The 57671-nt window shown below is 37.4% G+C and carries 55 protein-coding genes (2 of these 55 running past the window's edge); 24 read left to right on the top strand and 31 right to left on the bottom strand.

Annotated features, from left to right (window positions below; translation table 11 throughout):
- Positions 1 to 1391: the 5' portion of a proline--tRNA ligase gene (gene proS, locus ACSBFT_RS13340; RefSeq protein WP_489601006.1), read on the bottom strand. 79 nt of this gene lie to the left of the window's left edge; 1391 of the gene's 1470 nt are visible here — the first part of the coding sequence; it begins with the start codon at positions 1389 to 1391; the stop codon falls past the left edge of the window.
- A 246-nt stretch (positions 1392 to 1637) separates the two neighbouring features.
- Here proS and ACSBFT_RS13335 point away from each other — a divergent pair, with 246 nt between their 5' ends.
- The gene (locus tag ACSBFT_RS13335; RefSeq protein ID WP_489601005.1) at positions 1638 to 2900 is read left to right on the top strand and encodes a hypothetical protein; all 1263 of its coding nucleotides are present in this window, start codon (positions 1638 to 1640) and stop codon (positions 2898 to 2900) included.
- A gap of 180 nt (positions 2901 to 3080) precedes the next feature.
- A complete protein-coding gene (locus tag ACSBFT_RS13330; protein ID WP_489601004.1) occupies positions 3081 to 4592 on the top strand; it encodes a hypothetical protein in 1512 nt (503 codons plus the stop codon).
- A 4-nt stretch (positions 4593 to 4596) separates the two neighbouring features.
- On the opposite strand, the gene ACSBFT_RS13325 is transcribed toward ACSBFT_RS13330, so the two are convergent.
- Together ACSBFT_RS13325 and ACSBFT_RS13320 are read right to left on the bottom strand one after the other, a co-directional pair.
- Positions 4597 to 7104: a T9SS type A sorting domain-containing protein gene (locus tag ACSBFT_RS13325; protein WP_489601003.1), complete on the bottom strand. Its 2508-nt coding sequence runs from the start codon at positions 7102 to 7104 to the stop codon at positions 4597 to 4599.
- Between the two features lie 66 nt (positions 7105 to 7170).
- Positions 7171 to 10374 carry a PAS domain S-box protein gene (locus ACSBFT_RS13320; RefSeq protein WP_489601002.1) on the bottom strand — a complete coding sequence of 1068 codons (3204 nt, stop codon included), beginning with the start codon at positions 10372 to 10374 and terminating at the stop codon, positions 7171 to 7173.
- 104 nt (positions 10375 to 10478) lie between these two features.
- Here ACSBFT_RS13320 and rsmA point away from each other — a divergent pair, with 104 nt between their 5' ends.
- Positions 10479 to 11252, top strand: a complete 774-nt coding sequence (rsmA, locus tag ACSBFT_RS13315) for a 16S rRNA (adenine(1518)-N(6)/adenine(1519)-N(6))-dimethyltransferase RsmA (protein ID WP_489601001.1) — start codon at positions 10479 to 10481, stop codon at positions 11250 to 11252.
- Here the strand turns inward: rsmA and ACSBFT_RS13310 are convergent.
- Together ACSBFT_RS13310 and ACSBFT_RS13305 are read right to left on the bottom strand one after the other, a co-directional pair.
- Entirely contained in the window at positions 11241 to 12293 is a 1053-nt protein-coding gene (locus ACSBFT_RS13310) for a response regulator (RefSeq protein ID WP_463045990.1), read from the bottom strand. The genes rsmA and ACSBFT_RS13310 overlap by 12 nt on opposite strands.
- A complete protein-coding gene (locus tag ACSBFT_RS13305; RefSeq protein ID WP_463045989.1) occupies positions 12290 to 13483 on the bottom strand; it encodes a PAS domain-containing sensor histidine kinase in 1194 nt (397 codons plus the stop codon). The genes ACSBFT_RS13310 and ACSBFT_RS13305 overlap by 4 nt, the downstream gene beginning before the upstream one ends.
- A 183-nt stretch (positions 13484 to 13666) precedes the next feature.
- Between ACSBFT_RS13305 and ACSBFT_RS13300 the strand changes: the two genes are divergently transcribed.
- The 3 genes from ACSBFT_RS13300 (at position 13667) to ACSBFT_RS13290 (ending at position 15362) form a co-directional block, all read left to right on the top strand.
- Entirely contained in the window at positions 13667 to 14029 is a 363-nt protein-coding gene (locus tag ACSBFT_RS13300) for a hypothetical protein (RefSeq protein WP_489601000.1), read from the top strand.
- A 36-nt stretch (positions 14030 to 14065) separates the two neighbouring features.
- Complete coding sequence (locus ACSBFT_RS13295) at positions 14066 to 14290, top strand: DUF2905 domain-containing protein (protein WP_463045987.1); 225 nt, start codon at positions 14066 to 14068, stop codon at positions 14288 to 14290.
- A 115-nt stretch (positions 14291 to 14405) separates the two neighbouring features.
- Positions 14406 to 15362, top strand: coding sequence for a sugar phosphate isomerase/epimerase family protein (locus ACSBFT_RS13290; protein WP_463045986.1), 957 nt, complete (start codon positions 14406 to 14408; stop codon positions 15360 to 15362).
- 84 nt (positions 15363 to 15446) lie between these two features.
- Here ACSBFT_RS13290 and ACSBFT_RS13285 read toward each other — a convergent pair whose 3' ends face one another.
- From ACSBFT_RS13285 to ACSBFT_RS13195, 19 genes are all read right to left on the bottom strand, one after another.
- A complete protein-coding gene (locus ACSBFT_RS13285; protein ID WP_489600999.1) occupies positions 15447 to 16142 on the bottom strand; it encodes a sulfite exporter TauE/SafE family protein in 696 nt (231 codons plus the stop codon).
- 1 nt (position 16143) lies between these two features.
- Positions 16144 to 16575 carry a FixH family protein gene (locus tag ACSBFT_RS13280; RefSeq protein ID WP_463045984.1) on the bottom strand — a complete coding sequence of 144 codons (432 nt, stop codon included), beginning with the start codon at positions 16573 to 16575 and terminating at the stop codon, positions 16144 to 16146.
- A 66-nt stretch (positions 16576 to 16641) separates the two neighbouring features.
- On the bottom strand, positions 16642 to 18075 hold the full coding sequence (ccoG, locus tag ACSBFT_RS13275; RefSeq protein WP_463045983.1) for a cytochrome c oxidase accessory protein CcoG: 1434 nt from the start codon (positions 18073 to 18075) through the stop codon (positions 16642 to 16644).
- 11 nt (positions 18076 to 18086) lie between these two features.
- On the bottom strand, positions 18087 to 18914 hold the full coding sequence (locus tag ACSBFT_RS13270; protein WP_489600998.1) for a cbb3-type cytochrome c oxidase N-terminal domain-containing protein: 828 nt from the start codon (positions 18912 to 18914) through the stop codon (positions 18087 to 18089).
- 191 nt (positions 18915 to 19105) lie between these two features.
- A complete protein-coding gene (gene ccoN, locus ACSBFT_RS13265; protein ID WP_463045981.1) occupies positions 19106 to 21250 on the bottom strand; it encodes a cytochrome-c oxidase, cbb3-type subunit I in 2145 nt (714 codons plus the stop codon).
- 72 nt (positions 21251 to 21322) lie between these two features.
- The gene (locus ACSBFT_RS13260) at positions 21323 to 21742 is read right to left on the bottom strand and encodes a hypothetical protein (protein ID WP_489600997.1); all 420 of its coding nucleotides are present in this window, start codon (positions 21740 to 21742) and stop codon (positions 21323 to 21325) included.
- Positions 21743 to 21947: 205 nt separating this feature from the next.
- Positions 21948 to 22085 (bottom strand): cbb3-type cytochrome oxidase assembly protein CcoS, encoded by a 138-nt coding sequence (gene ccoS, locus ACSBFT_RS13255; RefSeq protein ID WP_463045979.1) that lies wholly within the window; start codon positions 22083 to 22085, stop codon positions 21948 to 21950.
- A gap of 3 nt (positions 22086 to 22088) precedes the next feature.
- Entirely contained in the window at positions 22089 to 24506 is a 2418-nt protein-coding gene (locus ACSBFT_RS13250) for a heavy metal translocating P-type ATPase (RefSeq protein WP_489600996.1), read from the bottom strand.
- Positions 24507 to 24566: 60 nt separating this feature from the next.
- Positions 24567 to 24878, bottom strand: coding sequence for a hypothetical protein (locus ACSBFT_RS13245; RefSeq protein WP_489600995.1), 312 nt, complete (start codon positions 24876 to 24878; stop codon positions 24567 to 24569).
- 26 nt (positions 24879 to 24904) lie between these two features.
- Positions 24905 to 25720 carry a L,D-transpeptidase family protein gene (locus ACSBFT_RS13240; protein WP_489600994.1) on the bottom strand — a complete coding sequence of 272 codons (816 nt, stop codon included), beginning with the start codon at positions 25718 to 25720 and terminating at the stop codon, positions 24905 to 24907.
- A gap of 102 nt (positions 25721 to 25822) precedes the next feature.
- Complete coding sequence (locus ACSBFT_RS13235; RefSeq protein ID WP_463045976.1) at positions 25823 to 27343, bottom strand: hypothetical protein; 1521 nt, start codon at positions 27341 to 27343, stop codon at positions 25823 to 25825.
- An 8-nt stretch (positions 27344 to 27351) separates the two neighbouring features.
- Positions 27352 to 27846: a metallophosphoesterase family protein gene (locus ACSBFT_RS13230; RefSeq protein ID WP_463045975.1), complete on the bottom strand. Its 495-nt coding sequence runs from the start codon at positions 27844 to 27846 to the stop codon at positions 27352 to 27354.
- Positions 27847 to 27851: 5 nt separating this feature from the next.
- Positions 27852 to 28364, bottom strand: a complete 513-nt coding sequence (locus tag ACSBFT_RS13225) for an NADH-quinone oxidoreductase subunit C (protein ID WP_463045974.1) — start codon at positions 28362 to 28364, stop codon at positions 27852 to 27854.
- Positions 28365 to 29288, bottom strand: coding sequence for an aspartate carbamoyltransferase catalytic subunit (locus ACSBFT_RS13220; RefSeq protein WP_489600993.1), 924 nt, complete (start codon positions 29286 to 29288; stop codon positions 28365 to 28367). It lies immediately after the preceding gene.
- A 51-nt stretch (positions 29289 to 29339) separates the two neighbouring features.
- Positions 29340 to 30542 carry an ROK family transcriptional regulator gene (locus ACSBFT_RS13215; protein ID WP_489600992.1) on the bottom strand — a complete coding sequence of 401 codons (1203 nt, stop codon included), beginning with the start codon at positions 30540 to 30542 and terminating at the stop codon, positions 29340 to 29342.
- Between the two features lie 86 nt (positions 30543 to 30628).
- Positions 30629 to 31921 carry a lactonase family protein gene (locus ACSBFT_RS13210; protein WP_489600991.1) on the bottom strand — a complete coding sequence of 431 codons (1293 nt, stop codon included), beginning with the start codon at positions 31919 to 31921 and terminating at the stop codon, positions 30629 to 30631.
- A gap of 41 nt (positions 31922 to 31962) precedes the next feature.
- A complete protein-coding gene (locus tag ACSBFT_RS13205) occupies positions 31963 to 32280 on the bottom strand; it encodes a Dabb family protein (protein WP_489600990.1) in 318 nt (105 codons plus the stop codon).
- A gap of 102 nt (positions 32281 to 32382) precedes the next feature.
- Positions 32383 to 33585 (bottom strand): alpha/beta hydrolase family protein, encoded by a 1203-nt coding sequence (locus ACSBFT_RS13200; protein ID WP_489600989.1) that lies wholly within the window; start codon positions 33583 to 33585, stop codon positions 32383 to 32385.
- On the bottom strand, positions 33582 to 34046 hold the full coding sequence (locus ACSBFT_RS13195; RefSeq protein ID WP_463045819.1) for a MarR family winged helix-turn-helix transcriptional regulator: 465 nt from the start codon (positions 34044 to 34046) through the stop codon (positions 33582 to 33584). The genes ACSBFT_RS13200 and ACSBFT_RS13195 overlap by 4 nt, the downstream gene beginning before the upstream one ends.
- Positions 34047 to 34134: 88 nt before the next feature.
- Between ACSBFT_RS13195 and ACSBFT_RS13190 the strand changes: the two genes are divergently transcribed.
- The 12 genes from ACSBFT_RS13190 to ACSBFT_RS13135 all read left to right on the top strand — a co-directional run bounded on the left by ACSBFT_RS13190 (position 34135) and on the right by ACSBFT_RS13135 (position 42422).
- Entirely contained in the window at positions 34135 to 34713 is a 579-nt protein-coding gene (locus ACSBFT_RS13190) for a Maf family protein (protein WP_463045818.1), read from the top strand.
- A gap of 80 nt (positions 34714 to 34793) precedes the next feature.
- Positions 34794 to 35042 (top strand): T9SS type A sorting domain-containing protein, encoded by a 249-nt coding sequence (locus ACSBFT_RS13185; RefSeq protein WP_463045817.1) that lies wholly within the window; start codon positions 34794 to 34796, stop codon positions 35040 to 35042.
- Between the two features lie 6 nt (positions 35043 to 35048).
- Positions 35049 to 36227 carry a hypothetical protein gene (locus tag ACSBFT_RS13180; RefSeq protein WP_489600988.1) on the top strand — a complete coding sequence of 393 codons (1179 nt, stop codon included), beginning with the start codon at positions 35049 to 35051 and terminating at the stop codon, positions 36225 to 36227.
- Positions 36228 to 36426: 199 nt separating this feature from the next.
- Entirely contained in the window at positions 36427 to 36951 is a 525-nt protein-coding gene (locus ACSBFT_RS13175) for an RNA polymerase sigma factor (RefSeq protein WP_463045815.1), read from the top strand.
- A complete protein-coding gene (locus ACSBFT_RS13170) occupies positions 36935 to 37501 on the top strand; it encodes a hypothetical protein (RefSeq protein ID WP_489600987.1) in 567 nt (188 codons plus the stop codon). Before ACSBFT_RS13175 ends, ACSBFT_RS13170 begins: the two co-directional genes overlap by 17 nt.
- Before the next feature lies 1 nt (position 37502).
- Complete coding sequence (locus tag ACSBFT_RS13165) at positions 37503 to 38354, top strand: hypothetical protein (protein ID WP_489600986.1); 852 nt, start codon at positions 37503 to 37505, stop codon at positions 38352 to 38354.
- Positions 38355 to 39677 carry a hypothetical protein gene (locus tag ACSBFT_RS13160; RefSeq protein ID WP_489600985.1) on the top strand — a complete coding sequence of 441 codons (1323 nt, stop codon included), beginning with the start codon at positions 38355 to 38357 and terminating at the stop codon, positions 39675 to 39677.
- Between the two features lie 80 nt (positions 39678 to 39757).
- Positions 39758 to 40291 carry a 5' nucleotidase, NT5C type gene (locus tag ACSBFT_RS13155; RefSeq protein ID WP_489600984.1) on the top strand — a complete coding sequence of 178 codons (534 nt, stop codon included), beginning with the start codon at positions 39758 to 39760 and terminating at the stop codon, positions 40289 to 40291.
- Between the two features lie 9 nt (positions 40292 to 40300).
- The gene (locus tag ACSBFT_RS13150; protein ID WP_489600983.1) at positions 40301 to 40942 is read left to right on the top strand and encodes a lysoplasmalogenase; all 642 of its coding nucleotides are present in this window, start codon (positions 40301 to 40303) and stop codon (positions 40940 to 40942) included.
- 99 nt (positions 40943 to 41041) lie between these two features.
- Complete coding sequence (gene rplU / locus ACSBFT_RS13145) at positions 41042 to 41353, top strand: 50S ribosomal protein L21 (protein ID WP_463045809.1); 312 nt, start codon at positions 41042 to 41044, stop codon at positions 41351 to 41353.
- Between the two features lie 63 nt (positions 41354 to 41416).
- A complete protein-coding gene (gene rpmA / locus ACSBFT_RS13140; protein ID WP_111373861.1) occupies positions 41417 to 41686 on the top strand; it encodes a 50S ribosomal protein L27 in 270 nt (89 codons plus the stop codon).
- Positions 41687 to 41825: 139 nt separating this feature from the next.
- Positions 41826 to 42422, top strand: coding sequence for a NifU family protein (locus ACSBFT_RS13135; protein ID WP_463045808.1), 597 nt, complete (start codon positions 41826 to 41828; stop codon positions 42420 to 42422).
- On the opposite strand, the gene ACSBFT_RS13130 is transcribed toward ACSBFT_RS13135, so the two are convergent.
- Both ACSBFT_RS13130 and ACSBFT_RS13125 read right to left on the bottom strand, forming a co-directional pair.
- Positions 42419 to 43894 (bottom strand): helix-turn-helix domain-containing protein, encoded by a 1476-nt coding sequence (locus tag ACSBFT_RS13130; RefSeq protein ID WP_489600982.1) that lies wholly within the window; start codon positions 43892 to 43894, stop codon positions 42419 to 42421. The two genes, ACSBFT_RS13135 and ACSBFT_RS13130, sit on opposite strands and share 4 nt — an antisense overlap.
- A gap of 12 nt (positions 43895 to 43906) precedes the next feature.
- Entirely contained in the window at positions 43907 to 44353 is a 447-nt protein-coding gene (locus ACSBFT_RS13125) for a hypothetical protein (RefSeq protein ID WP_463045806.1), read from the bottom strand.
- Positions 44354 to 44410: 57 nt separating this feature from the next.
- Between ACSBFT_RS13125 and ACSBFT_RS13120 the strand changes: the two genes are divergently transcribed.
- From ACSBFT_RS13120 to ACSBFT_RS13105, 4 genes are all read left to right on the top strand, one after another.
- Positions 44411 to 46024, top strand: a complete 1614-nt coding sequence (locus ACSBFT_RS13120; protein ID WP_489600981.1) for a T9SS type A sorting domain-containing protein — start codon at positions 44411 to 44413, stop codon at positions 46022 to 46024.
- A gap of 21 nt (positions 46025 to 46045) precedes the next feature.
- On the top strand, positions 46046 to 46711 hold the full coding sequence (pxpB, locus tag ACSBFT_RS13115; RefSeq protein ID WP_489600980.1) for a 5-oxoprolinase subunit PxpB: 666 nt from the start codon (positions 46046 to 46048) through the stop codon (positions 46709 to 46711).
- A gap of 103 nt (positions 46712 to 46814) precedes the next feature.
- A complete protein-coding gene (locus ACSBFT_RS13110) occupies positions 46815 to 47774 on the top strand; it encodes a 5-oxoprolinase subunit C family protein (RefSeq protein WP_463045803.1) in 960 nt (319 codons plus the stop codon).
- 35 nt (positions 47775 to 47809) lie between these two features.
- Complete coding sequence (locus ACSBFT_RS13105; protein WP_489600979.1) at positions 47810 to 48541, top strand: 5-oxoprolinase subunit PxpA; 732 nt, start codon at positions 47810 to 47812, stop codon at positions 48539 to 48541.
- 8 nt (positions 48542 to 48549) lie between these two features.
- Here ACSBFT_RS13105 and ACSBFT_RS13100 read toward each other — a convergent pair whose 3' ends face one another.
- On the bottom strand, positions 48550 to 50235 hold the full coding sequence (locus ACSBFT_RS13100) for a 3-coathanger stack domain-containing protein (protein WP_489600978.1): 1686 nt from the start codon (positions 50233 to 50235) through the stop codon (positions 48550 to 48552).
- Positions 50236 to 50734: 499 nt separating this feature from the next.
- On the bottom strand, positions 50735 to 51856 hold the full coding sequence (locus ACSBFT_RS13095; protein ID WP_489600977.1) for a hypothetical protein: 1122 nt from the start codon (positions 51854 to 51856) through the stop codon (positions 50735 to 50737).
- A gap of 193 nt (positions 51857 to 52049) precedes the next feature.
- Here ACSBFT_RS13095 and ACSBFT_RS13090 point away from each other — a divergent pair, with 193 nt between their 5' ends.
- Together ACSBFT_RS13090 and ACSBFT_RS13085 are read left to right on the top strand one after the other, a co-directional pair.
- Positions 52050 to 52622 (top strand): RNA polymerase sigma factor, encoded by a 573-nt coding sequence (locus ACSBFT_RS13090; RefSeq protein ID WP_489600976.1) that lies wholly within the window; start codon positions 52050 to 52052, stop codon positions 52620 to 52622.
- 10 nt (positions 52623 to 52632) lie between these two features.
- Positions 52633 to 53295, top strand: coding sequence for a hypothetical protein (locus ACSBFT_RS13085; RefSeq protein ID WP_489600975.1), 663 nt, complete (start codon positions 52633 to 52635; stop codon positions 53293 to 53295).
- Here ACSBFT_RS13085 and ACSBFT_RS13080 read toward each other — a convergent pair whose 3' ends face one another.
- The 3 genes from ACSBFT_RS13080 to ACSBFT_RS13070 all read right to left on the bottom strand — a co-directional run.
- Positions 53296 to 55980 (bottom strand): CHAT domain-containing protein, encoded by a 2685-nt coding sequence (locus ACSBFT_RS13080; protein WP_489600974.1) that lies wholly within the window; start codon positions 55978 to 55980, stop codon positions 53296 to 53298.
- A gap of 2 nt (positions 55981 to 55982) precedes the next feature.
- Complete coding sequence (locus ACSBFT_RS13075; RefSeq protein WP_489600973.1) at positions 55983 to 56915, bottom strand: hypothetical protein; 933 nt, start codon at positions 56913 to 56915, stop codon at positions 55983 to 55985.
- Between the two features lie 132 nt (positions 56916 to 57047).
- Positions 57048 to 57671: the end of a hypothetical protein gene (locus tag ACSBFT_RS13070; protein WP_489600972.1), read on the bottom strand. Its footprint extends 654 nt past the window's final position; 624 of the gene's 1278 nt are visible here — the last part of the coding sequence; the start codon falls outside the window, past its right edge; its stop codon occupies positions 57048 to 57050.

The raw sequence follows: 57671 nt of genomic DNA, 5'->3' as shown, positions 1-57671 counted from the left end.
TCTAAAGGTATGCAACGGATAGTAGCCTTTGTTAGTTCCTTTATCTTGTCTTCGGTTTCTGAAGTTCCATCCCAGTGAGCAGATAAAAAGCCACCGGTTTCGAGTTTTTCTTGGAACTCTTCCCATGTGTTGACCTCAAAAGTATTGTCTGTTTTGAAGGCTAATGCTTTTTGATAAATAGCATCTTGGATTTCGTCAAGAAGCTCAGAAATATATGATGCAGAGCCCTCTAGACTTCTTTGTTCTTTGGTCAAGTTGTCTCTTCTGGCTATTTCTATCAGTCCTTTCTCAAGGTCTCTCATGCCTACTGCTACTCTAACAGGCACACCTTTAAGTTCGTATTCTGCAAATTTCCAACCTGGTCTTTGGTCGTCGTTATCATATTTGACGATAACGCCTTTGGCCTTTAATTCATCCAACATTGGCTGAATGATAGCCGTAATTTCGGACAATTGTTCTTCTCCTTTATAGATAGGAATCACCACGACTTGAATTGGAGCAAGTTTTGGAGGAAGTACTAAACCTTGATCATCTGAATGGGCCATAATTAAAGCACCCATTAATCGGGTACTCACACCCCAAGAAGTTCCCCAAACGTACTCTAGTTTTCCTTCTTTACTTTGAAATTTCACGTCAAAAGCTTTTGCGAAGTTTTGACCTAAGAAATGCGATGTACCTGCTTGTAAAGCTTTGCCGTCTTGCATTAAAGCCTCTATACATAAGGTGTCATCTGCTCCAGCAAAACGCTCACTAGCTGTTTTGGTGCCTTTTACTACTGGTAAAGCCATCCATTCTTCCGCGAATGTGCCGTAGACATCCAGCATTCTTCTGGTTTCTTCTTCCGCTTCTATTTTAGTGGCATGGGCGGTATGTCCTTCTTGCCATAGAAATTCTGTGGTTCTTAGAAAGATACGGGTACGCATTTCCCATCTGACCACATTGGCCCATTGGTTTAATAAAATAGGCAAATCTCTGTAAGATTGAACCCAGTTTTTATAGGTATTCCAAATAGCCGTTTCAGAAGTTGGTCTAACTATGAGTTCTTCTTCTAATTTGGCTTCTGGGTCTACCACCACGCCATTACCGTTTTCGTCGTTTTTTAATCTGTAGTGGGTAATTACCGCACACTCTTTGGCAAAGCCCTCCACATGGCTGGCTTCTTTTGATAAGTATGATTTAGGGATGAAAAGAGGGAAGTAGGCATTGCTATGCCCTGTTTCTTTAAACATGTCGTCCAAAGCTCTTTGCATTTTCTCCCATATTGCGAAGCCATAAGGCTTTATAATCATACAGCCTCTTACATCAGAATTTTCTGCCAAATCAGCCTTTTTTACTAATTCATTGTACCATTCCGAGTAATTTTCACTTCTAGTAGGAAGCCCTTTTGCCATTTCTATCGTATTTAAGTTAAAGTGTATATTTTCTCTCTAAATCATTAGGCTTTTTAAAGAGGTTGCAAAGATAAGTTTTTTGGGTAGCTTTGTATATATCTAGTGATGTAGTTCGTTTTAATATAGCAAAAGAGCTATATTGAAGGCGTGAAAGAAAATTCATTTTAATGATGCAACCTTTCTTGATATTTTTGCATCTTAGATATAAGAACTTATTAGAGAAGTCCTATTTTAATATTACGAATGATGAAAAATTATAAATATATAGGTTTGTCCCTTATAGTGGCTGTAGGTTTAGGTAGCTGCTCCACTAGCAAGACATTGGTTACCAATGGCGAGTATGATGACATGTACGGAACATCTTCTGATGCTCCTGTGGCTTATGCTCCTACCATGGCAAAATCTTCGGAAGCTTATGCTCCTGAATATTTAACAGATTATAACGATGCCTACGACCGCTTACCTGCAGAAAGCAGTGAGGAAGGTACAGACACTTATTTCGACGAAAATTATGTTACTTCTAGTTCCTTAAAAAGAGCCTATACTCCTGATGCTGGATATTCTTCTGGTTATGCAGATGGTTACTCGGAAGGATGGAATGACTATGCATGGAGTGGTTCTAGAAACTTTAACAGTTGGAATTCATTTAACAACCCTTGGGGTGGTGGTGGATACGGCTATAACTCTTTTGCCTATTCTCCTTTTAGAAGTAGCTTCGGTTCATATTTGAGCTATAGCCCATTTGCTTACGGCGGATATTATGGCATGAGTAGTTTTGGTTTCAGCCCATGGGGTGGAGGTGGATTTAGCCCTTATGGTTATGGAAGTTCATTCGGTTATGGGTATATGCCTTGGGGTTATGGCTCTTACGGAAATTATTATGGCGGATATGGCTATTCTAATCCTTATTATGGTGTTCAGCCTGTTTTAGCAGGAGACTCTAGATATAGCGGAAACAGAAGTTTTGGGCCAAGAAGCTCAGGAAGATCTACGAGTATATATAATGATGGTTTTGTGAACACTAGAAGACCAGTATCCACTGCTTCTAGTTCAAGAAGAACTACTGTAACAAGTACGGCAACTAGAACAAACTCTGGTTTGACTCAAAGAGCCAATGGTTCTACTAGTTCTGGTACAACATATACTTCGGCAAGAAGACCTACAACATATGATGCTTATACTAGAAGTTCGGGTAGAAGCTTGAGTACTGCAGGTTCAAACGATGCGGTGAGAAGAACAACTTCTTCTGCTAATTCGGCGAGAACAAGTACCTATACGAGGTCGTCTGCGAGATCGTATACTCCTACTTCAGGTTCTAACAGTGGATATTCAAGAAGTGGTGCTACTAATAGCGGAAACTCAAACGCTGGATATAGTAGACCTGCTACGACCACTAGAAGCACTACTCCAAGTTCGACTTCATCAGGAAATTACTCTAGAGGAAGCTCTAGCTCTTCCTCATCAGGAAGCAGTAGATCATCGTCGTCGTCGTCTTCTAGACCAAGATAAGTCTTAGTACCACAATAGGTGGTGAAAATATAGTTTTACCCCGCTGATTCCAATTGGACCTTTGGCGGGGTATTTTTTTTTAAATTTTAGCGTTAATACTATAGTACTTCATTAACACTATAGAAATAGAGTGGACCTGCAGAAAAGCGTTCTGCTTTTGATTATAAAAAACATAATTCAATGAAAAAATTATTAATAAGTTTCGCAGCCCTTATTACCTCTACGGTTTGGGTTAACGCACAATCTGTGGACGTGAGCGGACATTTTTATGGAGAAGATGCCTTTAGATTTTCTCATTATAGTAACTATGGTTCTGCCAGAAGTATAGGCATGGGTGGTGCTTTTACAGCATTGGGTGGAGATGCCAGTAGTACTGTTGTAAATCCAGCAGGGCTTGGGTTTTATAATAAATCGGAATTTAGCATTAGTCCGGTTTTTAGGAATTTAACAACGTCTACATCTTATTTGGGTGATATCAGTGAAAGGAGTTCTTCTGATTTTGGTTTAGGCCAAGCTTCGGTAGTCATAAGCAAGCCTGGGAGGAGTTCTGGAATTAAGCGTTCCAATTTTGGCATTAGCTATAATACACTTGTTAATTTTCATAACGAGTATGATTATCAAGGAGTCAATAATAGAAGTTCTATCATGGACTTTTATGCGGAACAAGCAAACCAGAGAGGAGCCGATACGGGTGTTTTAGATAGTGAGTTTGATACCAATACAGGCTTTTCAGACACTAGAACATCTATGTATTATCAAGCCTATATGATTAATCCATTTGAAGGTGGTTATGTGGTGTCGGAGCCAAGTTTCCCCGTGGAGCAAAGGGGTTCGGTGTCGGAGTCTGGTAACTTAGGTCAGATTAACCTTACTTATGCAGCAAATTTGCAAGATAAAACCTATATAGGAGCCAGTTTAGGGCTCCAAACATTAAATTATAATATGGTGACAAACCATACGGAGTTCTTTCCTCAAGGGGAAGTATTTAATGGATTTAGAGCAGTTGATGATTTGGTGGTAAGTGGTTTTGGTGCTAATCTTTCTGTTGGAGCCATTTTTAATCTTTCAAGGAATTTTAAATTGGGAGCTAATGTAACTACACCCACCATAATGGGCGTTAAAGAAACACTTTACTCCGCCATAAGTATTGATCCTAAACCAGATGTAATAGAAACGGATTTTAATACCGTAGAAACCTTACCTGGTGATTACAAATATAATTTCACATCGCCTCTGAGAGGAAACGTGGGAGTCTCTTATATGTTACCTAGAAAAGTGGGAATGTTAAGTTTAGAAGCGGAATATGTGAGCTATGGAAATATGGGTGTTAAAGATAAAGAGGATAACGTATGGTCTGCGGAGCAAAAAAGAGGTATCCAAGGATATTATAAAGATGTGGTGAATGTCAAAGGTGGCTTGGAGCTAAGAAAGGATAAGTTTCGTGTTAGAGGAGGGGTGAATTACATGCCAGATCCTGTTAAAGTAAGCAACGGTCTTGATAGGACTATGTTAATAGTTTCTGGAGGCTTAGGTTACAGAGCTCCTAAGTTTTTTATAGATGCGGCCTATTCTGCGAATTCTTTTGATTCTTCATACTCTCCTTATACGCTTTCTAATGAACAAAATTTTGATTCTGCATTGGTGTCAAGTAAAAGTGGGAACCTTACCATTTCAGTAGGTACTTTCTTCTAAAGATTTAACGAATATAAACCTTTTTAGAATCGCTTTTTTTATCTCTATTGACTTTCAAAATATAGCTTCCAGAGTTTACTCTTGGAAGCTTTATTCTTATTAGACCTTGGTCTGTTTTGAAATTATCAGATAAAACGACCTTGCCGTTTAGGTCATACAGTTCTATTTTCACCTCTTCTTGGTCATAAACATTGGTCACTATATCAAGGTAGTTGTCGGCAGGAATAGGGTAAACTAGGAGGGGTTTAAACTGCTCTAATGAAGAAGCCAAAGGAAGAATCACTTCCACCTCTGCTAGGCCAGAAATAAAGCCGTTTCCACAAAAATTTTCTACTTTCTTTAGGCTATAAGCGGTAGAACTAGAAGGCTTCACGAAATATTCAAAAGTGGCGGTTTCTGAGGTGAATAAACTTCCGTCTTGCATTTGGATGTTCCATGGAGCATCTCCTGTGAGTTCAATTTTTAGTTTGGTGGAGTCTCCTGAAATTATGGTACTGCTTCCGCTTAAATTAGCCGTAACAGGTGGTTTTACTTGAACTTCTATTTTGCTTCTTTCACTATAGCACCCAGACGCCGAAGCCTCAGATACGTAATAGAAATACACACCATCAGCTGTGGTAGGAGGTGTGATACTTGAAAATACTTTGCCGTCTTTTTCTGTTAAAAACCATAAGAGACTGTCGCCTTCTGCCGTAAGCGGTGTAGAAGGGGAATTGAAACAGTATTTCACTGGGCTGATAATTCTGGGCTGACCAGGTGTTTCTTTTATCGTTAGGGAAATGGATTTACTGAAGTCCCCTAAGCCTTCCCCCGTGAGTTTCATCTCATAAGTTTCGTTTTCCAAAACTTCAGAGGGTAATAAGAAATTTACAGAGAAAGGGGAAATGTTAGGTTGAATTATATAGCTATTGTTAATGCCTTTTAATACAACCCTATATTTTGCAATGTTTTCAATGTTTAAACCCGAAACCGGAATTTTAATAATCTCGTTCTTACAAAAAGCTCCTTCGAAAGAATCTGAGATAGTGATGCTCGGGGATATCACGCTTATTGCAACATATTGGGTGTCGACTTTTACCCCACAGAGGTATTCTGCGTTGAGGATGCGGTAAAGGGTATCTTGGGATGGTTTGACAGGTATTTCTAGCTCTGAGCTATATATATTTGAAAACGCCTTGTTATCGTTAAGTTTAAAACTCCAAGTGCCACCACCCGTCATGCTGACTTTTAAAATGGTTTGCTCTCCTAGATTTATGGCTGTTTGCTGAGCTGATAATTTTATTTGCCCAATGGTTTTCACTTGGAAGCTTTCAGATATGAAACTGGAAATAGCGGGTGAAGAAGCATTAATCTTGAACCTATAGCCCGTACCGGGTACCAAGGCATCAGGTAAGGTTATTTTCACGCTGTCTTTGAGGAAATCGCTCTCCACTATATTGAAATTAGAGCCGTATTGGTCAGATATTTCTAAGCTGTAGACATTATCGTCTTTAAACAATCCTGTAGTTTCTAGACCTACTGTAATCGTTTCTCCAGCACAGTATATTTTCTTTTTCAAAGGTTTAATACTAATGAAATTTGCTTCTTTCTGTGCAGATATTTGATATTCAGCACTAGGAGATAATCTCATGTTTAGAGCACTCTCCATTCTTTCATATTGTTGCTCTGTAAAGGTGTTTCCGCAGCCAATGTGGTAAGACATTAGATTGTCGAAAAATACTTTATATACGTCTCCGTTTGCATCTTTTAAGTTATCTGGGTAGGCAGCGGTGCAGTTAAAAACCGAAGCCGTCTGAAGTCTATCGAAAGGGTCGGCGGGTGTGTCGCATATTTCATCGCCTGTGGTGGCACAGTTTCCGTTTATACCTCGAACCACCAATTCCCTTTTTGAAATGGTTTCGTGATTGCTGTTTTGAAAAGTATGCAAAAGTCCAAAATAATGCCCAAACTCATGTAGAAAGGTCTTTTCTCTGAGTATTTTAAAGTCCTCCGGATTGTTATTGGCGTAGCTGAAAAAAAGTTTATTACTGCTGGCATTATAGCTTGGCTGACTGCTATAGCCATTTAGCAGAACGCCATCTTTGTCTTTTATAGACTTGACAAAATAAATATTGATAGCATCTAAGGCGTCATATTCTTTTCTTAGAGCGGCTTCATTGGTGGTGCTGAAATTTTGATATTTGGCGTTATTAACATTCTTGACGGCCCCAGTTCTTAAATAAAAAGACAGGCCTATTTTAGAAAAATATAAATTGGCTTGCTCTATTAATTGACTGACATCATCGTTGTTAAAGTTTGCAAAGCTAGTGTCAGGGTGAACGATTACGGCGTTTATAGCTAAGGCATAGTTAGAACGCCTAAGATTTTTCATAGGTGCGTTTAAAGAGGCTGAAAATGCACTTTCTTCAAGAGCAGTTAACGCTTCAGTACCACAGTTAATTTGGGCCTTTGCGGATGTTATAAGACCTAAATAAAGGCAGACCAAATAGGTCAGCCATTTAGTAGAATTCATTTTAAAGATTCACTTTTCTTCACTGACTAAGTAACATAAAATTACTTACAATGCTTTAAATATGACTTATAGCTTATGGAATTCTTTTTTGACTTTGTTAAATTCAATCATTAAAATTTTGAAATTAGCTTCAAAATTATCAAGATTTCCTGTCTTCGCAGGAACTTCAATGGCTTTTACTATCTCATGAATTTTCATTAATCCAATGGTGCCAGAGTTGCCTTTTAAGGTGTGAAGCTCCTGCTGGATGGCTTTAACATCTTTATCCAGATAGGCTTGATGAGTTTTTTCTAGCTGCTCTTCGGCCTCTTTCTCAAAATCTTTAAATACCGAGATTATCATTTCTTGGCCTACCATTTCTTTGAGCCCATTGATGACACTCATGTCAAATGAGGGAATGTCTTGCAGATGAAGTCCTTTTTTCTTAGATGTTTTACGTTTAGAGGGCTTTGTGCCTTTAATCATTTCCTCCACTGTTTTAACAAGGATAGCTGCTCTAATGGGTTTGGATACGTATCCGTCAAAACCGCTGCTGAGGAATTTCTCTTTATCATCCTGCATAGAATAAGCGGTCATGGCCACTACCTTTGGCAAGGTTTTTTCGAAACGCTCTCTCAGGATTTTTGTGGTTTCAATGCCGTCCATCTCTGGCATCTGGATGTCCATAAGGATGAGATTGAAATTTTGGCTTTTCTCAAATAATTCTATGGCAGCTTTGCCTGATTCTGCTTCTGCTATTTCACATCCTGATCTGGTAAGTATCTCACGAGCCACTTTCCTGTTGATGTCATTATCGTCTACCAACAAAATTTTGGGTTGGATATCTTTGAAGTATCCTGTGAGTTTAATTTCACCAGTTAAAGAGGTATCGTTGCCAGAAGGTTTTTTTGCTTTTTCTAGATTACAAGTAAACCAAAAGTTACTACCACTGCCTATTTCAGAGCAAACGCCCATATCCCCTTTCATTCTTTGGCTCAACTCTCTTGATATCACCAATCCAAGCCCCGTTCCTCCAAATGATTTGCTGGTAGAATTATCCAATTGTTGGAAAGCATTGAAAAGCTTGTTTTGATCTTCTTCAGAAATACCAATTCCTTGGTCAATAACCTCAAACTTAATTTCTACGTTATTGCCTTCTTCCGAAATTAAGCTTACTTCAATGTTAATTTCTCCATTTTCGGTGAATTTTATGGCATTAGAAGTAAGGTTGGATAGAATCTGAAGTATTCTTGTTTGGTCTGCTTTGAAGTATTTAGGAAGGTCGCTAGAAAGTTTATATTTAATGGAGTTCCCTTTTTCAAATGCCTTCTGACTGAAAAGAGCAATAAGGGTCTTTAGTATTTCTTCCAGTTCAACATCTGCTAAATGAAGGTCCATTTTGCCTGCCTCTATTTTAGAGAGGTCTAGTATATCGTTTAGAATAGTAAGCAGCGTTTGAGAAGACTTTTTGATGGTATTGACGTAGTCTTTCTGCTCTACTTCCAGAGGTGTTTCATTTAAAACGTCTATCATTCCAATGATTCCGTTCATTGGCGTTCTGATTTCATGGCTCATATTGGCCAAAAATCTTTCTTTAACGGCTAAGGAATGTTCCGCTTCTACTTTTGCTACTTGTAGTTCGTCGGCATAGTTTTTTAGTTCTGTTATATCTCTAGCAATTCCTTCTACGGCAAATGGGAAACCCTTTTTATCTTTAATCATCCTAATATTCAGCATGAATTGCCTAATGGCTCCATCCTTTCTTTTAACGGTAACATCGAAGTTGGTAATGCTGCCATTTTTAAGTAAAGTTTTGATATTCTGTGAGCTAGCTTCTGCATTTTCAAAGAATTTATCCACTTTATTTCCTGTGACTTCTTCTACCGAATATCCAGTATGGGTGAATACGGATGGTGATATCATGGTCACATTACCAGCCAAATCTGTACGGTAATAGATGTCAATAAATGACTCAATGATGTTTCTGAATTTTTCTTCGCTTTTTTGAATAGAGATGATCGCTTTTTTCTTTTCCGTGACATTTCTGGCAATTCCAGAGACCTCGGTCGTTTTACCACTTTCGGTAGACATAATAGGGTTGAGGTGGAATTCATACCAATCCTCTCCTCCGTCAATATCACCCCAATGCATTTCAAAGTATTGAGGCTTTCCTTCAAATGCCAAATTGTACATCTCTCTCAAAAATGGCCTATCGTTAGGGGCAATTAATTTCCAGCCTACCTTTTCTATGCTAATGTCTAATTGGGGAGGAGTACCTAACTGCTCTTTAATAAGTTTAGCGTAGTTTTTATTGAAAGAGCTAAGGTGTCGTTTGCTGTCTACCGTCCATATTTGGTGCGAACTACTATCAAAAACGGCGTTTAACCGGGACGTCTGAGTAAAGAGATCTTCTTGAGACTTTTTCCTTACAAGAGCCAAAGCCACCTGACCAGAAACGAACTCTAAAAGTTCTAAGTTTCTACTACTAAATTTGGTCGCATCAGAATAGGATTTAATACCAATTACTCCGGTGGTTTTTCCGTTGACCTTTAGAGGAACAATAACCTGTACTTCAGGGACTTCCTTTCCGTAAAGGAATATTTTTTCGGATTTGACAAGTTCTTCGAATTCGTCTTTATAGTATAATAAGGGTTTGTTTTGAACCAAGGCATATTCTACGATTCCATTTCCTAGTTTTCGTCTGTCTTCTACTGGCGTTTGGTATTGTTCGTCAACACGATATGGGAAATAAATGGAGCTATCTTCGGGTTCATAAATGGCTACAAAGAAGTTATTGGCATAAATTTTCTTTTGAAGCTCTTCATGCACCATTTTCAAGAACTCCTTTAGATCTTGCGTTTTTAAGTTGGCTTGGGCAATAGAATAGTATAAGTCTTGGGCTCTTTCGGCTCGTCTTCGCTGTGTAATGTCCCTAAAAAGACATCTGTAGTTTACTACCTCACCTTCGTCAAATCGACATGTTATTTCGCCTTCCAAATAAACACGTTTGAGGTCTTTGTTTCGGGTAATCATTTGGAAGTTAGAAACAGGCTGCCCTTGTTTTACATGGTTTAACCTGCTCTTGACATCTTTTAAAGAATCTGGATGAATGATGTCTAAAAAAGACATACTGATCACCTCTTCCGACGCAAAGCCAAAGGCTTCTCTAAAAGCTTTATTGACAAAAAGGAATTTTAAATCTGGCGATAGCATCATCACTACTTCAGAGGTGTTGTCTATAAGGTCTTGAAGTGGGTCGAATTCTGCAAATGCTGTTTTTTTTCTTGGCATGGAAGCGATGAACTATAAATATTTTAGGGATATCCTCTCAGGTAATAAACAGCTAAAACTAAGAATTAATACCTATTTTTGGGGTCAAATATGAGTATTTTTTAATGGCGAAAGTAAGGGCAAAAAAACATCTGGGTCAGCATTTCTTAAATAATGAGGACATTGCTAAAAATATTGTTGATCTTATTGTGCCTAGAGATAAGTATAAGAAGCTATTGGAAATTGGCCCAGGAATGGGTGTTCTAACAAAATACCTTTTAGAAAGAGAAGATGTGGAAACTCACGTGGTGGAGCTAGATGGGGAGTCCGTAGTGTATCTTAACGAGCATTTTCCAGATTTAAAAGGCCGTGTGTATAATGAGGATGTACTAAATATGTGGCTCACCAAAGAGCTTTCATTGGTAGAAGGTGAAAAGCTGGGTATCATAGGAAACTTTCCATATAATATTTCTTCACAGATATTTTTCAAGGTTTTACAAGACAAAGACATTGTGGATGAGGTGGTTTGTATGCTTCAAAAGGAAGTGGCAGAGCGAATAGCCTCAAAACCTGGGAGTAAAAAGTACGGTATTTTAAGCGTGCTTTTACAAGCCTATTACAATATAGATTACCATATAGATGTGCCTCCAATTTCTTTCGATCCACCTCCAAAAGTAGACTCTGGGGTGATAAGGTTGGTAAGGAATGAAAACGCTACACTTGACTGCGACGAAAAGCTTTTCTTTACAGTGGTGAAGACTGGTTTTAATCAACGCCGTAAAATGTTAAGTAATGCTTTAAAACCTATGGGAATAGATTTTGAGCATCCAAATCTTAACAAAAGGGCTGAGCAGTTGACTTATCAGGAGTTTGTGGAGCTTACTAATCTAATTTCTTAAAGCTTTAAGCTTATCCATTTCCAGAATCTTGATTTTACCCGATACTATTTCTATTAGTTTTTCCTCTTTAAAATCTGACAGGGTTCTGATGGCGGTTTCTAAAGAAGTACCAGCAACGTTTGAGATGTCGTCTCGGCTAATTTTTATGCCTTCCTTAGCCATGCTTCCATTTGCTGGTTCAAAGAACTTTATCAACGCTTCGGATACTCTTTTCCTGACAGAGTTGTAGGCTAGTTTGAGGAGTTGTTCCTCATTCTCTTTTATCTCTTTTGAAAGTATGCCAATAAACTTCTGTGAGACTTGTCTGTTTTTATGCAACAAATCGTTGAAGTCTGATTTAGGGATGAGGCATATTTCACAGTCTTCAATAGGAGCAGCAGACTCGGAATAAGATTCGTCTGTCATGAGGTTTACATGGCCAAAGTAGTCTCCTTCACCATAAAGACCTACTATCAATTCTTTGCCGTCTTCATTCGTTTTATAGGTCTTTACTCGGCCTTTTTCTATATAGAAAAGATACAGCGGGTATGCTCCCTCTCTATAAATTTCAGTTTTTTTACGGTAGTTTCTTCTTTCTCTATTTTGATTTAGTATTCGCAAGTCTTCATCACCGCCTACATCTTTTATGAGTTCTTCCAAACCTTCCATTTGCTTGTATTTTTTATTGACAAGCTCCTGTTTTTTTAGTCTGCTTTCTATGGCATTTAATAATTCTAACTCTTCAAAGGGTTTTGTGATGTAATCATCAGCACCCATTTCCATTCCTCTCCTATAATCCCCACGGTCTGCTTTTGCCGTTAAAAAGATAAATGGAATGCTTTCTGTTTTTGGGTTTTTAGAAAGCAAGTGTAACACTCCGTAACCATCCAAAACGGGCATCATAATATCACAGATTATTAGATCGGGAATTTCTGACAAGGCTTTTTCTACACCTATTTTTCCATTTTCTGCGGTAAAGACTTGGAAGCCATCTAATTCTAAAATCTCAGAGGTATTTTCTCTTATTTCTAGGTTATCTTCTATCAATAGTATCTTTTTCATGCTTGAAGTGTTTTAGGGATGGTTAAAATAAACTCGCTACCCTCATGGAGTTTGCTTATGCATTTTACGTGACCGTTTAGTAGTTCTGCGTATTGGTTTACAATGGATAAGCCTAGGCCAGTGCCTTGAATCTGACCCGCATTTTCGGATCTGAAGAATCGCGTGAATAGGTGCTCTAAGTCAGATTCTGGAATGCCAATTCCTTCATCTTTAATGTTCATTTCCACCTCGTTTTCTAAAAGTTTAATCCTTAAGAAAATACTCGTTTCCATATCTGAGAATTTGATGGCATTGGAAAGTAGGTTACTAAGAATATGTGTTAATAATTTAGGGTCTTGGTTTATGAGGATTTCGTTTTCTATCTCTAAAATAATTTTTTGGCCAGGTTTGGTTATAAGGTTTAACTCCGTAACAAGATCCTCTAAAAGCTCATTTAGGTTGAATAAATGGGGGTTTGAAACTATTTTTCCTTCATCAATTTTGTTGACGGATAGAATGTCGTTTAAAATGTCTGTGAGATTTGAAATCGATTTTTTGATTCTAGCCAAATGTTTCGATTGCTTTTCTGTATCTTCTAATTCAATGTATTTTTCTACCAAGGTTAACGAAGAAAGTACAGTGGCTAAAGGTGTTCGGAATTCGTGAGATGCGGTAGAAATAAACCTTGACTTAAGCTGATTCAGTTCTCGTTCTTTTTGCAGAGATTCGTCTAGTTTCTTTTTAGTATTCTCAAGCTTCTCTATAGCCTCTTGTAAGATAAGGGTTCGGTCTTCTACTTCTTTTTCAAGTTTCAGTTGATATCCCTTGGCTTGTGTTTCCACTCTTTTACGCTCGGTAATGTCAATGATGAAAGCAATAACCATTTGCTCACCATCTAGTTGGCAGGGGCTTAAACTCACTTCCACCGGAAATTCCTCTCCATCCTTTTTTTCAGCGTATAAATCTAAATCCGCACCCATTGCCCTTGGGTTGGGTTTTTTGTGATAGCTTTTGACATGACCGACATGGGCATTACGAAACCGCTCTGGTATGAGCGTATCTATTCTTTTTCCTACGAGATCTTCGTTTTCGTAGCCAAAAAGTTTTACGCATGCAGGATTTATCCTTACTAGCTCACCTCTTTGATTGGTGAGAAGAATGGCCTCATTGGCATAAAGGAAGACAGCATCGAACTGATGAGAGCTAAGCATATAGATATTACAAATTAAGAAAGTGCAATTAGGAATCTTCTAAGGCTCTAAAGTATGACTTTTATCATAAAAGGTCATGACATAAAATACTGTTCAATCCGATTTGGTCCAATGATTATGCTCATATTTCCCTAGCCAAGAACTTTACAATTTTGTGTTATAAAATCGGAACCTATGAAAATCATGGAAAAGTTAGACGTTAGATCAGAAATGAGTATTCTAGAAATAGAAACAAAATTTAGTACGCTGTTTCCTTTTCTAAGCATTGAGTTTTTCAGGAAAGGGGAAAGTATAGAAGGTAGCCTCAGAAGGAAAACCCTTCAGGAGTTTGCTAGAAAAAAAGAACAGGAGAGTTTTGTGATTGAACCACAGATGACCGTTCATGAAATGGAGGAAATGTTTTGGAACAAAATGGGGCTTCAAGTAGCTGTGTTTAGAAAGGTAGGTAAGTCTATTTTGGAAACAAGTTTTACTTCTGGGTGGACTTTAGAACATCAAAATACAAAAGGCTCAGAGTTACAATCCGCTTTTACTTCTGGGCATTAGACTGCTTAGTTTTGTTTTGAAATGTTGATATTAACTATGAATCAAAACTTAGGAAAATATATTATTCTTGTGGGTGCTGTCATTGTTATGGCAGGTATTCTGATTTATTTCTTCTGGGATAAATTAGCATGGCTTGGTAAACTACCTGGAGATATTTCCTATCAGAAAGGTAACACTAAAATCTTCTTTCCAGTGGTAACTATGATTTTGGTTAGCGTTCTGTTAAACCTTCTTCTTTATCTTATTCGTCGCTTTTTCTAGCACAATTTTAGCTTATCAATTGTTTTAGTCGATCCAAAAGAGATTTTGACATATTTAGGCAATTGCTTTGATGTTTCATTTTGTAATTTAAGGATCTCATTACCTAAGATAACCAATGGAACGTCGTCAATTTTTGAAATCTTCCGCTGCCTTCGCTGCGGCTTCAGCTCTTCCTTCTACCTCTCTTTTTGCTCAGCAAGCCGCGGAAAGAAAGTTTAAGTTGGCGTTAAACCCCGGTATTATTGGTGTTAAATCTAATTTGAGTCAAACCTTAGATTATGCCATTAAGTATGGTTATGAGGCCATCAGTCCTTTTACGGAGGAGGTTATGAAATCATATTCTAGTGACCAACTTAATGAGCATACGGCTAAAATGAAGGAGCATCATATCTCTTATGACAGCACAAATGTTCCTGTAGAATTCAGAAAGGATAAAACCACTTTTAATAATGGTTTTAAAGATTTAGAAAAATTTTGCCAAACTATGGCAAAGCAAGAAGCCACGAGGATAAATACTTGGATAATATCATCTCATGAGGAGCTGACATACAATGAAAACATGAAAGAGCATGCCTATCGATTAGGTGAATGTGCCAGAGTAATGAAGGATTATGGTATTAGGTTCGGCTTAGAATATCTGGGAACAAGAGAATCTTTGATTGCCAGAAGGTATCCTTTCATAGCCAGTATGAAAGAGGGGAAGGAGCTTATTGGTGAAATAGGAGAAAGTAATGTGGGTTTTGTTTTGGATAGTTTTCATTGGTATACGGCCAATGATACCCTAGAAGACATTAAAAGCCTTAAACCTGAAGATATCATTACATGCGATATTAATGATGTTAGATCGGGATTTGAAAGGAAAGAACAACGCGACGGTAAAAGAGAATTGCCAATGGCAACAGGTATAATAAATATCAAAGCATTTTTGGAAGGCGTTATTGCTATAGGGTATGATGGACCTGTAAGAACAGAGCCTTTCAATCAAGTGCTCAATGATATGGAAAATGATGACGCTCTTCAAACCAATATGACAGCCATCAAAAAAGCTTTGGGTACTGTGGGATTATCGTAAACACTTTTAGAATTGAAAAGGAAGCCAACGATGAAATGTGTCAGCCTTGGCTTTTTTAAATTAAAGGGGTATTTGAAAGATATTTTATGGGACAAAACAGTTAACAATGGCCTTTACGCCTTCTCCATGAAAATCTGGGTTTTGCGTGGTGATGCCTCTGAAAATTAACCAGAAAGCTAGTAAAGCATAAGTGACAGGTATAATATTTTTAATGCTGCTACCGAATCGTTTTTTTATCCAGCCACTTCCTAAAGAAATAGACAACATCATAGGGAGTGTTCCCAGACCAAATATTGCCATAAATGCAGCTCCAGTAAAGGGGTTGAGTTGAATGAAAGCTCCTGCTAATGCAGCATATACTAGCCCGCATGGTAAAAGCCCGTTAATCACCCCAAAAACAAACTGACCAGTGAAGTAGTTGGCCTCAAAACTCTTACGGAAACCTGACTTTAACTTTGAGGTAAATCTGCTAAGGCTGTTGTAAAAGAACTGATTGTGAATAAAGTTTCCAGAAATAAATAGACCTGTAATAATAATAAGTCCAAGCCAAACGGAAAGCACGCCTTTGGAAATAAAAAAATTGGTGTTTTGACCAATAAAACCGATGACTAAGCCGAGTATCGAATATGTGAATATTCTACCAATATTGTAGAGACTTCTGCCAGCAAAAAAGGTGGGGTATTTCTTTTTATCATTAGGCAATAAGAAGGTTAGCGGTCCGCACATACCTGCACAGTGCACACTGCCAAAAAATCCCATGATAAAGGCAGACCAAAGCATCTTAAAGAGTTACTTTTTCTTCTAAATAATACTGTTTTTTATCTTTAGACCAACTTAGTTTTAAAACCCACAAACCTTTATCCAGATCGGTAGTAGGTACATTTAACGTATTGGTGAGGCTTAGTTTAAAAGGTATAGAAAGATCCATATTTGCGTTTGAAGGTCTGTAGAGTGTTACCTCTCCAGAAGACGCCTTACACTCTTCTGGGAAAGTGATGGCTAGCCCCGTTTCTGTATAGGCAATAATAACCTCCGAACTTAGGTCCGCGGCGTTTTGACTATGATCTATCTTGTCTTGGTATGCTAGTTCTTGTTTGTAGTAATCTGGACTGACCAGAAAGATGTCTTTTTGCTGTACACACATATACACCAAGCCAACCATGAATACTACGAAACTGCTATACAATAATGCAATACCTTTTCCCCAACTCATATTCTTAATTTTTTGTAGATTGATAAACTCTTACTCGATAATTCTAACTTCCCTGAAAGCTAAAAGCTACTTCGCCACCGGCCCAAAAAACGTGGTCTCAATAGTCTCGATATTTTCTTCTGCGTCATAAAGCTCTATCACTACCTCTGTTTTAGTACTGGTTACTTTCTCTTTTTCCAGTTCTATGAAGAATACCACTTCTCTCTTTTCGCCGGAAGGCAATTTTATACTACTTTCTGCACCCACTACTCTTAGTTCACCTGCGGGCTCTACCAGTTTCATTTGAACATTTATTTCATCCTGAGATTTGTTGACCATCTGGGCATTATAAAGGTTTGTAACCGTACCCTTTTCAGTAATTTGATAGAGCTGCCCAGGCACTCTCATAACCGTAGTCTCTATTTCAGACCTGCCAATAATCAGCATGGCTTCAACACCAATAAGGAGCGTTAAAACAATGGAGTACGCAATTGACCTTTTTGAGAATTTATAAGGAACTCCTTTTTCTACAGACTCTACGGAGGCGTATCTTATCAATCCTTTCGGCTTGTTTACCTTCTCCATAACATCGTCACAGGCATCTATACAAGCGGTGCAGTTGACACACTCTAACTGAATTCCATTTCTGATGTCAATTCCCGTGGGACAAACTTGAATGCAAAGTTTACAATCTACACAGTCGCCTTGGGCACTAGTTTCTTCTTTTGTAGCGTCCTTTTTTATTTTCCCTCTTGGTTCGCCTCTTAGGTAATCGTAGATCACGGTCATGGTATCTCTGTTTACCAATACACCTTGTAACCTACCATATGGACATATAGCTATACAAACCTGCTCTCTTAATTTAGTAAATACGAAATAGAAGATGCCTGTAAATACAACCAAACCTATAAAGCCAGAAAGGTTTTCGGAAGGTGAATGCGTGATAAGCTCTTTCACGTTTTCTATGCCAATAATATAAGCCATAGTGATATGAGCTATAACTATGGAAAATGCAATGAAGATGATATGCTTAAGTGTTTTACGCCAAATTTTGTTGAAATTCCAAGGACCTTCATCAAACTTCTTCTGAGTTCTGCCATCTCCTTCTAACCAGTTTTCTATGGGTCTAAAAATCATTTCCATAAAAACGGTTTGAGGGCATAGCCACCCACACCAAATTCTACCAAAGGCCACGGTAAAAAGAGCGATAAATAGCACAAAAATTATCATACCCAATCCAAACAAGACAAAGTCTTGTGGAAGGAAGTACTGTCCGAAAATGACGAACTTTCTATCAAAAATGTTCATCATTAAAAGTGGTTGTCCACCGATTTTGATAAAAGGACCGCTAATGAAGATGACCAAGAAAACAATGGTAGCCCAGAGTCTTTTATTTAAGAAAGGCCCCTTTGCTTTTTTAGGATAAAGCCAGATTCTTTTACCGTCTTTATCTACAGTGGCAAGGTTGTCTCTGTATTCGTCATCCTCATATAATTCGTCAAAAACAATATCGGTAGGCATCGCTTTATAATTTAAAGTGCAGTTGTAGTTTCTGGTTCAACTGCAGTTTTTGATTCTACAACGGCTTCTTCAGGTGTATATAAGTCTCCTTGAGCCGCTTTTGGGTTCTCTGGGTTTGTACCTTGAAGGGTTAATATAAAACTACTTACCTGCTGAATGTCTAGCGGTTTAAGTGTCGCTTCCCAAGATATCATTCCTTTTTCAGGAACACCATGTTTTATGGTTTGGAAAATGCTGCTCACGGAGCCGCCGTGCAACCAATATTGGTCTGTTAAGTTTGGACCTACACCACCTTCACCTAGATTTCCGTGGCATACGGCACAGCTTCCGTCGTAGATGGTTTTACCTCTTGCCACTTGGGCTTCGTCGGTAATTAGCTCCACAGCGTTTTCGTCTATCGTAGATTCTGGATTGTTTTCTTGTGCCAATGCTTTTTTCTCAGCAGCTTCATTCATGGCTATTTCATACTCCTCTGTTTGAAGCGGACTCCATTTCCATACGTGATAGTTAAGCATATAGACTATAGCGAAGACAACGCCAGCATAAAACATTCCTAGCCACCATGGTGGAAGGTGGTTGTCGAGCTCTTTGATGCCATCATAATCATGATCCATCATAAGATCTGATTCCATTTCCATGGGTACTTCTCCCTTAATTTTCTTCCAGAATTTATCTAAGGAAAATGGCTTTGTTTCTATGCCCATTTTCTTGTTTAAAATGGCCTTGGCTGTTAAGTGCACATTTATAACGATACCTAAGAGTATTACGGCAAATATGATGAGAACAAGTAATAGGATAAATTGAAATAATTGTTCTCCTGATTGTATGTGAAAATTCATTGACTTGTTGTTTTAAGCGTGAGAATCATCCCCTTCGTTATCTCCGAGAGGAAGATTTTCCATGTGAGCAATGTATTTTTTGTCAGACTTGAAAACGAATATTCCAAGGAGTACAAAGAATATGAAAAATATGCTTAGCGATATAATAGGGTAAATACTTACTCCTTCTATATCAGATAGGTAGTTCTTTATCATCGGTTTACTTTTATATCGGTTCCTAATCTTTGTAAGTAGGCTATTAGAGCTACTATTTCTTTATTCTCGCTGACCTCAATTCCGCCTTCGGACAAATTCTTAGAAATAGTTTCTCCTTGTGCTAGCATAGTACTGGCTGCATTCTCAATCTCTTTGTCTGAGTAAGGCACACCCAGTGTTTGCATGGCAGAAAGCTTATTGTCAATAAGTTCAGTGTCAATGTCATTGTCAAATAACCATGGGTATGCGGGCATAATAGACCCCGGAGACATGCTACTTGGGTCTAACATATGGTTGTAGTGCCAACTGTTAGGGTATTTACCTCCTTCACGCTGTAGATCAGGCCCTGTTCTTTTAGAACCCCATAAGTGAGGGTGATCGTATACCATTTCACCAGCTTTGGTGTATTCACCGTATCGCTCTGTTTCATCTCTAAACGGACGAATCATCTGAGAGTGGCAGTTATTACAACCTTCCCTAATGTAAATATCTCTACCTTCTAATTCTAATGGCGTATAAGGTTTTACCGAAGCGATAGTTGGTACGTTTGAGTCCACTATCCAAGTAGGCACAAACTCAATTACTCCGCCGATAAGTACTGCCACAAAAGATAAGACCGTAAATAATACAGGCTTTCTTTCTAAAACTGAATGCCAGTGTCCACCAGAGATTTTTACATTCTTTATAAGAGCTGGAGCCTCAGCGTATTCTTCTTTTTGGAAAGTACCAGTGCCTGCAGTTTTTATTAAGTTGTAAACCATGATACAGGTTCCTATCAGGTACATGGTACCGCCAATAGAACGCATCACATACATCGGGATAATTTGCGTCACTGTTTCTAAGAAGTTTGGATAAGCTAGAAAGCCATCGGAGTCAAACTCTTTCCACATTAAACTTTGTGTAAAGCCTGCCCAATATAATGGTAGAGCATAAAAAAGAATACCTAATGTAGCTATCCAGAAGTGAGCATTAGCAAGTTTAATAGAATAGATTTTAGTTTTCCACATTTTTGGAACTAAGTAATATAACATTCCAAAAATCATGAAGCCGTTCCAGCCAAGGGCACCAACATGCACGTGAGCTACGGTCCAGTCTGTATAGTGAGATATGGCATTTACGTTTTTCAAGGAAAGCATTGGGCCTTCAAAAGTGGCCATACCATATGCCGTTACCGCAACCACGAAGAACTTCAAAACTGGATCTTCTCTAACTCTGTCCCAAGCTCCACGCAAGGTTAAAAGTCCGTTTAGCATTCCACCCCAAGATGGAGCTAAAAGCATAATAGAGAAAGCAACACCCAAGCTTTGTGCCCAATCAGGCAAAGCAGTATATAATAAATGGTGAGGTCCAGCCCAGATATAAATGAATATTAAAGACCAGAAGTGGATAATAGACAGTTTATAAGAAAAAACTGGCCTGTTAGCAGCTTTAGGTAAGAAGTAGTACATCAAGCCGAGAATAGGTGTAGTTAAAAAGAACGCTACAGCGTTATGACCATACCACCACTGCACAAGGGCATCCTGAACACCAGCGAATAAAGAGTAACTTTTCGTTAAACTCACTGGAATAGCCAAGGAATTAACGATATGTAAGAGAGCAATGGTAACCGCTGTAGCTAGATAAAACCAGATGGCTACATACATATGACGCTCTCTTCTTTTAAATAAAGTACCTATTAGGTTGGCAGAGAAAATAACCCAAACTACCGCAATGGCGATATCAATAGGCCATTCTAACTCAGCATATTCTTTTGATGAGTTCATGCCTAAAGGCAATGTGATGGCTGCGGAAAGAATGATAAGTTGCCATCCCCAGAAGTGGATCCAGCTAAGTACTTTGCTAAACATGGCGGCTTTGGTAAGACGCTGAAGCGAATAATAAATACCTGCAAACATACCATTTCCTACAAAAGCAAAAATGACGGCATTGGTATGCAAGGGTCTCATTCTACCAAAAGAAGTGTAGGGTAGATTAAAGTTGGCAGCCGGATAAAATAGCTGAATGGAAGCGGTTAATCCCGCCAGCATCCCCACAATTCCGAAAACTACCGTGGCTATCATAAAGGCCTTGACGATCTTATTGTCGTAGTAAAATCCTTCTAGAGATTCGCCAGCATTGGCTGTGGTAACATTCAAATTCATAAACAGTGTTTTGTGTTTAATTATCGGATGTAAAACTAGATCCAGATGCTTTTGGGAAACATGATGGGTTGCTTATGCATTTATGACATTGCTCATGTTTTTAACTGTGAGGTATTCAAAACTCGCAACGAAAGTCCTGAAGAGTAATTTGAATTCTTTGTAATTGGGTCTGAAATCACCCATTTCTAGTTTAAAGTATCGCTGGTCTTTGAACGTTTCTTTATCTAGTTTGGCGTGTTCTGTTTGGTCGTGATGGATAGCGTTTAGCTCTTCAATTAATCGCGTGGTGAGTGTTTTGAAGTGGGTAGAGTCCTGTGCAAGCTCTGCCACTTTCAAACTTTTTGTACTGTCGCCAATCGTTTCTTTTTTTAATTTATTTATTGTTTTAATAAAGAAATTGACCTCTTCTTGAACCCGTAATAGTTCGCCTTTATAGGCACTTAATTCTTCTGAGGTGCTAATTGTTCTATTGTTGTCGTTTACGGTTCGCATGATATTACTGTTTAAGTAGATCTAATGTCGTACTAAGCAAAAGAAGTAATCATGAGGTTTATAAGGCTCGCTTATGAGTATCGTCAGGTTTGGAAACCTTCGGTTAAGGTATGCTTTCGTATCGTTTTTTTTGGATTTGGATTATTTTAGAAAAAAAACGGTCAGTTGTAGGTTTGTATTCCGTTTGCAGAAAGGAAGTGTGTGGTCAATCGTCACCCAGTATTCGCATGGCGGGTGTTTCTGTGTCGTCAAACTGCCCATCATCGGTTGCCCAGAAAAATGCTAAAAGGAAGCCTCCGGCTACTAATAAGGCTAAAATAACAAGTAAGATAATAACAGACATAGTTTAAATAAGTTTAAGTTTTTTGGCGGTAATATGTGTTAAGAGTATGGAAAACAATACCACAGAAATAGAACTTAATGGCATAAATATGGCCGCTAAAATAGGAGATAGCTTACCCGTAACGGCCCAACTGATACAGATGAAATTATATATCAAAGATAGTAAAAAGCTGATTTTCACAATGTTTACAGCATTTTTACTAAATGATAAAAATTGAGGTAGTAAGGTAAATTGCTGAGCATCTAAAATGGCATCTGAGGCTGGAGTAAATGCTTGCGTGTTTTCAGAAATAGCTATGCCTACATTGCTCTGACCCAATGCACCCGCATCATTAAGCCCATCGCCTATCATCATAACATTTTTGTTTTCTTTTTGGCGTTCTGCAATGAAATCTAACTTCTCTTGTGGCTTTAGCCCAAAATGTAGGTGCTCCTCAGAGAAAAAAGTTTTTAAATCTGTTCGGTCTTTACTGTTATCTCCAGATAAAAGTTGCATTTCATATCCTTTGTTGATTTGGATCAATACGTTACTTAATCCTGGCCTATAACTAGGTTTTATTTGAAAATATCCTTTCAGTTTGTTATCTATTTTCAAATAGACAGAAGCATTTGGTGCCCTTTGAAATTCTGCAAGATATAGGAAATCTGCATGACCTAGTTTTATTTCATGGCTGCCAATGATAGCTTCTAAACCGGCTCCTTTATGCTCAAAAAAGTAATCGGTCTTTAAGGTTTTAGACGTGGATAAATCTGCAAAAATTATTTTACTGATAGGATGCAAGGAAAAGCTTGTAATACTTTTTAACAGTATTTTTTCTTCCTCACTTAGTTGCTCACCGGAATAGCTTATTTCGGATGAACTATTCTTGGTAAGTGTGCCCGTTTTGTCAAAAACCAATTCGTTTATTTCAGACATTCGCTGTATTACTTCTGGGTTTTTGACATAGAATTTATTCCTACCAAAAATATTCATGACTGCTCCCATAGTGAATGGCATGGAAAGCGTAAGAGCACAAGGGCAGGCCACCATAAGCACAGCTGTAAGAGCGGGCCATACCAAAGTAGGATCGTGAAACTGCCAGTAAAGGCCAGTAACAGTTGCTATAGCTAGTGTAATATAAGTGAAATACTTACTAAAGGCAGCCGAAAATCGGGTGTCTACTTTGTTTTTTTCTTTTTGAAGCGATGCATTATTCCAAAGCTGCGTCAGGTAGCTTTGAGATACCTCCTTTTGAATTTTTAAGCTTATGTTATCTCCTTTTTGTCTTCCCCCAGCATAAATAAGTTCTCCTTCGTTTATCCTTACAGGCTCGCTTTCTCCTGTTACGAAACTATAATCAATAAAAGCTTTTCCGCTTAAGAGTGTAGCATCTGCCGGTACAAGCTCTTCATGATGAATGAGCATAGTTTCTCCCTTTTGAAGACTTTCTACACTCTTGTATCTGGTAGATTTTCCTGTGATAACCTGGATGGCTAGTGGGAAATATGATTTGTAGTTTCTTTCGAAAGATAGGAATTCAAATGTTTTGGTTTGTGTCCATTTTCCTATCAAAAGAAAGAAAACGAGTCCGGCCAAACTATCCCAATAGGCACCTCCGTGGTTAAAGAAAGTTTCATAAAGACTTCTGAAAAACAAAGCTGAAATTCCTAAAGAAATAGGAATGTCCACACTTAGGACGTCAGTGTTTTTAAGAATAAGCTCTTTAATGGAAATAAAGGCACCTTTAAGATAATCTGCTGCTCCATAAAAAAAAACTGGAAGAGCCAGCAGCACATTAAGGTATAGGAAAAAAGACTGGTACTGTGAATCTACGGCGTTATCTAAGTCTAGGTTAAAGTATTCCGGAAAACTGAGCAGCATAATGTTTCCAGCACAAAAGCCAGTAACAGCTATCTGTTTAAGGAGTCTATTCGATTTTTTGGAAACCTGTTTGCTCGTGTTATTTAAAGAAATGAGAGGTTCGTAGCCAAGCGTGGCCAGTAATTCCACTATTTCTTTTAGTGAAGTTATATCTGGTTTGTAGGATAATTCTAGTTCTTTTTTTGTGAAGTTTAGTTTAGAACTGATGACACCGTTTTTGGCTTTATATAAGTTTTCTAAAAGCCAAACGCAAGAGCTGCAATGTACGTCTGGAAGGTATAAGCTAAGCTTGTTAAGGGTTTTGGATTTGAAATCAAGTAGTTGGTCTACAATCTCTTCAATACCCAAGTACTCAAACTGTCCTTGGAAGTTTTTACTTTTCAGGCTTACACCAGAATGTTGATTGAGGTCGTAGTAGGTACAAAGGTTTTTGTCAGATAGGATTTCATACACTGTTTTACAGCCAATGCAGCAGAAGTTCTTGTCGTCAAAGTAAACTCCAGCCTCCTGGCAATCCTCTCCGCAGTGGTGACATATAACTTGTTCTAAAACCTCCGTCATACTATTTAATTATATCCTTACAAATATGGCTATGCTAATATTGGGGATTTCTGCAATTGATCAATTAGAAATATGACTTTGGTCATACTTGTTAAGTTTATAGTAGTCCTTTACGGATTTCCATTCTCCGTTGTGGTCTATATAATCTGTGAAATACATGATGAAAACTGGGGTGTTTTGTTTCAGTTCAACGAGTTGTGGTTTTTGATTCAAGAGGCATTGTGCTAATAAATTTTCGTCGATGGTTTTTTTCGGCTGTAGTAATTTTGCGAGCTCAAGTGGTCTTTCTAATCTAATACAACCGTGACTGTAAAAGCGACTCTCCCTATTAAAAAGTCCAAGACTAGAAGCCGTATGTGGTACATCATGCATGTATACACTATAAGGGTTTTTGATATTTATTTTAATAAACCTAGTGCGTTGTCACAACCTGTTCCTTGACGGAATTTATAATTGAAGTTTTTAGAATTTAGGGTGTCCCAACGAATTTTTGCAGGATTTATAATCTGATATTTTTCGTTTAGAACCTCAAAATTATTTCGATCCAAATAAGTTATATCCTCTTTTACTTTAGGTAAGATTTCGTTTACCGCAATGTTTCTTGTGGCGGTCCAATAGGGGTAAACCACGAGGGCGTCTGCTTCCGTAGCTATAATAGGGGTTTTGTTTTTAGAAGTGCCCACTATGACATTCATGGTGAGCCAAGGCTGGTTATTTTTATAGAAAATAAGCTCATTAGAGGCTACATTAATGAATATAAATGAGGAATGTTCAAATCTATTGACCCATCTGAAAAAGTTTTGGAATTCGGCTAATTTGTAATAATCTGGATGAAATTTGTATTGTAGGCTAGCGGTGTATTCTGAAAAATCTGGGTCTAAATGGCTCATTAAAGGGCTAAGGGAAGAGTTTCTTGAAGCTACTTTTAACCATTGGTTTACATTGGTACTGTCTAATCTTTGTGTTAAGGCATTATAAGAAAGGAGTTTAGGTTGATGGCCAAAGTAAGATTTAAGGGCAAGTTCTCTCAAGTTGTCTTTCTGATTGAATTCAATATTTCTATCAAGGGCGAGTTGTGATAATTCATCTTGCCCGAGGGCCATGAAATGGACAATAAAGAATAGGAAAAGAAGATGCTTCATATAAAGCAAATAAAATCTAGCTTGAGCTAGATTATTATATGGGTCAACATATTCCTTTATGATAATGCTCATAAAGAGAACTCTTTATAGTCTCGCCCTTTGCGTTTATTGAATTTCAACCATTAAAAGCCCCTCGTAATTATGTCGAACTCACATTGGTTTTAGGTAACCTCACTATTGGTAAGTAAGCTTACTTAGATAGAAAACTTGTTTAGAGTAGACGGCACTATTTTGTTTCAATGTTTGAATTCCATAAGCCAAAAAAGCTTGGCCATACCAGGCAGAAAGCTCACTTTGCGAGGTTTCAAGCACTTTTTTGTCCTCACTTTTTAGCACTAATGGCAGTTCTTCTATGGTTTGTGCATTTTTATCTAAAATGGAAGTTTTGATTATTCCTTCATCGGGATAGGCTAAAATATATTTATCTCCAACTACTGAAAACTGAACTTTGTGGTCTAGCGTTCTACTTTCCAAATCCTTAAGGCTTATACTATTATCCCAAAGCAATTTACCATTCTTGTCAAAATTCAGAATGAGTGCATGCGTATATCTGAAGTTATTGTAAGTGTAATAATTGTTATCTCCCCATCTATAATTTCTGCCGAGGGAATTTAAATTAGAAACATAGTTTTTATACTCGGGATAAAAAACTTCTGCCATGATGGTCATACCATCTGGGTTTTCTGTAGGGTCTTGGATAATGAGTCTTTGTCTTAATTTAAAATCTTTCCCTTTTAAGTTCTTCTTTCTTATTTTTGAGGCTACCCTGTTTTGTCTTTTTTCAGGCATATAACTTAAGAAATTTTCCAAATCCACAAAGTCATAATATTTGGTTTCTTCATTTTTACTTAAGGAATGCGTATAAAAACCAACCGAATAATCGGAACAGTTGTCGGCATAATTTCCGGCTAAAACATAATCCCCGTTAGGGATTTGGATCAATCGACCGTTTAAGGGTAGTTTGTTCTTTTCGCCCAGTATTTTCTCACCAATTATTTTGCCGTCGTAGTCATATACTTTTAGGAAAAGCTTACAGTTCTTGGAGTTTTTCAATAAAACATAAACCAACCCTTCGTCTGAGTTTACCTCTATATTGTTGATTTTTACGTTGTTGGAGTGTATTTCTGGTAAGACTTTGGAGGTGTTGGCAAAGAGATTTACCATTTCTACTACGGGTCTGTCATTATACCTTCCTCCAATCAATGCCTTACTTTTTAATACGGAAAAAAGATCAATATCCATTCGTGTCAACAGGCTGGTTTCAGAAACTACATAGTCACCTGTAATAATGTCTAGTCTTAAGATGAAAATACCCTGTTTTTCCTCTTCTCTAAAAAGGCAGTATAAGAAGTCTTTACTTTCGTAATACTTAACCAGCTTGTAGAGAAATCCCGGTTGATAGGTATTAGACCACACGTGATTAAGCGTGGTGTCGTATTTTATGAAATTGATTTGAATATCTCGTCCAAAATTATTGGCTTTGCTATCTAAAAGTATAACGCCTTTCTCTTTGAAAGAGATAACATTAAATTCATCATTCTGGGAGCTATTAAGTTCAATGTCCACCCTCTTTTCCGTGACCAATTGTGCCGAGGTATTAAATGCCAATGATAGGAGAGAAAGCCCTAAGAAAATTTGATGTAGAAATCCCTTTTGTGTTAAAAATGCCCGTTTTTGTGTTCTTTTCAATGCCATCTATAGCTTTATCTTTTTCCTAGGTTTATCACTTCTAAATTAGTGATTTTTTTATTCCCTACTGTCATTTTAAGGGCATATCGTTCTTTGTGAAACCCTTGTTTCCCTGCGGCTCCTGGGTTTATAAAAACTATCCCGTTATCCCTATCTTTTATGATGGCTTTTTGATGAGAGTGCCCACATATCAGAACATCTATGGCTTCGGTCTTTAGGATTTCTTTAGTGGCCTTATTATAGGTCGGGGGTTTTCCTGCGATATGTCTTAATAAAAAACGAAGTCCTTCCAATTCTATTACTTCATTTTCTTTTAATTTCCACGTTAATTCTTTGGTGTCAATGTTACCAAATACGGCAATCACGGGTTTAATGGCCTCTAGTGCGAAAAGCACTTCTTCTGTTCCTATATCTCCCAAGTGCCAGATTTGGTCGCAGTCTGAAAAGTGATTTGAAATTTCTGGGTCTAAATAACCATGTGTGTCAGAAATAAGACCAATGAGCGACATAATAACTAGTATTTAACTTTTATGCCGTGGTATTCTTCCATTTCTTGGTAATCTTTTCTTAACGGATAACCAACCCAATCGGCAGGCAATAGTATTCTTCTTAAGTCTGGGTGCTCTAAGAAGTTAATACCAAGAAGGTCAAAAGCCTCACGTTCGTGCCAGTCGGCCGTTTTCCAAACTCCTGTAAGGGTTGGTACACTTGGCAGTGTTTCGTTTTCTTCTGGATTTCTATTGATAATCAATTTAATAATAAATGATTTTTCAAATGGAATAGAAGTTAGGTGATACCAAAGTTCCATGGAGTTTGCTTCAGGGCCATTGTCAATAGCGGTAATGCAATTTAAAAAATCGAAGTAAAATCGTGGGTCTGTATGTAAGAACGCACAGATTTTAGGAAGATTATCTTTGTCAATAATGACATAGGGTTGAATGGCTGTGGCATTGGTATCCAGAATAGCCTCCGAACCAAAATTGGTGCTTATAGCTGTGGCAATATTTTCAAACGATGAAAAATCCATTTAGTTTTTTTGGGCTAAAAGGTACAAAACCGCCATTCTAACTGCCACACCGTTTTCCACCTGATTAAGTATAATGGAATGTTCAGAATCCGCAGCATCTGAGCTCAATTCCACGCCTCTATTGATGGGGCCAGGATGCATGAGCACTATCTTTTTATCTAGCCTGTCTAGCATGGCTTTATTGATACCGAAGTATAAAGAATATTCCCTTAAAGATGGGAAGTATTTAATTTGCTGACGCTCCAATTGAATCCTAAGTACATTGGCGATGTCGCACCAAGCCAAGGCTTCGTTTACATCATGCATGACTGTTATGCCTAGGCTAGGAAGGTGTTTTGGGATCAGTGTACTTGGCCCGCATACTCTTACCTCTGCTCCAAGTTTTTGTAGGCAAAAAATATTTGAGAGGGCTACTCTAGAATGAAGCACGTCTCCAATGATAGCTACTTTTTTGCCCGCTAAATCTCCTACTTTCTCTTGCATAGAATAGGCGTCTAATAAAGCTTGTGTAGGATGCTCGTGGGTACCGTCTCCTGCGTTTACAATATTGGCTTTTATCTTTTTGGCTAGAAAATCTGGGGCACCGGGGCTACTGTGTCTCATCACTATCATATCCACTTTCATAGATAAGATGTTATTCACCGTATCTAGGAGCGTTTCCCCTTTTTTAACAGAGCTAGAGGCGGATGAGAAGTTTATGACATCCGCAGAAAGTCGCTTTTCGGCAAGCTCAAAAGAGAGTCTTGTTCGGGTTGAGTTTTCAAAGAAGACATTGGCAATGGTAATATCTCGGAGTGAAGGAACCTTTTTAATTGGTCTGTTTATGACCTCTTTAAATTCCTTAGCTGTTTCCAGAATGAGTCCAATATCGGAGGTCTGGAGATGCTTGATTCCTAATAAATGCCGCGTAGTTAATGATTGCATTCGGAACTAAAAAGTTTCGCAAATTTAATTAATTCTGTGGTGATAGCAGGCTTAGCTGGCATAAAATTCCATCATCCTTTGAAAAACAAATGATTTGGTTCCGAAAAGTTTCGCTTCTTCACTAAGTGGAGAGACTTGCACTATCAAATTTTGCTTGAAAGGAGCCAGGCAGTACTTCTGTATAGATTGCTGAAGGGTAGACACTATAAGGTCTCCGGCAGTTTTTAAAATACCATCCACAATGATGATCTCTGGGTTAAAAAGGTGAACGGCAGTGGAAAGCCCTTTGCCTAGTTCTCTGCCTATATCATAAATGATATCAATGCTGAATTCGTCTCCTTTATTGGCAGCATTAATAATATCTTTAAGTTCAATTTCCTTTTTTAGCTTAAGAAGAGCAGTGGCTTTACCGTCTTTTATGCCTTGCTGAGCGGTACGAATTAAGGCCGAAGCAGAGGCAACAGTTTCAAGGCAGCCTACCTTACCGCAGTGGCATAGCTCGCCGTTTGGGTTGACTTGAATATGTCCTATTTCTCCCGCAAAACCATCTGTTCCTTTAACGATAACACCGTTATGTAAAATACCTAAACCTACGCCCCAATCTAAATTTACCAGGACAGCGTTAAGCTTATCTTTGGCTAGACCAAAATGGTGCTCGCCAAGCAAAGAAGCTCTAGTATCGTTAATGCTGAAGACAGGGATGTTATATTTAGCGTTTAGTACTTCAGCGAAGGACTGGCCATTTTGGTTTAAATTTTCATAAGTAAAGTTTAAACCTTTCTTAGATTCTATGAGACCAGGAGCAGAGATACCCACGGCCCAAGTATCTGTATTTATATTGAACAGATTGTCCAACTCTTTGCATACTTCCGTTAAGTATTTGGGAGAAGAAATGTTAATTTTTAAGGTTGTTTTCGTGATGATCTCATTTCTGAGATTTAAGAACACGAAGCTGGTTTGATAAAGGTTGGCATCTATAACCAGAATTTTCTTTTTAGAGGGGTTCAGGTTGTAAAAAACTGGCCTTCTTCCAGATTTTGTTTTTGCAGATCCTGTTTCTTTCACCCAGTTGTTTTCTATTAAATCTGCCAGCATAGATGTGATGGAAGGCACACTGGTATGGAGCTCTTTACCTAAATTAGCAATGGAGGTACTACTATTTTTATAGAGCGACGAAAGAATTTTTGTATAACTTCTTCTCTTTTTACTATCAACCAAGGATTGAGGGGAGAGAAAGAGCGGATCTGATGCCATATTCCTAAAAAAAATTATTAATTAAGGGTCAAATTTAACCTAGGAAGGCAAACCTTTAGCTCTTTTTGTAATTTTTTTAGTAAATATTAGTATTCCTTTATAACCCTTAGACTATTGATACCTCTAGGGACATAAATTTTACCTTTTTGATACTCAATCATTTTTTTTGCCTGTGGGTTGAATTTCAAAAATTCTATGCCACCAAAAGAAAATCCGAATGTAAGGTATTGATAAACAGAGAATGCAATATTTCTTCCAGTTTTATCAAAGACCACCGATGCAGGAAGAATGCCAGAAATAGGAAACTCTTCTTTGTTAGAGATTGAGCCATCGTGGTCTAGATGTAATACAGACAAGGAAGACTCCCCTGAATCTGCAAATTTTTCTGGAGGATAAAATGAGCGTTTAAGGTTATTGACAAGTATGTAGTTTCCTTCTGGGTGTATTTCAAAGCCCAGTGGGTTTTCTCCAACAGAGGCTTTCGCTAATAAGAAATGAGAGGCTGTTTCAATATTAAATTTAACAACAAATAGCTCTCCTTTTTCTCTAGAGTTCTGATCTGTAAGTTCTTTCCTTTTATCTAAGATTAAGAAATATTTGCCGTCAGGTGTAAATTTCCCCATGGTAGGCTTACCGCCAATGGTTACTGGTTCTCCCAAAGATTCCAATCTTATAATCTGCTGGGTAGGTCCATCTCTTAATACCCGTATAAGACCTGCTTGAGCTTCATCTTCATTTATATATGCCAGATAATCTCCACTAGGGTGCCATACAATGTCAACAATCCTTCCGGGGTTGAAATTATTTGGTTTTTTGATGATTCTTTGTGGCTTGCCAGAATTGTCTAATTCAAAAACTTGAATCTCTTTACCGTATTGATCACAAGTAACCGCCAAATAGCCGTTTTTGGGATCTAAGGCTAATGAACTCGGATTTTCACCTACCGGAAATCTATACTGAGATTCTGGTTGATTAAGATTGGCGATATTTACTACGGTTACATATTTCCCCATAGGAAAATCATCCTCCATGTTTTTGAAGGCTGTTTGTGAGGTAGAAGTTTCGCCTTTTGTCTCTAAAACGTAGGCGAGTTTCTGATTGGAAGAAATGGAAATGTTTCGCTTACTATTCAATACTGAATTAGATGCCTTATCGCTTTTTATCTGAACAGGGTTTGCATAAGATAGCGGAAACGTTAGACTAGAAAGCTGATCTATGCCCTCTGTAGTTTTCCTTAATTGACCATCAATGAGTGAAAAAGCAGACATGTCTGCATCTGAAAGAAAAACAAGCCCTTTAGCATCAAAGGTTATGTTTTGGCCAAAAGTGTTTAGAGAAAGTATTGGAATTATTAAAAAGGAAAGTAACGTATTTTTCATTTATATTAGGATTATTAAGTGGGCAAAGCCCCATGCAATAATTAACTTATCGCATCATAAACTTGAACTTTATCCCACAACTGAGAGCAGTTTTCGATAAACTCCATGTGCTTGGGGTGAACTTGATAAACGTCATGGTCTTCCTTATTCTTAAAGATAAAAGTAATGGAGAAGTCATAAGTTGAATCAATAACCGGTCTGCTAGTATCTGCTGGTGTTCCTACAAAAGCCGCAGAAATTCTTTCATTTTCGGCTAGCTTCATTAGACCAGCGTGAAGAGCTGCGTGATGCTCAGCGTTGTCTTTTTCTTTTAACCAAAAATAAACAGTGTGTACAAATCCTTTCTGTAATGAAGACATATATGATATTCTATTTTTTCAACAAAAATAGCCACTCTAATTTATTAATAAAGAGATCATAAGATTATCTATCTTCAAGGCAACTTAACATGCCCATTAAATCTATTGGAAAGAAGGAGATTTATAAGTGGAGAATAACTGTAAAACCCCAAAGAAATATTCGCTGATAGTCGAGCCATGCGTTCCACCTTCTACTCTGGTTAGTGTCACATCTGCAGCACCATTTTTTTGCATAGCTGCTAAAGCAGTCTCAGAATTAATAAAAGGCACGTAATCGTCACTGGTACCATGGTAAAGCTTAACAACTCCTTTCGGTTTCCAATCGTAGATGTCGTTATCTGCAATGGCCTTCGTTAATTCTGGATAGGTTCCGGCATTAAAGTCTGACTTAAACTGATCTGTGAGGATTTCGTTTAAGCTCACATTGATTTCCACATTTAAGCCCTGATTTATGATATTATTGGCATAAGGTTCTTTGAAAAAATAAGACATGGGTTTATTTAAACCATAAATCTCATTATAAGTCTGAAGTACCCAAACGTAAGACCTGTTGTTGGAAAGAGCCGAACTGCCGGTTTGATTGACTAGCCTATTAAATGAAGCTGTTTTATTATAAGCACCTGCCCCACAGACAGAAAGTTTAACCTTTAATTCGTTTGAAAGATTATCTTCAATCCACTTGTGCGTGGACATGGCGGCATAGCCACCTTCTGAATAACCACCTAACATCAATACGCCGTTCCAATCTAGCCCTTCTGCTTTGACCATTTCTGCCATAGCTCTGATAAAATCTGCCCCAGGTTCTCCTAAACCGCGATAATGCTCGTAGGGGTGAGAAAGGTTTTTGGATTCGCCATAACCTACATAATCTGGCATGCCAATTATAATTCCAGTTGAGGCCATAAATGAAGCCAAAGTAGTTTCCGTTTCAAACTTAAAATAGGAGGGGGCGTCTTCTTCATTAAATAGGGTGCCGTGATGTAAGCTACCCATAGCTAAGCTACCTGCCGCCTCTGCGGGTATTAATACTGCACCAGAAGCTGTAATAGCGTTTCCATTTACATCTTTAGTCTGGTAGGTTATTCTATATTGCTGAATGCCGTATTGAACAAAAAACAAGGCTTGGCTACCTTGTGCCCCCAATATTGGAGCTATCTTTTCTTTAAATTCTTCTTTATTTAGGGTGCCAACCAACGCTGTATTGACCAAGAATTTATTTTCTTGTACCGGAACATCATCCGATTGACAAGAACTGAAGCAGAATATGGAGAGATATAGAAGAAATGCTAATGGTAGTTTTTTCATTTTTCGTAAGCGGCTCTGAATTTGTCTAACAAAGCATTTAAAGTTTCTAGTTCTTCTGTTGTAATAATATTTTCGAACAAGTTTTCTACGCCAATGTTAGCCATAACTTTGTCTAAAAAATCAAGACCTTCTTTTGTGATGAGCACATCGCAGGCTCTTCTATCATCCTCTCTAAAAGTTCTTTTGACATATCCCTTTTGAAGCAGCTTATCTACTAATCTGGAGGCGTTAGACATCTTGTCCAACATCCTTTCAATGATGCCATTAATAGTGATAGGTTCTGGGAAATGCCCTTTGAGTATTCTTAATACATTATATTGTTGAGAAGTTATATCAAACTTCTTCAAGCTTTTAAACTGTGAATCGCAAATTTTATTATTAGTAAACATCACGTTTACCATAGTTTTTTCTACCGGACTCTTAAATGCTCTGGTTTGCTTTATATCTTTTTCTAATGTCATAACTTTGCAAAACTACGCATTACATATAGTAAAATTACTGGCGTTGTTCAACTTAGAAACGTTAAAACTTCTTTCTTTAGTTCTATTTATGATTAAATTATCTAAACCCTTTGTACTTGGTTCTGGTTCTCCCAGAAGACGTGAAATTCTAGAGAATGCTGGATTTGAGTTTGAGGTGGAAACTAAACCTACTTCGGAGGACTTTGACCCGAACCAAAGCCCCGAGGAGGTCCCTGTGTTTTTAGCGGAGCAAAAACTAAAGGAGTTTGGTCAGGAATATGCTAATAGGATAGTTCTATGTGCAGATACGGTGGTGGTATTAGAAGGGCAAATTCTCAATAAACCAGCCAATGAGCAAGAAGCTACCATAATGTTAAAAACTTTAAGTGGGAAAAAACATGAGGTCATTACGGGAGTTGCCTTCAAAACGGATGGTGTTATAGAGCGTTTTTATGATTCTTGTCTGGTTGATTTTGAAGAATTATCCAACGCAGAGATAGCGTATTATATTAAAACCTGTAGGCCATTTGACAAAGCTGGGGCATATGGAATTCAAGATTTCATTGGGATGATTGGAGTCAAAAGTCTTCAGGGTTCTTTTTATACGGTAATGGGCTTACCAATTCATTTGGTTTATAAAAAACTACAAAAATTTGTGGCTCTTTAGCTTTAAGGGCAATTTCCGATTAAGCTTTACTTGTAAATTGTTCCTTTAAGACCAATCTTTGCCGCAAGAAAGGGCAAATAATGAGAAAAGACGATATCGTAATTTATTTAAATGAAGAAGATCTGAAGGTATATGTAAAAGTGCCAAAAGATATAGAAACGCACTTTCAGCTACAGGATTTGCCCGGAAAAATTCTTCAGGAAGCAGTGCATAACAAAGGTTTTCATGACTTTGATTTGACAGGTCTAAAGGATGGGAATTACTTCGTAATTGTGAATCAGGATGAATTTATTCGGTCCAAAAAAATAGTTTTGGGCTATCAGCCTTAATAATTTATGAAAACTATATGCCTGTTTTGTCTTTCCATTTTATATCTTAATGCTTGGGCTTCTCCCCTAGATTCCTTATCAGATGCTGAACCAAGAATTATTCAGCGTTCAAGTTCTAAGCTGAGTGCGATTATTAAACTTGGTGGGTTTTTAAGTGCCAAATCGTCTGCTACTAGCTTCAATGTCTTTCATGTAAATGGTCATTTGGAATTTGGCTTTACTGACCACTGGAGCTTTAATGCAGGTATAGAAAGTCAAGAAAGCTGGACAGCCTATTCCAACGACCTCAAAGCCGTGGCAGAGCTGAGATATTTCTTTGACCCGCTTTATAAACTCAAAACTGGGTCGTCTTTTAGTAGTACTTATTTAGCTCCATTCTTTTCTTATACGGTAATGGATGGTAGTTTGAATGAGCTGCCTTTTTCGTTTCCAACTTCTCCAGACGCTAATCGCCCTTATGAAACCAACTATGCCTTAGGCCTAAAGTTCGGAAGGCAGTATCAAGGTTTTATAGATTTTGGCATTTTCGGGGGGATTGAGAGCCTTCAAAAGAAAAATCAGGGTGTCGTTAATTCTGTTATTCTTAAGACTTACAGCCATCTAGCCTTGCCTATAGGAAATAAGGAGTTTAATCAGCTTTGGAAAGCGAATTTGAACCACAAGGTAGATAATTCATATTTATTAAAGTTTGGTATCAATGACGTTTTAAGCGTCTCAAAAAAAGGGTTCTTCTTTCATCCAAAAATGGGCTATGAATACGGTTTCGGGAAATCAGGGCTTTCGATAAACCTGACAGCCGAAGCATTTAATTACAGAGCTAAATTTTTAGATGTTACCGATTCACAGGCTTCAACGGAGTCTTATTTACGTCAATATATTTCATTTTTCTTCTCTCCCGAACTCCGATATTATGTAGGTCATAAAGGAATAGAGCAAGGTGGCTCTACATTAGAAGGCTTATATTTAAAAGCATCAGCCCAAGTCATGACGGGTACGGAGGAGGTTAAAAGGCAGTTTTGGGAGTATGATAAATTCTCGTCTTTTAATATGGGATTAGGCCTTGGTGCTCAAAAAATGCTCATGGGAGGCATGCTTTTAGATGCTCACCTTGGGGTTTTTAATGATAATGAGCTTGCAAATAATATCTTCTTCGGTGGAGGTATTGACCTTTACTGGGTGAAATAATCCAAATAATATTCTCTCAAAACCAATCGGTTTTGAAACTTTCTCTTTCGTTAATAGAAACATTATTTATCTCTTAATCAACCTTTCTGGTGGATTAGGAGCTGTTCTGTGTTTGCTAAATCTAATTTTAATCAGATATTTATAGACCCATACAACCATTCTTCCTGTTTTCTGCACTTTAATACAAACACCACGCTGAATGACCGAAGCCGAACTTGTAAAAGGCTGTATTTCTAAAAATCGCGAATGCCAGAAGTTACTTTATGAAAAGTATAAGACGGCCATGTTCACGCTTGCTTACAGGTTATGCGGTGATTTTTCGGAGGCAGAAGACGTGCTTCAAGAGGCTTTTTTAGAGGTTTTCTCTGGCATTAAAAACTTCCAGATGAAAAGTACACTTGGAGCTTGGATTAAGGTGATTGTTAGTAGAAAGGCAATTGGGAAATACCGTAATCGTGTGATTTTTGACCATCTGGATTCTAAGGCAACGGAAAGAGAAATTGTTTGGGATAAACAATATGACGGAGAGCTGCTTCAAAAAGCTTTGCTGATGCTGCCAGAAGGTTTTAGAACGGTGATAGTGCTTTATGAAATAGAAGGTTATAAACACCATGAAATTAGTGAAATGCTGGGTATAGCGGTAGGTACTTCTAAGTCTCAGCTTTATCACGGGAAAAAGAAATTGAAAGAATTGGTTTTAAAGTTAGATGGAACACAAGGATAAAAAAGACATATCGCAACAGCTGAAAAATCTCCAAGAGTTTGTTCCTCAGAATGACCTCTGGTCAAAGATGGAAAAGGAGCTAGACCAATCTGTTTTAAAACAGAACCTGGAAGACTTGCCCATTCATGAGCCTAAAGTGGATTCTTGGCTTAAACTAGAAAAGTCTTTAGATAGAAATAACCGAATTAAATGGTGGTCGGCAGCCGCCTGTGTACTAGTCATTTTTAGCTTTTCTGTCTTTTATTTCCAATCCAAAGAAGACTTGGTTTATGCTCAAAAAAGTATAGAAGAAATAAAGATTTTACCTGAAAATCTAAGTTCCGAAAAAGCATACAAGGAGATTCTAGCTTTTTGTGAAATTCAAACGGTAGCGTGTGATGACCATGAGTTTGAAAACTTAAAAGCAGAATATGAATACCTTAAAATGGCAGAGCGTGATTTGAGGGAAGTAATGGGTGATTATAATATAGATGAAGGCTTATTACAGCAACTGGAGGCCATAGAAAGAGAAAAAACACAACTTATAAATCAATTGGCAAAACTCATATAATATGAAAAAGCTAATCTTATTTCTGGGAATCTTACTTTGGTTTCCACGGGTTTCCATTGGTCAGGTGAAACTACAAATCGTTACTAAATCCATACAAAAACAATTAAGTGCTAAAGGACTCACACAAATTCAAATCACAGCAGAACGGGCAGATGTAAAAGTAATAGGATGGGATAAAGCCACCATAAGTTTTAAAGTCAATATCTCTACCAAACATCCTAATAAAGAAGTAGCCGAAAAGGAACTCGCTTATATGGAGTTTTTAAATCAAAAAATGGGCAAAACTTACTTTTTAAGAAACTACCTGGTTTTGAAAAAAGGACAGGCCAAGCCACAATCAAATTATGATGCCGAGTACATTATTTATGTTCCGAGAAACTTAGAAGTAAAGCTTAGTAATAGCTTTGGAGAAGTGGCATTGAAAGGACTTAAAGCTAGTCTTGATTTAGACTTGAAGTTTTGTCAAACAGAAATTTCAGACTGCGAAGGAGCCGCTAAAGTGAAGTCTTATTTTGGTGAAAATACCATAGGGCAGGGCATAAAGGCACTAAACCTTATTACAGACCATAGTACTAATTTGGTAACTTCTCATAAGTCTGATTTTAAAGCAGATATCACGTATGGCAGTCTGGTTTATAGTTATTTGTCAGAAGGGCAGGAGATTGTAATTTCTAGCAAAAAGGCTCTCATAGAACTGTCAAGTCCAGACTGGACGCGTGCTGGGTACAAACTAGATTTAAAGGGTACCTCACTTCAAATACCAGAAGCTTTAAAAGGACTTGAAGCTTATAATGAAAAGTCTTCTACCCTGTTAGAAATTGAAACGAATTCGGGCAACTTGAAAATTAAATAAATGAAAAAGTTATTACTTCTATTTTTTATTGGGGTTCAGGGGCTTTATGCTCAAGATAGTACCTATATACAGTATAGTTCAAGTAAGGTTAATGCTTTTGAGCAAGTAAAACTTGTAGACGCTTTTGAAGATGCTTTTGGCTATGATAAAGAGGTGAAAATAAGACTTAAGGGAGGACTAAAGAGTTTTGATAATTTCATTTTTTCTACACAGAAAACTTGGATGGTTTCTGGTGAGTTTAAGCTATTTTCTCAAAATTCAGTTAAGTTGGATTTTTATCAAAAGACCAGGTCTGCGGATTTTATGCCGAGTTATTTGATAGCAAATTTAGAATACAGGAAATATCTCAAAAAGAAAGTGGCTAACACAAACTTATCAGGTAAGTATGTTTCACTATCTAAAACTTTTAACTTTTCTAATTTTGAGTCCATTTATGGGAATCAATTTTTGGGAGGCTTTAACTTTAGTCATGAGCAGAATATTTACTCGGCAGGAAGAAGTGTTACTGATTTGAGGTTTGGTCAGCAATTTGGCAGCTTTATGGATATGGGAATAAAGCTTGGCGTAAAACGGGCGAAAGATTCTTTTTTAGATGAGCAAGGGCTTCTGAATTATACTGAAAAGGCTAAAAAGTATATTCCATATTTAAGTAGTTATTCCAGTATCAGTCTTGGTTTAGATTTTCCGAGAGAACAGGCGGTTAAAGAGTTCTGTTCTTTCCTGAATTGCAATGAGAAAATAAGCCACCTTTTTAAGGTAGATTTTTCGGGGATGTTTTATGTAGACCAATTTAAGCAGAATATCCAGACCGAAATAGCATACGAACAGAAGCTGGGAAGCCTTCCTGTTTCTATTTCATTAGGTATGGACATTGGAGCACAGCGTTATGTCACATACAATCAGGTGGGGCAAATTGAAGTAGAAAGAGAAGGGGGGCAAAATTATACGATTCCAAAATATGAGGACAAAAAGGTTTCTAGAGAGAATTTGACAGTGGTAGCCACCGCTGAGTTACGTTATTATCCACTTCAGAAAAAGCAAGTATTGGCAGGTAAAGCACAGGAAGGTTTGCATGGGCTTTATCTCGGAGCTTATGTTAAAAGAGGACTTCTTGATAGTAGATTTAATAGTGAAAAATTTGTCAATTGGGTTGGCAATACAAAGCAGATTGCAGCTTGGGGGCCTTTAGTTGGTTTTCAGAAAAAGGTAGGTTCTAAGCATTTTATTGATGTGGGTACCAAATTCCAAGATAATACTGCAGGAAATATAAGTATAGGCAACGTCATGATTAATCCATATTTCAAATTCGGGTATGCATTTTAATCAAAACAAAGCTTAATCATATCTTTAAACGGAACTGGGGCATGGGATTTCAAAATTCTTATCTTTGAAGAAAAAACTATATGCCCGAAAAGAAGATACTTTTTTTAGATATGGATGATGTCATGGCTGATGCCGGTCAAGGCATCTTAGATTTATACAACGCTCATTTTAAAACGAATCATACCAAAGTAAGCCTATCAAAAAATGATCTTTGGGAAGAAGAAATAGGCTTAAATTACCCTACCATTAGAGAGCAACTGCACAAGCCGGGCTTTTTTAGAAACTTGGCTGTTAAAGATGATGCTATTGAAGTGGTACGTGAGCTCCATGAAAAATATAATGTTTATATCGCTTCTGCGGCCATGGAGTTTCCAAATTCTTTAAAAGAAAAACACGAATGGCTGGAGGAACACTTTCCTTTCATTCATTGGAAAAACATGATTCTATGTGGAGATAAGAGTATTTTAAAAGGAGATATCTTAATTGATGACCATCTGAAGAATTTAAGTGTTTTCGATGGAGAAACCATTCTTTTTGACGCTATTCATAATAATAAAACCCAAGGACATCAGCGTGTTCATAATTGGAAAGAAGTGGCTGACATTTTATTATAGAAAGATGCCATGAAAATAACCATTCTTTATTTCTTTTTGCTAGTCCTTAATATTATTGGGGGAGTTTTCGGGATTGCCGAAATGGGTTTAGTGACTAAACCGCTGCTTATGCCCGTTTTAATAGGTCTGGTTTGGTTAAACGGGCGGGATTTAGCCTTTAAGTGGGCATTGATATTAGCATTGGTGTTTTCTTGGGCTGGAGATATGTTCTTAATGTTTGAAAGGGAATCTTTCTTTGTCTTTGGTCTCGGTTCTTTTCTTTTTGCTCATTTGACCTATATTTTCGTTTATAGAAAAAAGGTTGAACTGTCTTTTTTAAAAGTACTGCCATTTTTAGGCTTTGTTGGACTGTTTTGTTTTGGCGTACTATGGAATAACCTTTCGGAAGAAATGACGGTACCTGTATATGTTTACATGTTAGTCATTAGTACCATGGCTTATTTGGCGTCTTGCAGAACGGTGAATGTCCAAAGTTTTGAAAATGTATTGGTAGGAGCTGTTTTATTTGTAATCTCAGATGCTTTTATAGCGGTAAATGAGTTTGTTCAGCCGGTGCTATGGACTTCGTTTTGGGTGATGAGTACATATGGCGTTGCCCAATATTTAATAGTGAGAGGGCTTTTGCAGCAAGATATAAGTGTAAGAATTTAATAGTGTTTTTCTTTTAATATCTAAGTTTTAAGAGGCTTTGTAATTTCAAAATACTTGTCGTACCTTTGCAGGCCAATTTATAACATAAATTAATTAATAATGTACGCAATCGTAGAGATCGCAGGCCAGCAATTTAAAGTTGAAAAGGGTCGATACATCTTCACTCATAGATTAGAAGGTGATTCGAACGCTGAGCTTGTATTTGACAAGGTACTCCTTGTAGATAATAATGGAACCGTTACAATAGGAGCTCCTACTGTAGAAGGTGCACAAGTAAAAGGTACCATTTTAGAGCACCTTAAAGGTGACAAAGTGATAGTTTTTAAGAAAAAACGTAGAAAAGGTTACCAAAAAAGCAATGGTCATCGTCAGTATTTGACGAAATTAATGATCAGTGACATCGTAGCTTAATTAAAAATTAATTCAATGGTTTTGGTCTTCATTTGAAGTCAAATCAATAAAATATCTAGGATAATGGCACATAAGAAAGGTGTAGGTAGTTCTCGAAATGGTCGTGAGTCGGAAAGTAAGCGATTAGGAGTAAAATTATTTGGTGGTCAGGCGGCTATCGCTGGTAACATTATTGTTCGTCAGCGTGGTACTCCTCATAATCCAGGTGTAAATGTAGGTCTTGGTCGTGATCATACTTTGTTTGCATTAAAAGACGGTGTTGTGACTTTTAAGAAAGGTCGCGGCGGTAAGTCTTTTGTTCACGTTTTACCTGCAGAAGCAGCTCAAGCGTAAGAATAGTTCTTAAGCAAGTTAGCCGAACTCAGAAATGGGTTCGGCTTTTTGTGTTACTAATTCAATAAATACATTATGTTCTTTCTCTAAACTAATTTCACAAGAATGATGTTTAGAAGTAAGAGAAATTTAAATATACATGCTGAAAAGAAATACAATGATCTATACGGAATTGAGTCCCAATCCCAATTCCATGAAGTTTGTTCTGAACTATGAATTAGTGCCAGAAGGACTTTCCTTTGACTATCCTGACATGAAGGCAGCTTTAGATAAAGAAAAGGCATCGCCACTCGCTGCAGATTGTTTTCAGTTTCCTTTTGTTCAGCGTGTGTTTTTGGCTTCTAATTTTATTACAATCACTAAAGATGACGAAAGCCAGTGGGAAGAAGTTTTGGGAGACTTTAAGAAGTTTTTGAAAATTTATTTTGATGATGAGAATCCCGTTTTTGCTCAGGCTACCATAGATAATAATACGCTTATTGTAGATGCTAACGACTCTGAGGCTGTAGGTAAAATTAAAGCGGCATTAGATCAGTACGTTAGACCAGCGGTAGAATCAGATGGTGGAGCAATAAACTTTGCAGACTTTAATGAAGAAACTGGCGTGGTAACGGTGGTACTTCAAGGCTCATGCAGTGGCTGTCCTTCGGCTACGGTCACTTTGAAAGACGGTATTGAAAGGTTATTAACCAACATGGTTCCAGAGGTAAAAGAAGTTGTGGCTGAAGCGGCTTAATTTAGCGTCTCCAGTACTTTTCTTATTTCTGCTTCTTGACGTTCTTTCTGTAATAAAGTAGGAGCGGATACACGTTCTTTACAATCGAAAATATCGCAGCGTTCGCAAGTTTGGTTAACTTCTTGGCGGCTAATACTTTTATCTGCCAAGAATTTAACTTTTGATTTTAGATTTTCATCTACCTCAAAACCCAGGCTGACTGAAATATTTAATTGCTTTAAAATATTTAAAGGTCTGGCCATTGAAAAGACAAAGAAGTCTTCTTTTCTGTTACTAAGGAAAGATTTCTGAGCATCCACAATGGGTTTCTCATATTTTCCAGCCTCTTGTTTACTTGATAAGTGATCCAAAATGCTGATAGATACCCATCTACGGCAATAATGCTCTTCCTTGTTTTCTTGTGGTCCCAGTCTTTTGGACAGGTGTAATTCTTTTGTTAGGAAATACTTCTGACTCCCGGGAAGGGCGTCAAAACGCATGAAAAGGAATTTGTCAATGCCAAAATACTTAGGAAGTACATTTCCAATTCTGTAAAATAAAGTTTCTGGAGTAGCAGAAAACCTTTCAGACATTTCTATCAAAGCGTCCGGATTCCAAGTTTCGGAATCGAACCAGTTTTTTACAGATTCTATAATCAGAGATTCTCGAATAAGAATGGCTCCTGCAAAATAAGATGCCTTATAGTTATTCAAGACCTCATCAAAGGATTTGACATCAATAGAAGAGCTTGTGAAAGGCCTTTCCTTAAGTTCCATGAACTGAAAGCCTAATTCCTTGGCCATAGTAAATGCTCTCTGGTTCTTTGAGATGCGTTTGTTGATCATCAGAATTTTACTTTCCGGTCTGAAAATCGAACGCATATTGCTTATTAAGGGCTGATCTTCTTCATCGAAAAACTCTATAGAAATTCCATAAAGGTTTTGAAGAAGTTCTATTAACTCCTTTTCGCCAAGAAGTTCGTGGCTATGAGTGATTTTTTCCTTGATAAACCTTTCAGCTTCTTGCTCTAATTCTGGGAAGTAGTTTTGATGCAGTTCTTGATATGATCTTAAAGCTGCGAAATAGAATTTTTCAACAGATAGATTATAGTTCTTACCAATCTCAAAGATAGCATTGATAAAAGCACTCAATTTGGTGGGTGCTGCAGAAAACAACTCTAAAATTTGAGCCGTATCTACACCAAAAAAATCGAAAGGAATCTCGGTTAATAGGTTGGATTTTAGAAGCTTGGTAATTGGTTCTAATTTTTTGTCCAATTTTAAAGAAACAAGTTCATCATATTCGGTCTGTAAGGCTTCGGCCAGAGCACTTATTTTATCTGTTTTCGGGTATTTTTTACCCTTTTCTATCTCATTAAGATAGGAACTAGATATGCCAGATTTAGTAGAAAGGTCTTGAAGCGATAATCCTTTTTCTTGTCTTAACTGTTTAAGCTTAAGTCCAAATATGAGTCTGATGTGTTCTTTTTGCAATGCTTTGTGGTTTTAGAGTGAAACAGCAGTAAATTCAAGATTGATCTCGTCGCCAATTCCCGAAAGAAAATTTCCAGTAGGGGCCTGAAGTGTCAGCTTGCCTGTTTTTATTTCTACGATTCGAAAATTATAATCTAAAGATGCCAATTTTACATTGACTACGGAAGTATCCTCATCGACAAAATTCCATACCCCTTTTTCTATAATATTCTTACTGGCTTTATCTATTCCTCTCACTTCCCCGCCAGCCCTAAATTCGAAGTTCATGGCATATAAAAATAGAGCTTGATTATCTAAATCGGAATTTTGAATCAATTGTCCGGAAGTATCCGTATATCTAACTAATTGCCATTGATTTAGAGAAATTAATGCTTTAGCGTTATTGTTAGGCGAAGGGTCTTTGTCTTTGCAGGCGACAAAAACTAGAGTGACTAATATTAGAAGCAGAACTTTTCTCATAAGATCAAATATGGGTACTTTTGTAAAACACGTTTAACATACAAATTTAGCTAAAATTTGAGAGCTTTTATTGCATTTCTATTCCTATTTTGTACGTTTTTTGGTCAAACCAGTGGTCAAGAATGTGGCAACCTTAGTTCGTTTTCTCCTTCAAATAGTGGGCAAATTAATTGGTCTCAGTTTACTGAATTTAGTTTGCCATTTACCATGATTTATGGTGGTGAAATTCATAATGGAAATGCCAATGGGCCATTGACTCATGGTTTTACACATATTACCGATGGTAGATATCTTACGAGTGTACCCTTTGAAAATAGAGCTATGATTTATTACGGAGTGGCTTATCCTAATCAAAATCAGCCATGGGAATTGGAAAGGAGCCCTTGGGGAAATAATTTGGAGCATTATAAGTCGAAATGGAATAATGATTTCCGTTTGTATGCCTCCACTTTTGGAAACTTTTCTTATGTGGACACGGATATTTTTATGTTTGACATTGAACGTGTTTGGAGGTTTGACCACGAAATTCTTCAGTTTAAAAATAATGTGATAGTACCTCAATCATACAAGGCACTTTCTGATGCTGATTTTCTAAATCAGTATAAAATGGGCATTAGAGATTTATATGCTAAGTCTGTTAGCGATTTTTTGGCGAATGGTAAGAATGCTAAAACCAAGATTAGCAGTTACGCAGATACGCCTATTTTTAACACTTTTAGTAATATTCAAGGTAAGTCGTGGGCAGATTGGCAGTCAAAGTTGACTGACGTCAACTTTATTAGTAAAGATAATTCTGGTAGGGTAGGAGGAGCTTTTTATGAGCAAATGGATTTCATGTCGCCTTCGGCGTATTATTACTACGACTATCCCCATCCGTTTGCTGGAGAATATTTATCCTATTTGCTTTTTCAAATAGAAGCCAATAAGGCGTGGACAGATAAACCTGTAGTCCCTTTTGTCTGGTTAAGATATAGTGCCAATGCTGCTTTGGTTAATCAATTTATCAAGCCTTGGATGGCGGAAGCCACAGCCATTTTTCCTTTCTTCTCAGGTGCGGATGGCCTATGGTTATGGGAAAACCCAACCTTGATAGGTTCGGAATCTGATTTTAATACTTATGAATATTTTAATAAGGGACTGTTTCGGTTAAGTGAATTTTCGTCTTTTTTCGAAGGAGAACATAGGCTCGTTTTAGAGACTTCTGCCAGAGATTATAATGAAAATAAAGAACCTATTTGGCGTGGTGTGGTAAAAGGAAATGAGATTTTGATTGCTGCTCATAATCCTTTTGCAAGCAATGAAAATGAAGAGGTGACCATAGGTGTAGGTTATGAAAATTGGTCTGGCACCGTGACACTGAAAGGGTATGAGGTATTCTTGTGCAAATTTGACATGTCTACTTTAGGCACAGCTTTAGAACAGAAGTTTATGGTTTACCCCAACCCTGTGAATGACATATTGAAGGCAACTTTTGAGTCAAGGTATCAGGGACGAGGAGTTCTGAGCTTGATTGGTAGTAGAGGACAATTGTTGAAAGATGAATCCATTGATGTTTTGAGAGGTATCAATGAGATTGAATTGGATGTTTCTACTGTTCAGAATGAAACGTTTTATCTTCAAATCAAAATTGAAGAACAAAGCTTTGTTAAAAAGATTATCAAAGTGCATTAAGACCATGGTAAATGAGATCGAATGAAATTTGAAATATACCCTTTAAGCGAGAAAGCCATTAGTCTTTACTTTGAGCAAAAGATTGACCCCGAAATAAATGATTTGGTTTTAAGTACTTGTGAATGGATTAAGAAAAATCCTCCTCCAGGAATGGTAGAAGTAGTACCTTCTTATGCTTCTTTTACTCTGTTTTATGACCTTTTAGTACTTAGTAAATCAGTAAAATTACGGTATACGGCTTCTCAATTTATGACTAATTATCTTTCAGAGATTCCTTTCAACGTATTAACTGGAGAGGCTTCTGAGAAAGCACTTGTTAGCATACCTGTCATTTATGATGGAGCAGATTTACATGAGATTTCTGAATTTAAAAAATTAAGTGTAAAGGCGATAATAGATATTCATTCCGCACCCGTTTATCGGGTTTATATGATGGGCTTTTTACCAGGTTTTCCTTACTTGGGAGGCTTGGATGAAAGACTAATTATGCCTAGAAAGTCTAAGCCACGAATAAGAGTACCCAAGGGGAGTGTAGGCATAGCAGGTAGTCAAACAGGTATTTATCCTTTCTCAAGCCCTGGTGGATGGCAGCTTTTGGGGCATACAGAGCAAAGTTTGTTTGATATAAAAAATAGAAAATTGACCCTTTTGGAACCAGGGTCTTTAGTCAAATTTGTACCGGCCTGATTTAAGATTTGTGCCCAATTCGTTTGAAAATTTCAATAATCCATCTACCTTCAACTCTCTAAGGGTGAATTATTATTACAGAACACTTTAAATAAGCTTTAAGTTGATTTTTCTTAAATCTGGAGTATTAACAAGTATTCAGGATATTGGAAGATGTGGATTCAAAGACAAAGGACTTAATCCGTCTGGAGCCATGGACACACTTTCTATGCGGTTACTGAACATTTTGTTAGGAAACGAAGACGCGGAAGCGGTTTTGGAGTTTCATTATCCTACACCTACCATTACTTTTGAAGAACATGCCATTTTCGCTATTGGCGGTGCTAATTTCTCGGCATCACTAAATAACGTTAGCATTTCGAGTTGGAAAATTCAAATGGCAAAGCCTGGCGACATGCTTTGTTTCGGGAAAAAACAAAGTGGGGAGAGGGCATATTTAGCGGTAAAGGGTGGCTTCGATATTCCTAATGTATTGGGTTCGGCTAGCACTAATTTACTTGGCGGTTTTGGAGGTAAGAAAATAGAGAAAGGAGATTCTATAGGCCTTAATCTTAAGAACGGACTGTTATATCAAGCCAGTCAAAAGATAAACTTGGCCCCTAAAACGGTTAATGTTAATTTGAGACCACCATTTGAGAGTTCTCAAGAGATCAGGGTAATTGCGGGAAAGGATTTATCCTGTTTAGATCATTCAAGCAGAGATATAGTTTTTAATCAATCTTTTATTATTTCTGGGCACGCAGATAGAATGGGCTACAGACTTGAGGGAGATTGTTTGAATTTACACGATTCTAAAGAGCAAATATCTTCGTCTGTTGCTTTCGGAACCATTCAGTTGCTGCCTGACGGGCAGTTAGTGGTTCTTATGGCTGACCATCAAACGACAGGAGGATATCCTAAGATTGCGAATGTGATTTCGGTGGATTTGCCCATATTGGCTCAACTGTCTACTGGGCAGCATGTTACTTTCAGGGAAATTACAATGGAAGTGGCGGAAAGTGTTTTCCTAAAGCAGGAAAGAGAGATTAAAAAGTTTAAAGTTGCTGTAAAGTTATATTCTTGACCCTGCATTTGTTCCGAAGTTTTTTACTTTAATCCATGGCAAAGCTTATAGATATAAATTGCGACATGGGCGAGATTTCTGAAACTTGGTTATCTGGCCGAGACAAAAGCTTATTACGCTACATTACTTCCGTTAACATTTCTTGTGGTGCTCATGCTGGAGATGTATTCCTTATTAGAGATACAATTCATGAAGCTTTGGCTTTGGGTTTAAAAGTGGGAGCTCACCCGAGTTACCCAGATAAAGAGAATTTTGGTAGGCTAAAAATATCTTTAACCATAAAGGAGTTAAAGACAGTTCTTCATGAGCAAATTTTGTTTGTAAAGGAAATTGTGGACGCTTCTGGAGGTATTTTACATCATATTAAACCTCATGGAGCTTTATATAATGAGGCTGCTTCAGAAACAGCTATTTGTGAAGCTATTTGTGATGTGATGAAAGGTATTGACCCTAATCTTGTTCTTTATAGTTTGGCAGGATCAAAAGGGAGTGAGAAAGCTATTGCAAGTGGTTTGAAAGTATGGCAGGAGGCTTTTGTAGATAGAACATATGAAAACGATGGAAGTCTGAGGAAAAGATCTTTGGCGTTTGCGATGACAGAGACTCCGGAGTTGGCCTTAAAGCAGTTTCGAGAGCTTAAAAAAGGCAAAGTTACTTCCTATGAAAATGGGGTAATACATGTAAGAGCCGATACCATTTGTATTCATGGAGACGGTAAAAATGCTTTGGTTATAGCCAAACTAATCCATAAGGAAAGGGCTCTGTGATAGGTGTCTTAGTCAAACTTAACTCTGACGAAAACATCGGGATCTAATACAAAATCTCCTTTGGTAGATTTTAATGGGAATGAATAATCTCCTTCTTCCATTTTACCTAGGTAAAAGCAAGGACCAAAGCCTCCGAATGATTCAACATCGCCCAACTGCATATCTACATTAATATCTCCCTGGAAAACGCTGACGATTACTGTGGAGTCGGCAAGTCTATTAAAAACGGTGGTTCCGCAAAAATGTCCGCCACATGAACTTCTGGTGACTAAATACCTGTCGACGGTTTGACCATCATCTGTAGTGAAATCCATATAGAAGTCTTTTGGAGTTCTGATGTGTTCTATCTTGGTAACGTCCAAAAACCTTTCTGTAAAAGGCTCCCATACTGGGGCATAATTTATAGAGGCTTTCCAAGCCCCCCCGTTAATTCTATAAGTAAGATTTGTAATGCCGCTTTTCAAGTAGAAATTAAAAATATCATACTCATATACACCGTAGGGAAAATCATTTGAAAGGTAAAATGGTGTGTTCAGGTTAGCATAATTTACAATAGGTGTTAAAACAGGCAGCGTTCTTTCATCTCTGTAAGTATACTGCATCTCTGTGGTTCTTTGATCAGGATATGTAGGGCAGTTTGCGTTAGTTCTTAAGTGTACGTTTGCTGGAGATATATACGGTTCTCTGTAGCCCCATAAAAAACGATTGGATGTTTTATCAATTCCAATCTTGGTCATTTTCTTATAAACGCCGTTTGATTCTGTTCTATACTCTGGTTGAGAGAGAGCGAAAACAGTTCCGAGCATCTCGTAAGAACTAGCATTCGTGTATAAGTGGGGTATGTTTTGACCATGATTATGGAAATCTTCACAAACCACGGTGGCAGTGTCTGGGCTATAGTTTTGGCTGGTATTAATACATTCCCCAATATTTGCAGTGAAAATGGTACTGGTATCTGTTTCAAATCCGGGTAATAATTCAACGCTTTTTCCGCCTTTTACATTTATGCTACTGGCAGATTTTATATCATAGCTTAATTGCAATTTTGAGATGGCTTGAATGTTTTGATTTCCGGAAATACTTGAGCCAATATTCGTGTTTTCAGAACAAAAATAGGAATACATTACTTTGCCTCCCAGAGGTTGATTTAGTAATATATCTGTATTATCGTTCGAATAATTTGTAATGGTTAATAGGTAATATGCCCCCGAATCTGCATGATTTAAATTTAATGTTGGCGTGATGGAAGAGTAGTCACAAGCCTTTGGGAATTGTTGGGATGCATGACAGGTGGAATCCAAGTCATTTTGGGCTATGGGACCCCAAATAGCAGCGTCAGTATCGTAATTTTTTGAGTTTCCAAAGTTAAAAGTAAGGCTGTCTCCTTCTATTATTTTCACCAAGAACCATTTGGAATTATTATAGCTAAGAAGGCATCCTGGATTGAAATCTTTGGGAACTTCATAACATTCAGAATTATCGATAATAGCTGGGAATACCAGTTCTTCTGTGGCTACCAAATTGTCTCTATTGGCAGGGAATAAGTTGCAAACTACCTGACAGCTGTCATAAATGGTGCTGACAGAATTAAAAGGACGTAAGGGCTCTTTTTTCTGGGCTATTGTGGAAAAACAAATTATAAAAAAGAAGATGTAAAGAACCAAGGTTCTTACGTTGGAAAGCGAAAATGTCATCTAGGAAAGCAAAGGTATTTTATGGAAAGCATTTATCTAATTGTGCTAAAGGTCGTGTCTTTTTGTTATAATTGCTAAGTAAAAATGGAATTTAATTAAAAGTTTGTCTAAATCTTTAATAGTTAATTATTAGACGGTATCTAATTGTTTGACAATACTTTATGGAAACAGTACTTGATGGCTTTTAATGCAGCAAGTACCAGCATAAGTCCAGATATCCTTTTTAAAACTGTCGATGTTAATTCGGACTTTGAATGAACCCAAAAACAGTGTTTTGACAGATAAGAGAATTATGGAAAGCTTGCAGACTGTAGGTGTTTTGAACATGGTTTTTATCGACAATAACGTCGATGATTTCTTAAAATCAACTAAAGAAAGCCTACCATATTAGTTTGCATCTGTGACTGTGACTGAACTACCTTTAGAATTAGTCTGAAAAGAAATGCTTATCATAGGCATAAGTTGAATTTGCGAAAGTTAACTTATTTGTGAATATTTTTTAGTTTATTTTATGCCAATCTGTTCCTGTTGCCACTACATGTATCACTTCGTTAGGAGCTATAGTATTTATGGATGAAATTATTCCAGTGATGACTGGCATGTTTAGGGTCAAATTTCCAGCACCATGATTCACAATTAACAGTTCACGTCCTAGGTTGCCGGGAAGCGGTAAATTAAAAGAACTGGCAGTAGTGCCCGTATAAATAAGCTTGTAATTATCGTCGTTATCTGTAATGGTGATATCTGAACTAAAAATTTTTGTAGATGAATTGACGGCTCCAGTGATTCTGAGATTTCCGTTGACGTAGAGTTTATCTTCTGAAATGGTCTCTAAATTACTTATGGGAACATTAATGCCCACTATATTTTTATCAAAATCTCCGCCAATGAGCGGCGTATTACTATCTGTGTTTTCAATGTATAATTTATCATTTGTGGCTTCTGAATAACCCGCCTTATAACCAATATAGACACCTCTTTGAGTAGGATTTAGGTGAGCGGTTTGATAGCCTATGGCTACCGAACTATAAGAGGCATTGAGCCCGGATTGGTAACCAATAAGGACCGAAAAGCTGGAACCTAGTTTACCCGCTTGGTACCCAATTCCTACAGCAGACTGGGTTGGCTCTTGTAGGGCCTGAGTACCAATACCCACATTGAATTTATTGAGGCAAAAAAAGTTTTTCATGGCCTCGTGACCAATGGCAATATTGTCATCGTTGTTTACACCCTGTCCGCTTATGGGGTGATGTGAATAGAGAGCGTTTGTGCCGATTGCAATGTTTCTGTCGGAATAGACACTCCAATAGTTAGCCCCTTTACCTATGGCTATATTGTTAATGGCGTCTTGACCATTTTTCATAGATTCTATGCCTATCACGACATTGCCATTAGAAGTATTTGGGAATGCGGTGTTGATATCGTTCAACATGGCATCCTTACCTAATATTAAATTGTCAGTATTGTTAGAGAAGTTATTGTTGGAAATATGCGTAGAATTAATACTGCTTGGTAATATCGTGACGGAAGTGGTATTGTTTTGCAGGGTATTTACCTGAGCTTTTGAATGGTTACAAAAGCTAGAAAATGCTATCGTAAGAAGAAGTATGATTTTTTTCATAATCTAAGGATGTTGTTTTTAATGAGATACTAGTAAACATTGTTTTTGTAAACTCTTGTAATTTTTTCCTTTTTCTCCATGTTTTTAAACTTAAGGAAGCTACAGTTTTTTGCTGATTATTGACTTTTAAGTAATTAGATTTTTACATTAGCTTGTAGAAACTAACCATTTCTAAAATAAACCGCTTAAAAAATTGACAGACTCAGAAATTGTAAAAAGTATAAAAAAAGGAGGAAGTGCTGAAAATGACGCTATTTCAAGGCTTTATGAGCAGAATAAGGGCGAAATGGTCAGGTTTCTGAATACCTGTAAAAATCAAGAAAGTGCTAAAGAACCAGAAGATATCATTTGGGAAGGGATGGAGGCATTGGTAAATAATATCAAAAATGGAAAATATCAAATACAAGAAGGCATTTACCTGAGGAGCTACTTGAAGTCGATCTTGAAAAACTTATGGTTTAAACATTTAAGCTCTGAAAAGGCAAGAGTTGCAAGGCAACATGTTTATTTTGAAAACCATGACGAAGTCGAAATTGATGTTTCTGAAATCATAGCAGAGAAAGAAGTTTGGGATAAGTACCTCGCTATTTTTGAAAATGTTGGAAAAAATTGCAAAAGGATATTACAAATGGTGTATGGTCTCGGATATGGTATTAAAGAGCTAGCTCAGAAGCTTATTAATGAAGGTCTTTATGAAAACGAACAAGTTGTTAGGAATGCGAAAAGCAAGTGTTTGAAAAAAGTTTCTGAGACGCTCACCAAGTAATCAATAATAAATGGATTTAGAATTAATAGAAGATTATATCTTAAACAGACTTAGTGCTGAGGAGGAGAGGACTGTTCAAGAAAGAATTAAAAATGAATCGGAATTTGCGAAGGCGTATGCTCAACAAAAACTGCTTTCGGAGACGGTCGTAAGATTTAATTCAAGAGAAAATATTAAAGCCATTCATGAGCAGAAAATGCAAGAATGGGGCTCCCACGCTGGTGGCAGGGTTATTGCCTTTAGACCCAAACGCCAGACTTTTAAGGTTTTATACAGATTTGCAGGAGCTGCTGTGGCGGCATGTTTAGTAGCAGTCCTTTATTTAGGGAATGCAGATTTTTATCTGCCAGATGTCACAGCTTTAATAGAAAGAGGAAACACTGACACGAATAATAGTGGGAATCAGGTTTATCAGGATTATATACTAGCTCAGGGTATGTTGGCGGAAGGGAAATACACAGAAGCCGCTGAAACTTTTGAAGTTTTAAAGAATAATGAAGGTTTAAGAGCCTATTATCAAGATGCCGCTCGTTGGTTTGAGGTGGTAGCTGTTTCAGGAATTGATGAAAAGAAGGCATCTCTACTTTTGGATGATTTAGAATCCCAAGAAGATTTCAAATATCCACTTTCCTTGATGGAGCGATTGAAAATGAAAGTGAGGTTATGGTTTTAGCTATTTTCTAAGTCTCCAGAGTCCTATAGATAGGACTAGTAAAAGAAGAAAACTACCAATTGTCCACCATTTGTATAGTTCCCAAAATGAGCGTTCTAAAGGCTCATTATTTCCAATTAGAATAAAATTTGCCCAGTAGTACGGATGGTCAAACTCTTGACCAATATCCGATGCTCTAAAATCTAATTTGGCTTGTCTAAGTGCAGCAGCTTTATTCCATCCTTTTTTTAAATAGTGGTGCAGTCTCTCTGCAAGCCAAGCGGTGCTCTGGTCATTTGCTTTCCAAAGGGTGGTTATCACAGAAGGGCATCCGGCATAGGCAAAACCTCTTGCTAAAGACATTAAACCTTCACCTTGCTGTAACTTTCCACCACCTGCTTCACAGGCGGATAAGACTACTAACTGCGTGTTTTTAAGTGATAAATTATAAAGTTCTTCTGTGTATAGTTTATAGTCGGAGCTATCGGGATAAAAAGCTATAAAAGATTTAGCTGGGTCAGTGTCGTCCATTTGAGCATGTGTTGCGAAATGGATTATCCCGTGTTTTTGGTAGTCTTCTAGAAAATGTTTTTTTGTGGCGGTCTTGTTTTGATATATAGTTCCTGAAATTTTTTCAACTTCAAGTTTTGAGAATGGAAGGTGACCCAGTCCTTTACCTCTGAAGGTGCTTGTACTCCAGTTTTGATTGGCATATGGGGCAATGGCCAAAATGGATGCGGCTTTTTCTATTGGGCGAGTATATTGACTATTCTTCCAAATAGTGGCGGAATAATCATAGGAAATAGCATACTTTTCTAAAATACTTTGCTTAGGAGAATCTTCTAGTATGTCGAAGGCAAGCTTATTTAGATCGCCATCTCTGATGATAATTAGCTCCCTAATGTTTCCAAGAGATTGTTCTAGCGGCTTTAATAATAGATCGTAAAGCTTTTGAGCATGCAGGCTACCTGTGTATATTCCGAGACCAGGTTGGTTGTAAACCTGGGAAAGCAAAGGCTCAAGTTCTTTATTGACTTCTGACTTAGAGACACTAAAAGTTTTTATTTTAGTCTGTTTTCCAAAACCTATAATTAAATATTCCTCTACTAAATCGGCTATTTCAATCAAGTATTCCGTAGGTCTTAATACTTCCTGATAAGAACTGAACTGCACACTTTCGCTTTGGCTTTTCTTTTTCCTATTAAGTTGATTTAGGATATGGCTTTGTTTTAATTTTAGATCGTTCTGCTTCTTTAAAAGTATGCTATCATTTGGTGAAATAACTAAAGCTAATTTGTTTTTTTGGAGCTGACTAATTAATTCTTTCTCTTTGAGTGCCAGCTCCGTAAAATCTTTCTTAATCGTCAATTTTTCATGGTTATCTTGTAGAATACCTCCTTTATAGGAATCTGCCAAAGTGAAGAGGACCCTAGGGTTTCCATTCTTTTTTAAAATCCTTAAGCCGTTTAATAAATATGGGTTGCTTAGCTGGTTTAGGTATGCTTTGCTTTGGTCATAGGGTAAGTATTCGCGAGCGAGCTTAGCAAGGACAGAAATAGCAAGATAGATGTCTTCCGTATTCTTGTTTTGAACTAAAGCATTTTCTGCTTTATGATAAAGCAGCTTAAGGGCTAGAATGTAGTCAAGGGTTTGTTCCGGGCTTTTAGCGTTATATCTAACTAATGCTAAAGCCTTATCAATACTTTTTCCGGCTTCGTTTAGGTTTCCTTCTTTTGTGTAAATAACAGAAAGCAGCTCGTTGGCTTTGGCTTTTTCTATAATGAAGGCAGTTTCATTTAAAATTTTTGATAAAGTGTTTTTGGCAATGTTTAATTGATTCTCTTCAATTTCTAAATGAGCTTTTTGAAGTAAGAATCGAAGGTATACTTCTTTTGAAATGCTTTCTTTTCCCTTATAGTGAGTATCAGTAAAAAGAAGGTTAGCTTTGTTTATGTGCAATTTGGCCTCTTCAAACTTATTTTCTCTACTATTTAAGATTGACAAGGCTGTATGAATGTCGGCTTTGTCAGATTGATAATGAGCGTACTTTAGAGCTTCGCTATAAAGTTCTTTAGCCAGTTGGTAGTTATCTGTTGTATTGTGAAAATTAGCTTCATTTCTTAAACCTTTTACCAGAAAGTTCTTGGTCTCATAGACCTTAGAGAATTCAGTGGCCTTTTTAAAGTAAACTTTTGCGTTTTCCAGGTCACCTATTTGATGATAGAATGAAGCTTGATTGCTAAAGTTGGCATAGTGGTATAAGAATAAGTTAGGGTTTTTTATTAAATCAGGATTTGCGAATAGGAGGGAGTCTATAGAGAAAAAGACTTGGCTTGATTTATAAAGTAAACCGGCTTTATGGTACAAGAAGGCAAGTGATTGGAATAGCTTTATTTTTGAACTATCGCAATCTGCCTTGCTGTTATTCTGAATTCCTTTGTAAAGGATGTTTTCGGCCAGTTGGTAAGCTCCTAAATCAACCAACAAGGCACCTTGGTAAAGCAACGCTTCTGAAGCCCCACAATAGTTTTTTTCTTTTAAAAAACCGCTATAAGCTTCGCGATACTTTGCCATGGCCGCAAGCGTATCTGCTGTATTATTAGCATAAATACGATAACCCTCTTTTAGGAGGGTATTTGGACTCGGCGTTTTTTGTGCAAACGCCGAGTAACCAATTAAGTTTAATAAAATAATTATAAATCGCATTATTATGGTCCAGGGACTATCATATTAGGAGGCCCAGCTGTTCCGGGGTCCTGAATACCACCTCCAAAACAAGGTTTGTCGTCAAGGTGGTCGTTAATATTGTCAAAATAGTATTTTGCTCTTTGGTCAGGATCTTCAGGAAGTTTTTCAGAAGAGCGTTTAATAATTAAGGCAGTTCGGTAGGTTGTATTATCGCCTTCAAGTTGATAGTAAATGTAATTTAAACTACCTAATGGGGTATCTTCAGATTCAGATAAAACAATGGCCCCTTCGCTATCTAAAATTAGGTTTTTGTCATTTGTCCATACTTTTTGAATGTTGTTTTTGTTTAAAGTTGGTTTAACTAGCTCTCTTAAATTATACACTTTGCTCGGTAAGCCTTCATAAAACAATCCTTCGCTATAATTTTCTATGACTTTAGGCATTACAAACTTTATAAAAGATTTGTCGTCAGTTTTACCTTGTTCTGCTTCTACAGTTCCTTTTGGAGTGACTTCATAGACACTTGGCTCTATGGTTTTGTATGTGTCTTTATCAAAGCTAAAATCATTGTAAATCGTTGTGTTACTTTCTTTTATGTCTTTGTAAATAAGACAGCACTCCATCGTTTTATAACGATCAGGTAGACCGTCTTTGTAAGTATAGTAGGTCTCATAACCATCGGAGTCTTTTATGATGATGGTATTTATTTTGTTATTATAATTGCAGCCAAACTTTTCAATACCACAAATAGATAAGCCGGCATTAGGTATGTAATTGGATGTTGAATTATCACATATTTGCCTACAATTTTCACTATCATAGCTAACATTTGCCCAAGTTACTTGTGCAAATGAAAAGGTAGTGTTCTCGGGCATAACACACTTTTTCTTACACATAAGCAATGAAACGGAAAGTGTAAGAAGTAAAATGGCGTTTAAGATTACTTTTCTCATTTTGAAATTTTGGTTTGTTATGCGTTAATACTTTTGGGGCAGGGTTTTGTAACCATTGGACTTTGTAAATTATAAAGAAAGCAGAAAAAAGGTAAAGCTTTTGTTCATTAGTTGGTAATTACTAGGACTATCCTATTCACACGCTTCGGGAGGAGTACTATAATGAAATTCTACATGGTGAAAGGCTCCTGGGTTTGACGTATTATTGACATGAACTCTGTATTTCCCATCTAGCAGTAAATTACTTCCTGAGATAATAAAACTGTGAGGAAAAGAGGCAATGGCTAAATTTTGAGTAAGAACATTTTGCCAAGTTGAACCGTCATAGTATTCGAGGTTATATACCCAGTTTGCAACACCAGTACCAGCATTATTAGATTCCATTTTTATTAAAATGCCAGAACCCACCGTAAATGGAGCATTTATATTTATTAGCACAGGGTAAGAGTTAGTTTGACCATAATAATAGAATGCGTAATAAATTTCCTTTAGGCAAGAGTAAGACTTCTCTCCGCAAGTTTCAATGGTTTTGATTCTCCAGGTGTAAGTTTGATTGATGTTAAAAGTATTGCTAGCCAAACTATTATTACTATAAGAAAAGGTGGTGTTTGGGAATGATTGATAATCTATCCACGGACCATTGTTTGTAGAATATTGAAGTATAAACTGTGAAACTATAGACGGTCTCGGGTGAAACCAATTAAATAAAACTGTTTGAGAGCTTCCATTGAAGCTCATAATTGCGTTTACTAAACC

Source organism: Arcticibacterium sp. SM2516 (assembly GCF_057914865.1).
Note: the sequence above shows the minus strand (reverse complement) of the source record. Positions and strands in the feature narration are given on the sequence as shown.

What these genes read in the sequence shown, in the direction of transcription:
- ACSBFT_RS13335 (WP_489601005.1), top strand. Translation starts at nt 1,638, where the DNA reads ATGAAAAATTATAAATATATAGGTTTGTCCCTTATAGTGGCTGTAGGT.
- ACSBFT_RS13330 (WP_489601004.1), top strand. Translation starts at nt 3,081, where the DNA reads ATGAAAAAATTATTAATAAGTTTCGCAGCCCTTATTACCTCTACGGTT.
- ACSBFT_RS13325 (WP_489601003.1), bottom strand. Translation starts at nt 7,104, where the DNA reads ATGAATTCTACTAAATGGCTGACCTATTTGGTCTGCCTTTATTTAGGT.
- ACSBFT_RS13320 (WP_489601002.1), bottom strand. Translation starts at nt 10,374, where the DNA reads ATGCCAAGAAAAAAAACAGCATTTGCAGAATTCGACCCACTTCAAGAC.
- rsmA (WP_489601001.1), top strand. Translation starts at nt 10,479, where the DNA reads ATGGCGAAAGTAAGGGCAAAAAAACATCTGGGTCAGCATTTCTTAAAT.
- ACSBFT_RS13310 (WP_463045990.1), bottom strand. Translation starts at nt 12,293, where the DNA reads ATGAAAAAGATACTATTGATAGAAGATAACCTAGAAATAAGAGAAAAT.
- ACSBFT_RS13305 (WP_463045989.1), bottom strand. Translation starts at nt 13,483, where the DNA reads ATGCTTAGCTCTCATCAGTTCGATGCTGTCTTCCTTTATGCCAATGAG.
- ACSBFT_RS13300 (WP_489601000.1), top strand. Translation starts at nt 13,667, where the DNA reads ATGGAAAAGTTAGACGTTAGATCAGAAATGAGTATTCTAGAAATAGAA.
- ACSBFT_RS13295 (WP_463045987.1), top strand. Translation starts at nt 14,066, where the DNA reads ATGAATCAAAACTTAGGAAAATATATTATTCTTGTGGGTGCTGTCATT.
- ACSBFT_RS13290 (WP_463045986.1), top strand. Translation starts at nt 14,406, where the DNA reads ATGGAACGTCGTCAATTTTTGAAATCTTCCGCTGCCTTCGCTGCGGCT.
- ACSBFT_RS13285 (WP_489600999.1), bottom strand. Translation starts at nt 16,142, where the DNA reads ATGCTTTGGTCTGCCTTTATCATGGGATTTTTTGGCAGTGTGCACTGT.
- ACSBFT_RS13280 (WP_463045984.1), bottom strand. Translation starts at nt 16,575, where the DNA reads ATGAGTTGGGGAAAAGGTATTGCATTATTGTATAGCAGTTTCGTAGTA.
- ccoG (WP_463045983.1), bottom strand. Translation starts at nt 18,075, where the DNA reads ATGCCTACCGATATTGTTTTTGACGAATTATATGAGGATGACGAATAC.
- ACSBFT_RS13270 (WP_489600998.1), bottom strand. Translation starts at nt 18,914, where the DNA reads ATGAATTTTCACATACAATCAGGAGAACAATTATTTCAATTTATCCTA.
- ccoN (WP_463045981.1), bottom strand. Translation starts at nt 21,250, where the DNA reads ATGAATTTGAATGTTACCACAGCCAATGCTGGCGAATCTCTAGAAGGA.
- ACSBFT_RS13260 (WP_489600997.1), bottom strand. Translation starts at nt 21,742, where the DNA reads ATGCGAACCGTAAACGACAACAATAGAACAATTAGCACCTCAGAAGAA.
- ccoS (WP_463045979.1), bottom strand. Translation starts at nt 22,085, where the DNA reads ATGTCTGTTATTATCTTACTTGTTATTTTAGCCTTATTAGTAGCCGGA.
- ACSBFT_RS13250 (WP_489600996.1), bottom strand. Translation starts at nt 24,506, where the DNA reads ATGACGGAGGTTTTAGAACAAGTTATATGTCACCACTGCGGAGAGGAT.
- ACSBFT_RS13245 (WP_489600995.1), bottom strand. Translation starts at nt 24,878, where the DNA reads ATGCATGATGTACCACATACGGCTTCTAGTCTTGGACTTTTTAATAGG.
- ACSBFT_RS13240 (WP_489600994.1), bottom strand. Translation starts at nt 25,720, where the DNA reads ATGAGCATTATCATAAAGGAATATGTTGACCCATATAATAATCTAGCT.
- ACSBFT_RS13235 (WP_463045976.1), bottom strand. Translation starts at nt 27,343, where the DNA reads ATGGCATTGAAAAGAACACAAAAACGGGCATTTTTAACACAAAAGGGA.
- ACSBFT_RS13230 (WP_463045975.1), bottom strand. Translation starts at nt 27,846, where the DNA reads ATGTCGCTCATTGGTCTTATTTCTGACACACATGGTTATTTAGACCCA.
- ACSBFT_RS13225 (WP_463045974.1), bottom strand. Translation starts at nt 28,364, where the DNA reads ATGGATTTTTCATCGTTTGAAAATATTGCCACAGCTATAAGCACCAAT.
- ACSBFT_RS13220 (WP_489600993.1), bottom strand. Translation starts at nt 29,288, where the DNA reads ATGCAATCATTAACTACGCGGCATTTATTAGGAATCAAGCATCTCCAG.
- ACSBFT_RS13215 (WP_489600992.1), bottom strand. Translation starts at nt 30,542, where the DNA reads ATGGCATCAGATCCGCTCTTTCTCTCCCCTCAATCCTTGGTTGATAGT.
- ACSBFT_RS13210 (WP_489600991.1), bottom strand. Translation starts at nt 31,921, where the DNA reads ATGAAAAATACGTTACTTTCCTTTTTAATAATTCCAATACTTTCTCTA.
- ACSBFT_RS13205 (WP_489600990.1), bottom strand. Translation starts at nt 32,280, where the DNA reads ATGTCTTCATTACAGAAAGGATTTGTACACACTGTTTATTTTTGGTTA.
- ACSBFT_RS13200 (WP_489600989.1), bottom strand. Translation starts at nt 33,585, where the DNA reads ATGAAAAAACTACCATTAGCATTTCTTCTATATCTCTCCATATTCTGC.
- ACSBFT_RS13195 (WP_463045819.1), bottom strand. Translation starts at nt 34,046, where the DNA reads ATGACATTAGAAAAAGATATAAAGCAAACCAGAGCATTTAAGAGTCCG.
- ACSBFT_RS13190 (WP_463045818.1), top strand. Translation starts at nt 34,135, where the DNA reads ATGATTAAATTATCTAAACCCTTTGTACTTGGTTCTGGTTCTCCCAGA.
- ACSBFT_RS13185 (WP_463045817.1), top strand. Translation starts at nt 34,794, where the DNA reads ATGAGAAAAGACGATATCGTAATTTATTTAAATGAAGAAGATCTGAAG.
- ACSBFT_RS13180 (WP_489600988.1), top strand. Translation starts at nt 35,049, where the DNA reads ATGAAAACTATATGCCTGTTTTGTCTTTCCATTTTATATCTTAATGCT.
- ACSBFT_RS13175 (WP_463045815.1), top strand. Translation starts at nt 36,427, where the DNA reads ATGACCGAAGCCGAACTTGTAAAAGGCTGTATTTCTAAAAATCGCGAA.
- ACSBFT_RS13170 (WP_489600987.1), top strand. Translation starts at nt 36,935, where the DNA reads ATGGAACACAAGGATAAAAAAGACATATCGCAACAGCTGAAAAATCTC.
- ACSBFT_RS13165 (WP_489600986.1), top strand. Translation starts at nt 37,503, where the DNA reads ATGAAAAAGCTAATCTTATTTCTGGGAATCTTACTTTGGTTTCCACGG.
- ACSBFT_RS13160 (WP_489600985.1), top strand. Translation starts at nt 38,355, where the DNA reads ATGAAAAAGTTATTACTTCTATTTTTTATTGGGGTTCAGGGGCTTTAT.
- ACSBFT_RS13155 (WP_489600984.1), top strand. Translation starts at nt 39,758, where the DNA reads ATGCCCGAAAAGAAGATACTTTTTTTAGATATGGATGATGTCATGGCT.
- ACSBFT_RS13150 (WP_489600983.1), top strand. Translation starts at nt 40,301, where the DNA reads ATGAAAATAACCATTCTTTATTTCTTTTTGCTAGTCCTTAATATTATT.
- rplU (WP_463045809.1), top strand. Translation starts at nt 41,042, where the DNA reads ATGTACGCAATCGTAGAGATCGCAGGCCAGCAATTTAAAGTTGAAAAG.
- rpmA (WP_111373861.1), top strand. Translation starts at nt 41,417, where the DNA reads ATGGCACATAAGAAAGGTGTAGGTAGTTCTCGAAATGGTCGTGAGTCG.
- ACSBFT_RS13135 (WP_463045808.1), top strand. Translation starts at nt 41,826, where the DNA reads ATGCTGAAAAGAAATACAATGATCTATACGGAATTGAGTCCCAATCCC.
- ACSBFT_RS13125 (WP_463045806.1), bottom strand. Translation starts at nt 44,353, where the DNA reads ATGAGAAAAGTTCTGCTTCTAATATTAGTCACTCTAGTTTTTGTCGCC.
- pxpB (WP_489600980.1), top strand. Translation starts at nt 46,046, where the DNA reads ATGAAATTTGAAATATACCCTTTAAGCGAGAAAGCCATTAGTCTTTAC.
- ACSBFT_RS13105 (WP_489600979.1), top strand. Translation starts at nt 47,810, where the DNA reads ATGGCAAAGCTTATAGATATAAATTGCGACATGGGCGAGATTTCTGAA.
- ACSBFT_RS13100 (WP_489600978.1), bottom strand. Translation starts at nt 50,235, where the DNA reads ATGACATTTTCGCTTTCCAACGTAAGAACCTTGGTTCTTTACATCTTC.
- ACSBFT_RS13095 (WP_489600977.1), bottom strand. Translation starts at nt 51,856, where the DNA reads ATGAAAAAAATCATACTTCTTCTTACGATAGCATTTTCTAGCTTTTGT.
- ACSBFT_RS13085 (WP_489600975.1), top strand. Translation starts at nt 52,633, where the DNA reads ATGGATTTAGAATTAATAGAAGATTATATCTTAAACAGACTTAGTGCT.
- ACSBFT_RS13080 (WP_489600974.1), bottom strand. Translation starts at nt 55,980, where the DNA reads ATGCGATTTATAATTATTTTATTAAACTTAATTGGTTACTCGGCGTTT.
- ACSBFT_RS13075 (WP_489600973.1), bottom strand. Translation starts at nt 56,915, where the DNA reads ATGAGAAAAGTAATCTTAAACGCCATTTTACTTCTTACACTTTCCGTT.